57 protein-coding genes and 3 tRNA genes (1 of these 60 cut by a window edge) are annotated in these 53,928 nt (G+C 58.9%); 26 read left to right on the top strand and 34 right to left on the bottom strand.

Going from position 1 to position 53,928, the window contains the following annotated elements:
- Positions 1-127: 127 nt before the first annotated feature.
- Positions 128-385, top strand: a complete 258-nt coding sequence (locus tag IM764_RS08280) for a metal-sensitive transcriptional regulator (protein WP_099298475.1) — start codon at positions 128-130, stop codon at positions 383-385.
- 12 nt (positions 386-397) lie between these two features.
- Here IM764_RS08280 and IM764_RS08275 read toward each other — a convergent pair whose 3' ends face one another.
- Both IM764_RS08275 and IM764_RS08270 read right to left on the bottom strand, forming a co-directional pair.
- Positions 398-1,195, bottom strand: a complete 798-nt coding sequence (locus IM764_RS08275; protein ID WP_194187512.1) for a sulfite exporter TauE/SafE family protein — start codon at positions 1,193-1,195, stop codon at positions 398-400.
- Positions 1,196-1,267: 72 nt separating this feature from the next.
- Complete coding sequence (locus tag IM764_RS08270) at positions 1,268-2,677, bottom strand: FAD-dependent oxidoreductase (protein ID WP_194187511.1); 1,410 nt, start codon at positions 2,675-2,677, stop codon at positions 1,268-1,270.
- 127 nt (positions 2,678-2,804) lie between these two features.
- Between IM764_RS08270 and IM764_RS08265 the strand changes: the two genes are divergently transcribed.
- Both IM764_RS08265 and IM764_RS08260 read left to right on the top strand, forming a co-directional pair.
- Positions 2,805-3,212, top strand: a complete 408-nt coding sequence (locus IM764_RS08265) for a hypothetical protein (protein WP_194187510.1) — start codon at positions 2,805-2,807, stop codon at positions 3,210-3,212.
- A 50-nt stretch (positions 3,213-3,262) separates the two neighbouring features.
- The gene (locus IM764_RS08260) at positions 3,263-3,895 is read left to right on the top strand and encodes a hypothetical protein (RefSeq protein WP_228073622.1); all 633 of its coding nucleotides are present in this window, start codon (positions 3,263-3,265) and stop codon (positions 3,893-3,895) included.
- 171 nt (positions 3,896-4,066) lie between these two features.
- Here the strand turns inward: IM764_RS08260 and IM764_RS08255 are convergent.
- Together IM764_RS08255 and IM764_RS08250 are read right to left on the bottom strand one after the other, a co-directional pair.
- Positions 4,067-4,139 (bottom strand) — tRNA-Arg (locus tag IM764_RS08255).
- A 308-nt stretch (positions 4,140-4,447) separates the two neighbouring features.
- Positions 4,448-4,532, bottom strand: a tRNA-Ser gene (locus tag IM764_RS08250).
- Between the two features lie 111 nt (positions 4,533-4,643).
- On the opposite strand from IM764_RS08250, the gene IM764_RS08245 reads away from it, so the two are divergent.
- From IM764_RS08245 to IM764_RS08235, 3 genes are read left to right on the top strand one after another with little or no spacing between them, the layout of a single operon-like run.
- Positions 4,644-5,717 carry a pyridoxal phosphate-dependent aminotransferase gene (locus IM764_RS08245; protein ID WP_194187508.1) on the top strand — a complete coding sequence of 358 codons (1,074 nt, stop codon included), beginning with the start codon at positions 4,644-4,646 and terminating at the stop codon, positions 5,715-5,717.
- A 4-nt stretch (positions 5,718-5,721) separates the two neighbouring features.
- Entirely contained in the window at positions 5,722-6,189 is a 468-nt protein-coding gene (locus tag IM764_RS08240) for a carboxymuconolactone decarboxylase family protein (RefSeq protein WP_194187507.1), read from the top strand.
- Entirely contained in the window at positions 6,182-6,949 is a 768-nt protein-coding gene (locus IM764_RS08235; protein WP_194187506.1) for a hypothetical protein, read from the top strand. The genes IM764_RS08240 and IM764_RS08235 overlap by 8 nt, the downstream gene beginning before the upstream one ends.
- 197 nt (positions 6,950-7,146) lie before the next feature.
- On the opposite strand, the gene IM764_RS08230 is transcribed toward IM764_RS08235, so the two are convergent.
- Positions 7,147-7,234: transfer RNA gene (locus IM764_RS08230), tRNA-Ser, on the bottom strand.
- A 97-nt stretch (positions 7,235-7,331) separates the two neighbouring features.
- Here IM764_RS08230 and IM764_RS08225 point away from each other — a divergent pair.
- Both IM764_RS08225 and IM764_RS08220 read left to right on the top strand, forming a co-directional pair.
- On the top strand, positions 7,332-8,321 hold the full coding sequence (locus tag IM764_RS08225) for an NAD(P)H-quinone oxidoreductase (protein WP_194187522.1): 990 nt from the start codon (positions 7,332-7,334) through the stop codon (positions 8,319-8,321).
- A gap of 59 nt (positions 8,322-8,380) precedes the next feature.
- Positions 8,381-9,490 (top strand): Gfo/Idh/MocA family protein, encoded by a 1,110-nt coding sequence (locus IM764_RS08220; protein WP_194187505.1) that lies wholly within the window; start codon positions 8,381-8,383, stop codon positions 9,488-9,490.
- Positions 9,491-9,508: 18 nt separating this feature from the next.
- Here the strand turns inward: IM764_RS08220 and IM764_RS08215 are convergent, their stop codons facing one another.
- Positions 9,509-10,906 carry an aminotransferase class V-fold PLP-dependent enzyme gene (locus tag IM764_RS08215; protein ID WP_194187504.1) on the bottom strand — a complete coding sequence of 466 codons (1,398 nt, stop codon included), beginning with the start codon at positions 10,904-10,906 and terminating at the stop codon, positions 9,509-9,511.
- Positions 10,907-11,122: 216 nt separating this feature from the next.
- Between IM764_RS08215 and IM764_RS08210 the strand changes: the two genes are divergently transcribed.
- Positions 11,123-11,914 carry an alpha/beta fold hydrolase gene (locus IM764_RS08210; protein WP_194187503.1) on the top strand — a complete coding sequence of 264 codons (792 nt, stop codon included), beginning with the start codon at positions 11,123-11,125 and terminating at the stop codon, positions 11,912-11,914.
- Between the two features lie 13 nt (positions 11,915-11,927).
- On the opposite strand, the gene lysX is transcribed toward IM764_RS08210, so the two are convergent.
- Positions 11,928-15,119: a bifunctional lysylphosphatidylglycerol synthetase/lysine--tRNA ligase LysX gene (gene lysX, locus IM764_RS08205; RefSeq protein ID WP_194187502.1), complete on the bottom strand. Its 3,192-nt coding sequence runs from the start codon at positions 15,117-15,119 to the stop codon at positions 11,928-11,930.
- Positions 15,120-15,260: 141 nt separating this feature from the next.
- On the opposite strand from lysX, the gene IM764_RS08200 reads away from it, so the two are divergent.
- The 4 genes from IM764_RS08200 to IM764_RS08185 all read left to right on the top strand — a co-directional run bounded on the left by IM764_RS08200 (position 15,261) and on the right by IM764_RS08185 (position 19,796).
- Positions 15,261-16,145 carry an ABC transporter permease gene (locus IM764_RS08200; protein WP_194187501.1) on the top strand — a complete coding sequence of 295 codons (885 nt, stop codon included), beginning with the start codon at positions 15,261-15,263 and terminating at the stop codon, positions 16,143-16,145.
- Between the two features lie 25 nt (positions 16,146-16,170).
- The gene (locus IM764_RS08195; RefSeq protein ID WP_194187500.1) at positions 16,171-16,959 is read left to right on the top strand and encodes an ABC transporter ATP-binding protein; all 789 of its coding nucleotides are present in this window, start codon (positions 16,171-16,173) and stop codon (positions 16,957-16,959) included.
- A 113-nt stretch (positions 16,960-17,072) separates the two neighbouring features.
- Positions 17,073-18,833 carry a long-chain-fatty-acid--CoA ligase gene (locus IM764_RS08190; RefSeq protein WP_370551576.1) on the top strand — a complete coding sequence of 587 codons (1,761 nt, stop codon included), beginning with the start codon at positions 17,073-17,075 and terminating at the stop codon, positions 18,831-18,833.
- A 60-nt stretch (positions 18,834-18,893) separates the two neighbouring features.
- Entirely contained in the window at positions 18,894-19,796 is a 903-nt protein-coding gene (locus IM764_RS08185) for a glycosyltransferase (RefSeq protein WP_194187499.1), read from the top strand.
- On the opposite strand, the gene IM764_RS08180 is transcribed toward IM764_RS08185, so the two are convergent.
- The 4 genes from IM764_RS08180 to IM764_RS08165 form a co-directional block, all read right to left on the bottom strand.
- Entirely contained in the window at positions 19,793-20,569 is a 777-nt protein-coding gene (locus IM764_RS08180; protein WP_194187498.1) for a heme ABC transporter ATP-binding protein, read from the bottom strand. The genes IM764_RS08185 and IM764_RS08180 overlap by 4 nt on opposite strands.
- The gene (locus IM764_RS08175) at positions 20,566-21,393 is read right to left on the bottom strand and encodes a FecCD family ABC transporter permease (protein ID WP_370551575.1); all 828 of its coding nucleotides are present in this window, start codon (positions 21,391-21,393) and stop codon (positions 20,566-20,568) included. Before IM764_RS08175 ends, IM764_RS08180 begins: the two co-directional genes overlap by 4 nt.
- Positions 21,390-22,496, bottom strand: coding sequence for a hemin ABC transporter substrate-binding protein (locus IM764_RS08170; RefSeq protein ID WP_194187496.1), 1,107 nt, complete (start codon positions 22,494-22,496; stop codon positions 21,390-21,392). Before IM764_RS08170 ends, IM764_RS08175 begins: the two co-directional genes overlap by 4 nt.
- Positions 22,497-22,557: 61 nt before the next feature.
- Entirely contained in the window at positions 22,558-24,000 is a 1,443-nt protein-coding gene (locus tag IM764_RS08165) for an HtaA domain-containing protein (RefSeq protein WP_194187495.1), read from the bottom strand.
- 289 nt (positions 24,001-24,289) lie between these two features.
- Between IM764_RS08165 and IM764_RS08160 the strand changes: the two genes are divergently transcribed.
- Positions 24,290-24,811, top strand: coding sequence for a hypothetical protein (locus IM764_RS08160; protein ID WP_194187494.1), 522 nt, complete (start codon positions 24,290-24,292; stop codon positions 24,809-24,811).
- A gap of 18 nt (positions 24,812-24,829) precedes the next feature.
- On the opposite strand, the gene IM764_RS08155 is transcribed toward IM764_RS08160, so the two are convergent.
- A complete protein-coding gene (locus tag IM764_RS08155) occupies positions 24,830-25,108 on the bottom strand; it encodes a biliverdin-producing heme oxygenase (protein WP_194187493.1) in 279 nt (92 codons plus the stop codon).
- A gap of 92 nt (positions 25,109-25,200) precedes the next feature.
- Positions 25,201-26,058 (bottom strand): alpha/beta fold hydrolase, encoded by an 858-nt coding sequence (locus IM764_RS08150; RefSeq protein WP_194187492.1) that lies wholly within the window; start codon positions 26,056-26,058, stop codon positions 25,201-25,203.
- A 75-nt stretch (positions 26,059-26,133) separates the two neighbouring features.
- Between IM764_RS08150 and IM764_RS08145 the strand changes: the two genes are divergently transcribed.
- Entirely contained in the window at positions 26,134-27,537 is a 1,404-nt protein-coding gene (locus tag IM764_RS08145; RefSeq protein WP_099298494.1) for a hypothetical protein, read from the top strand.
- Between the two features lie 17 nt (positions 27,538-27,554).
- On the opposite strand, the gene IM764_RS08140 is transcribed toward IM764_RS08145, so the two are convergent.
- The 4 genes from IM764_RS08140 to IM764_RS08125 all read right to left on the bottom strand — a co-directional run bounded on the left by IM764_RS08140 (position 27,555) and on the right by IM764_RS08125 (position 30,626).
- Positions 27,555-28,022, bottom strand: coding sequence for a GtrA family protein (locus IM764_RS08140; RefSeq protein WP_228073621.1), 468 nt, complete (start codon positions 28,020-28,022; stop codon positions 27,555-27,557).
- The gene (locus tag IM764_RS08135) at positions 28,019-28,753 is read right to left on the bottom strand and encodes a GtrA family protein (RefSeq protein ID WP_099298496.1); all 735 of its coding nucleotides are present in this window, start codon (positions 28,751-28,753) and stop codon (positions 28,019-28,021) included. The genes IM764_RS08140 and IM764_RS08135 overlap by 4 nt, the downstream gene beginning before the upstream one ends.
- A 62-nt stretch (positions 28,754-28,815) precedes the next feature.
- Entirely contained in the window at positions 28,816-29,988 is a 1,173-nt protein-coding gene (locus IM764_RS08130) for a hypothetical protein (protein WP_099298497.1), read from the bottom strand.
- 47 nt (positions 29,989-30,035) lie between these two features.
- Complete coding sequence (locus IM764_RS08125; protein ID WP_099298498.1) at positions 30,036-30,626, bottom strand: N-acetylglucosamine-6-phosphate deacetylase; 591 nt, start codon at positions 30,624-30,626, stop codon at positions 30,036-30,038.
- Between the two features lie 181 nt (positions 30,627-30,807).
- On the opposite strand from IM764_RS08125, the gene IM764_RS08120 reads away from it, so the two are divergent.
- The 3 genes from IM764_RS08120 (at position 30,808) to IM764_RS08110 (ending at position 33,400) form a co-directional block, all read left to right on the top strand.
- Complete coding sequence (locus tag IM764_RS08120) at positions 30,808-31,101, top strand: hypothetical protein (RefSeq protein ID WP_099298499.1); 294 nt, start codon at positions 30,808-30,810, stop codon at positions 31,099-31,101.
- A 75-nt stretch (positions 31,102-31,176) separates the two neighbouring features.
- On the top strand, positions 31,177-32,601 hold the full coding sequence (locus IM764_RS08115; protein ID WP_194187491.1) for an FAD-binding oxidoreductase: 1,425 nt from the start codon (positions 31,177-31,179) through the stop codon (positions 32,599-32,601).
- 40 nt (positions 32,602-32,641) lie between these two features.
- The gene (locus tag IM764_RS08110) at positions 32,642-33,400 is read left to right on the top strand and encodes a decaprenylphospho-beta-D-erythro-pentofuranosid-2-ulose 2-reductase (RefSeq protein WP_194187490.1); all 759 of its coding nucleotides are present in this window, start codon (positions 32,642-32,644) and stop codon (positions 33,398-33,400) included.
- A gap of 258 nt (positions 33,401-33,658) precedes the next feature.
- On the opposite strand, the gene IM764_RS10490 is transcribed toward IM764_RS08110, so the two are convergent.
- Positions 33,659-33,790 carry a hypothetical protein gene (locus IM764_RS10490; RefSeq protein WP_255510489.1) on the bottom strand — a complete coding sequence of 44 codons (132 nt, stop codon included), beginning with the start codon at positions 33,788-33,790 and terminating at the stop codon, positions 33,659-33,661.
- Between the two features lie 284 nt (positions 33,791-34,074).
- On the opposite strand from IM764_RS10490, the gene IM764_RS10485 reads away from it, so the two are divergent.
- Positions 34,075-34,197 carry a hypothetical protein gene (locus IM764_RS10485; protein ID WP_255510487.1) on the top strand — a complete coding sequence of 41 codons (123 nt, stop codon included), beginning with the start codon at positions 34,075-34,077 and terminating at the stop codon, positions 34,195-34,197.
- An 87-nt stretch (positions 34,198-34,284) separates the two neighbouring features.
- Here IM764_RS10485 and IM764_RS08105 read toward each other — a convergent pair whose 3' ends face one another.
- The 4 genes from IM764_RS08105 to IM764_RS08090 all read right to left on the bottom strand — a co-directional run bounded on the left by IM764_RS08105 (position 34,285) and on the right by IM764_RS08090 (position 37,895).
- Complete coding sequence (locus tag IM764_RS08105) at positions 34,285-34,818, bottom strand: lipase family protein (protein WP_194187489.1); 534 nt, start codon at positions 34,816-34,818, stop codon at positions 34,285-34,287.
- Positions 34,800-35,354, bottom strand: a complete 555-nt coding sequence (locus IM764_RS08100; RefSeq protein ID WP_099298504.1) for a lipase family protein — start codon at positions 35,352-35,354, stop codon at positions 34,800-34,802. Before IM764_RS08100 ends, IM764_RS08105 begins: the two co-directional genes overlap by 19 nt.
- A 39-nt stretch (positions 35,355-35,393) precedes the next feature.
- Positions 35,394-36,962: an MDR family MFS transporter gene (locus IM764_RS08095; RefSeq protein WP_370551574.1), complete on the bottom strand. Its 1,569-nt coding sequence runs from the start codon at positions 36,960-36,962 to the stop codon at positions 35,394-35,396.
- Between the two features lie 123 nt (positions 36,963-37,085).
- Positions 37,086-37,895: a PspA/IM30 family protein gene (locus IM764_RS08090; RefSeq protein ID WP_099298505.1), complete on the bottom strand. Its 810-nt coding sequence runs from the start codon at positions 37,893-37,895 to the stop codon at positions 37,086-37,088.
- 76 nt (positions 37,896-37,971) lie between these two features.
- Between IM764_RS08090 and IM764_RS08085 the strand changes: the two genes are divergently transcribed.
- Complete coding sequence (locus IM764_RS08085) at positions 37,972-39,030, top strand: NAD(P)-dependent alcohol dehydrogenase (RefSeq protein WP_099298506.1); 1,059 nt, start codon at positions 37,972-37,974, stop codon at positions 39,028-39,030.
- 25 nt (positions 39,031-39,055) lie between these two features.
- On the opposite strand, the gene trxA is transcribed toward IM764_RS08085, so the two are convergent.
- Positions 39,056-39,439 carry a thioredoxin gene (gene trxA, locus IM764_RS08080; RefSeq protein ID WP_099298507.1) on the bottom strand — a complete coding sequence of 128 codons (384 nt, stop codon included), beginning with the start codon at positions 39,437-39,439 and terminating at the stop codon, positions 39,056-39,058.
- Positions 39,440-39,526: 87 nt separating this feature from the next.
- Between trxA and IM764_RS08075 the strand changes: the two genes are divergently transcribed.
- Positions 39,527-40,033: a hotdog fold domain-containing protein gene (locus IM764_RS08075; RefSeq protein WP_099298508.1), complete on the top strand. Its 507-nt coding sequence runs from the start codon at positions 39,527-39,529 to the stop codon at positions 40,031-40,033.
- A 22-nt stretch (positions 40,034-40,055) separates the two neighbouring features.
- Here IM764_RS08075 and IM764_RS08070 read toward each other — a convergent pair whose 3' ends face one another.
- The 3 genes from IM764_RS08070 to IM764_RS08060 are packed head-to-tail and all read right to left on the bottom strand — an operon-like array spanning position 40,056 to position 41,564.
- Positions 40,056-40,469: a CrcB family protein gene (locus IM764_RS08070; RefSeq protein WP_099298509.1), complete on the bottom strand. Its 414-nt coding sequence runs from the start codon at positions 40,467-40,469 to the stop codon at positions 40,056-40,058.
- Positions 40,466-40,981, bottom strand: a complete 516-nt coding sequence (locus IM764_RS10550; protein WP_099298510.1) for a CrcB family protein — start codon at positions 40,979-40,981, stop codon at positions 40,466-40,468. The genes IM764_RS08070 and IM764_RS10550 overlap by 4 nt, the downstream gene beginning before the upstream one ends.
- Before the next feature lie 40 nt (positions 40,982-41,021).
- Complete coding sequence (locus IM764_RS08060; protein ID WP_099298511.1) at positions 41,022-41,564, bottom strand: YceI family protein; 543 nt, start codon at positions 41,562-41,564, stop codon at positions 41,022-41,024.
- A gap of 141 nt (positions 41,565-41,705) precedes the next feature.
- Between IM764_RS08060 and IM764_RS08055 the strand changes: the two genes are divergently transcribed.
- Positions 41,706-42,188, top strand: a complete 483-nt coding sequence (locus tag IM764_RS08055; RefSeq protein ID WP_194187488.1) for a MarR family winged helix-turn-helix transcriptional regulator — start codon at positions 41,706-41,708, stop codon at positions 42,186-42,188.
- Between the two features lie 54 nt (positions 42,189-42,242).
- On the opposite strand, the gene dnaB is transcribed toward IM764_RS08055, so the two are convergent.
- From dnaB to IM764_RS08015, 8 genes are all read right to left on the bottom strand, one after another.
- Positions 42,243-43,718, bottom strand: a complete 1,476-nt coding sequence (dnaB, locus tag IM764_RS08050) for a replicative DNA helicase (protein WP_099298513.1) — start codon at positions 43,716-43,718, stop codon at positions 42,243-42,245.
- A gap of 693 nt (positions 43,719-44,411) precedes the next feature.
- On the bottom strand, positions 44,412-44,864 hold the full coding sequence (gene rplI, locus IM764_RS08045; RefSeq protein ID WP_099298514.1) for a 50S ribosomal protein L9: 453 nt from the start codon (positions 44,862-44,864) through the stop codon (positions 44,412-44,414).
- Positions 44,865-44,954: 90 nt separating this feature from the next.
- Complete coding sequence (locus IM764_RS08040; RefSeq protein WP_099298515.1) at positions 44,955-45,560, bottom strand: single-stranded DNA-binding protein; 606 nt, start codon at positions 45,558-45,560, stop codon at positions 44,955-44,957.
- Positions 45,561-45,650: 90 nt separating this feature from the next.
- Positions 45,651-45,938 carry a 30S ribosomal protein S6 gene (gene rpsF / locus IM764_RS08035; RefSeq protein ID WP_099298580.1) on the bottom strand — a complete coding sequence of 96 codons (288 nt, stop codon included), beginning with the start codon at positions 45,936-45,938 and terminating at the stop codon, positions 45,651-45,653.
- Positions 45,939-46,079: 141 nt separating this feature from the next.
- The gene (locus IM764_RS08030) at positions 46,080-46,271 is read right to left on the bottom strand and encodes a hypothetical protein (protein WP_099298516.1); all 192 of its coding nucleotides are present in this window, start codon (positions 46,269-46,271) and stop codon (positions 46,080-46,082) included.
- A complete protein-coding gene (locus IM764_RS08025) occupies positions 46,268-47,761 on the bottom strand; it encodes a glycosyltransferase family 87 protein (RefSeq protein ID WP_099298517.1) in 1,494 nt (497 codons plus the stop codon). Before IM764_RS08025 ends, IM764_RS08030 begins: the two co-directional genes overlap by 4 nt.
- 36 nt (positions 47,762-47,797) lie before the next feature.
- Positions 47,798-49,855 carry a transglycosylase domain-containing protein gene (locus IM764_RS08020; protein WP_194187518.1) on the bottom strand — a complete coding sequence of 686 codons (2,058 nt, stop codon included), beginning with the start codon at positions 49,853-49,855 and terminating at the stop codon, positions 47,798-47,800.
- Between the two features lie 399 nt (positions 49,856-50,254).
- Positions 50,255-50,650: a DUF5318 family protein gene (locus IM764_RS08015; protein ID WP_099298519.1), complete on the bottom strand. Its 396-nt coding sequence runs from the start codon at positions 50,648-50,650 to the stop codon at positions 50,255-50,257.
- Between the two features lie 111 nt (positions 50,651-50,761).
- Here IM764_RS08015 and IM764_RS08010 point away from each other — a divergent pair, with 111 nt between their 5' ends.
- The 4 genes from IM764_RS08010 to IM764_RS07995 form a co-directional block, all read left to right on the top strand.
- Positions 50,762-51,853: an inositol-3-phosphate synthase gene (locus tag IM764_RS08010; protein WP_099298520.1), complete on the top strand. Its 1,092-nt coding sequence runs from the start codon at positions 50,762-50,764 to the stop codon at positions 51,851-51,853.
- Positions 51,854-51,989: 136 nt separating this feature from the next.
- A complete protein-coding gene (locus IM764_RS08005) occupies positions 51,990-52,439 on the top strand; it encodes a MarR family winged helix-turn-helix transcriptional regulator (RefSeq protein WP_099298521.1) in 450 nt (149 codons plus the stop codon).
- 123 nt (positions 52,440-52,562) lie between these two features.
- Entirely contained in the window at positions 52,563-53,453 is an 891-nt protein-coding gene (locus IM764_RS08000) for a universal stress protein (RefSeq protein WP_099298581.1), read from the top strand.
- 59 nt (positions 53,454-53,512) lie between these two features.
- On the top strand, positions 53,513-53,928 hold the 5' portion of the coding sequence (locus tag IM764_RS07995; RefSeq protein ID WP_228073615.1) for a hypothetical protein. It continues 52 nt past the right edge of the window; the window shows 416 of its 468 coding nt (coding positions 1-416); the start codon lies at positions 53,513-53,515; its stop codon lies beyond the right edge, outside the window.

The following is a 53,928-nucleotide window of genomic DNA, read 5'->3' as shown; positions in this document are numbered from 1 at the left end:
GGGTATAAAGCCAGCCTAGATCATCTTACTTTGACGTTCAAGATACGGCGGGGGGTATAGTCATTTGTCTATAAAGGCGCTCAACTATTGACGAAGCGCCACCAACCCAATCTCCGGAAGGACGCCCATGCAGCTCGAAGGCCAAGAAATCAAGCCCATCATCAACCGCCTCAAGCGAGCTCAAGGCCAGCTCAACGCCGTGACCCGCATGATGGAAGAAGGCGCCGAGTGCGAGGATGTAGTGGTTCAGCTGGCCGCCGTGTCCAAGGCGCTCGACCGCGCTGGATTCTCGATCATCGCCACCGGTCTCAAGCAGTGCACCACCGCCGAAGAGCCAGAGATTGACCAGAAGAAGCTGGAGAAGATGTTCCTCAGCTTGGCTTAGCCACGCGAGGAGCTAGCTAAATACCGGCAGTTCCGGCACGTTTTGCACAGCAATAAAGACGGCCACTCCGCACAGAAGTACCGCAAATCCGAGCTGCAAAGCAGATTGGCTGACGCGCTTGTTGATGAATGCGCCACCCAGCGCACCCAAGACCGTCAGCACCACAATCGGCCATAGGGTTCCCCACTCAATAGTGGAGAGCTCTTGGTAGCGGAACGCCATCGTGACCACGCTGTTGATGGCGATGACCACCAGCGATGTTCCCACCGCCACGCGCATCGACACACCCAAGACAATGGTCAGCGCAGGGACAATCACAAAGCCGCCGCCCACTCCGAATAACCCTGTCAAAAATCCCACCGCGGTAGCAGTCACGACCAGCATCGGTAGGCGATCTTTCAGCTCATGGCCCGCTTCATCCCCATCGGCGGTCTCGGGGTTGGCGTCGGACGAAGAATTTCGCGCCTTGAGGAAGGTGAGTACCGCAACCACAACAAGAAGAATGGAAAAACAGGTCAGCAATAGCGGCTCGCTGATCTTGCCGTTCAGTAGCGTTCCCGCCAGCGCGCCCACTGATCCGAGCACGCCAAAGATGAGGCCCGTCCGGTAGTTCACAGCACCGTTTCTGTGCTGCATCACCAGGCCCGCGAGTGCGGCGGAAACCACGATGACCAGCGAAGATAACGTTGCCTGCTGTGAGTCTTGACCCGCGCCATAGACCAGCAAAGGCACGCCCAAAATGGCACCCCCTCCCCCGAGAGCACCCACGAGCATGCCGATGATCAAACCGCCAGCAACCGCAATAATCATGCGAATCCTCACCCTGTTTCCAGTCGTATGGAATACCTAGGGGGGTATATTATCAGCTGGCGGTGAGCCTCACTACTTCAGCTGGCCCAAAGTCTCGTTGAGAGCCTCCGTGGACGAAGGGTGCGTCCAAATCCCGTTCTTGAGCTGCGTGGCAGTGAATCCCGCGCGCATCGCCAGAGCAACCAAGTTGATGACTTCCTGGGAATCGACGTGGAACAGGCGCGCGCCCAGGATCTCGTCGGTGGAGGCATCCACCACGAACTTGATGAGACCGCGAGGATCGTTCACGGCCTTTGGGCGAGGCATGGCCTTGATCTTGGCCACTTCCTGCACCGCCACCTTGATATCGCGGCCTTCCTCGCGCGCCTGGGTCTCGGTGATGCCCACGGAGGACAGCGCAGGAGTGATGAAGATGGTGGCTGGCACGGCCACGCGGTCGGTTTTCCGGCGCGCCCCTTCGGCCTCAGTCTTTCCGGTGAGCTGGTCCAGCACCACGCGGAAATCATCCAGGGAGAGGTAGGTCTGCTGCTGTCCGCCGGTCACATCGCCAATGGCGAAGATGCCATCCACGTTGGTGTGCAAGTACTCGTCAACCTTGACCGCGCCACGTTCGGTGAGCTCGACACCGGCTGCTTCTAGGCCCAAGTCATCCGTGGCTGGGCGGCGGCCGGTGGCAAACAGGATGGCATCAAATTGCCGGGTCTCCGCCTGCCCGGCAATGGACAGCTCCACACTTCCGTCTTCAGAGATGGACTGGACTTCCGCGCCGTTGATGACGTTAACTCCTGAATCCGCAAGCACTCCCGCCACCGAAGCGGCCACGTCCTCGTCCTCACGAGGGAGGACGCGCTCTCCACGGTCCGCCACCGTCACCTGCGTGCCGAAGCCCGCGAACATGGAAGCGAACTCGAGACCGATGGGGCCCGCACCGACAACAAGAAGAGAGTCCGGACGGGGGCTGACGTGCTGAATAGTGGTGCTGTTGTGCACGCGGGACGAATCAATGCCGGGGATCTTCGGCATCACGGGCAGCGCACCGGTGTTGATGATGATGGTCTCGGCGTGCACCTGCAGGGTGTTGCCCTGATTGGCGACCTCGATGTCCTTCGGACCGGTGAAACGGCCGCGGCCGGAAACCAGCGTGACGGAAGGGATGTCCGCCAACATGTGGTGATTGACGTTGCGCAATTTACCAATCAGGGCGTCGCGACGGTCCACGGCGCGGGACCACGCCTGGGCAGCTGTTTCGGAATCGGACTGCTGAGCGCGAGCCATCTCAGAATCGTGAATGAGGGTCTTGGTGGGAACGCAACCGATGTTGATGCACGTTCCGCCTTGCATGTCTTCGAACTCTTCGATCATGGCAATGTTCTTGCCCTGCGCGCCGAGGGTGGCGGCGAGGGTTTTACCGCCCTTGCCCCAACCGATCACGGCGACATCGACGTTGAGAGTTTCTGTACTGGTGTGTGCTGAATCGCTCATGCATCTGATGCTAGCGATTCTTCCAAATCGGCTGTTTTGTTAGCACCCGAGCTGCGTCGCTACCCAGCCGAGTCCAGATTTGTCTCATTCACGCCATATCACGGCGTCGGCTATCTACACTGAAATCATGGGTCGAATTTTGTGGTTGCTCACCGCTCTTATCGGCATTGCATACTCCGTTTACGTCGCGCTGAGCTGGAAACTTCAGGACATCGACATGAGCTGCTCCAAAATCGGCGAGCATGACGCGGGTCAACCCTGCGATTCCTCTCTCATTTCCGCCTATGGGATCTGGCCTCTGCTCCTGCTCGGCATTGCGCTATCCGTCCCCGTTCTCATTGCTGCGGGATCCCGGCGCACCAGAACTTCTTGGCTCGCGGTGGCCTGGCTGATGATCATGTTCCTGGTCGGAATCGGACTCTTGACCTCGCTGTTCTCCCTGCTGCTGTTCGCCGCGCCACTGGTTTTGCTGGGATTGGTGGCAACCGCCTTCATCCAGCACGCAAACAAGAAAATCCCCAACTCAACTGCCTAGGAAAACTTCCCTGCAGGAGCTATTCACCGAGGTGCCGTAACGTGGTCACCATGACTTTGCGCAAACAACTCACCAAAGATATGCCACCACAATTCACCATGCCGGAAGAATTTCTCACTCTGGCGGACTGGATTCAAGAGAAGGGCTACACCTGGGGGAACATCGGCCGAATCGCCGAGCCAGGCACCCACATCACTGACGATCCTGCGCTGTTTTTCGGAGGTAACAACGAACACAATTACCCAGAAGAGACCCCGAAACGGCTCTACCCCGTTGGCTATACGGGCGGTGAAGGCTCCACTTTCTGCCTGTGGCTCGACGACGAAGGGAACCAGCACGTAGTTCACATGGGTTCTGGTTCCGGATCAGTGTTGAACGCGGTTTTTCCCAACCCAATCTCAGTGCTTCGTCTTCTCGCCGTCGGCTACTTCACCCCAGCCTTTAATGATGGTTGGGCTGACGAACCGAACTATGAAGAGTGGGATTCAACTAAGGAAGAGACTGACGAAGCCCTGGCGCCTTATCGCCAATGGCTGCAGGAAACGTGGGGACAGGAAACCCCAAGGACCGGCTTAGAGGCACTTGGGCTCACCGACGCAGACTCGAAAATCATCGACGGATGGCTAGACGACGGCCCAGAAGGTGATGTTTTCGATCAGTGGCTTACGGAGACCCTCGACTGAACCCGGTCTTGTCGCATTCACGCCAATTTTTACAATTCGACTATACAAAATCCCCGGTCGAACTAGACGAGGCTGCAGAAACTGGCATATGCACGACATTTCGATCCCGGATCAGGCCCCCGAAACACGAAAGAACCCCAGGCAGAAACTATGTTCTACCTGGGGTGATTGTGCGCCCGAAGGGATTCGAACCCCTAACCTTCTGATCCGTAGTCAGATGCTCTATCCGTTGAGCTACGGGCGCAGCCGTTGATGCATATCACGTGTTCTCGCGATGTGCTGTGCAACGAGGAATTACTTTACACACACCGCCGTGCTTCTACAAAATTCCAGCTCACACAGGCTCTCACCTGCGCAAAGACAACCGTAAAAGCACTTTGGCCACAAATAAAAACAACTCCGACAGAGCACATCCGCGGGCACAATCCCAGCGAACCACCACAGGCGCACCACACGCCCCACAACACTGTTCGCTGCTGTTAGTCCCAGACCTCACCACAAGTTACTGGGCAGCTTTTGGGCAGCTCACACGGTTGTGCTCTGTCGAAGTTGCGGAGGCGACAGGATTTGAACCTGCGGTCCCTTGCGGGACAACTCCTTAGCAGGGAGCCCCATTCGGCCGCTCTGGCACGCCTCCAGGTCAGAAGTTTTCATGCGAAATCTCCGTTTGACCGTTACTCAGAGTACACAACGCCCTCGTGCGCCACCAAAACACCCCAGTGCGGAAATCTGCGGTTATGGTTAGGGCATGATTCGCCCAGATCTCACGTCACTTCCCGCCTACGTTCCGGGCACTACTGTGCCTGGTGCGCTCAAGTTGGCTTCCAATGAGTCTTCCCTGGCTCCCCTGCCTTCGGTCGCCGAATTCATTTCGGAGACCACCGGATCCCTCAACCGCTATCCGGACATGGCGGCGGTAGATATACGCGACGAGTTGGCCACGTTTGTTCAGCAGCGCGACAACGTACAAATGCCGCTAACCTGGAACAACGTCTCCGTGGGCAACGGTTCTTCGGCGCTATGCCTGCAGTCCATCCAGGCGACGTGCGCGGCCGGCGATGAAGTCCTGTTTGCATGGCGCAGCTTCGAGGCCTACCCCATCTTGGCGAAGATCGCCGCGGCTGTGCCGGTCCAGGTGCCTCTGGATGCGGAGGGCAAGCATGATTTGGATGCCATGGCTGAGGCCATCACCGAGCGCACCCGCCTGATTTTTGTCTGCAACCCGAACAACCCAACGGGAACCACCGTGACGGTGGACGAGTTTCGTGACTTCATGAGCAAGGTTCCCGGGGATGTCCAGGTGGTGCTGGATGAGGCCTACACCGAGTACGACCGCACCGGCACCAGCCCTGGTGCTTTCTTGCTGGACGAGTATGAAAATCTCGCCATCTGCCGTACGTTCTCCAAGGCATATGGCCTGGCAGGACTGCGTTTGGGCTATATCGTGGGCGCGGAAGAGTTCATCGGCGCGGTCAACAAGGTCGGCATTCCTTTTGGCGTGAATGCGGTGGCACAAGCGGCGGGTTTGGCGTCGCTCAGGGCACAAGAGGAACTGACGGAAAGGGTGGAGGCAACCGTCCAACAACGGGAACGAGTCAGCCAGGCGCTGGGCGAGCGAGCTCTGCCCAGCCAGGCGAATTTCGTATGGCTGCCACTGGGGGAACGGGCGGCAGACCTGGACGCGGCGATGAAGCAGCGCGGCATCATCCCGCGCTGTTTCCCCGGCGAGGGCGTGCGCATCACCATCACCACGGAAGAAGAGATGGACCAGCTGCTGAAGGTGCTTCCGGAGGCGCTGGAGGAACTGGACAACGGGAGCTAGTTCGTTGAGTTCCGATTCCGCTGTGCCTGCCTACCGCACCACCACGCAGTACAAGGCGTTGGTGAACATGTTGAAAACGGTGCGCGCCGGCATCCGCGATTCTGGGCTGGATAAGTCCACCGCGGAGCTGATGAATCTACTGTCTAGCAGCATTAATGGCTGCGAAGCGTGCTGGGTTACACACGCTCGCGAGGCGCGTCGGGTAGGCGTGGACGAGCAGAAAATGCAGATTCTGCAGTACATGGAGCCGCGTGCCGCGATCCGCCACGAGGTTTTCTCTGCCTCCGAGCAGGCCGCTTTGTACTTCGCTTTTGCGTTTACCGTACCCGCCGAGGATTTGATCTCGGAGGCTCGGCGTGAGGCATCGCGGTACTTTTCCTCCGAGCAGCTGACCGCGATGGAGTGGTTGACCATCGCCATCAACAGCTTTAACCGCATCACCATTGCCCACGAAGATGATGCTGATGCGTGACCCGCAGCGCATACCTGACGTTTTGAGTGAGCTCGCCCGCACGTGGGAGGCTCAGCCGGACGTGACGTTGGCGCACGTGTGGGCACAATTGGAGGCGCGCGGGGTGGCGCTGAATTCCTCTGACGTTGAGGTGGTGGAGGCGCTGCGTGCCGTGCGGCGTGATTTTCCTCTTTCTCTTTCTTTTCCCGACGCCACTTCTGACCAACCCGCTTGTGTCCTCATCGAGACAGAGGGGCCGGTTCGGCGCGTGAGTCTGAACTTTGTTGGGGATGAGGCATGGATCGTGGTCCGCACTCCGAGAACATCGGGGAAAGCGCGCGGGCGCGGAGGATCCAGCAACCTGGGAGAGGAACCTCAGCCCGGCGTGTGGCAGGTCTCTGAACTGGTGAAATGCCAGGCTGGGCTGCCGCTTCAGGCCAAGGATCTGGATGGGATCACCCATCGGCTCGGGGTGATCCGGCAGATTCGGGTGATGGAGTCAGAGACCAGCTACAGCGATGCTGTACAGATTTCCTTCGATGGCACGACTCGTGACAGATGGCCCGGGGAAACCTATCTGGTGCAGCTAGAAGATGCCACGACCGTGCTCATCGGACAGACCCTGCGTATGTGGGAGCAAGACAGGCGCGAGGTGTACGCATCTGCAATTACGTGGACGAGGCTAGATAAGTGCACCGTGGGGTCACCGCTAGAACTCACCGATGCTGCAGGAGTTTCGCGAAATTTCAGTGTCATCGCCCGCATTCTTCGCGCTAGCTAAGTAGCAACGTTGCCTTCAGCCACTCAGACATGCACAAATATCCCCCGGAAGTGCCACCGTCCAACTCACGACCTGCGGAAACGCAAATCGGATGGCAGTTCCGGGGGATATTTGTGCAAAACAGTTAATCAATTGTCCATCAAGGCGCCTCAGACAGAACAAAACCCCAGCTCATTGCTGAACTGGGGAAATGTATTTGGCGGAAGTAGAGGGATTTGAACCCCCGGATGGTCTCCCATCGCTTGTTTTCAAGACAAGTGCATTCGGCCGCTCTGCCATACTTCCTTGGGACCGCTCGAAACGGTGCCATCACACAATACCCCACGGACTTGTCTCGTCGTTAGTTAGTGTGGGGACCATGGAGCACACCACCGAACACACCATGCACGCCATCATCCAGACAGACGCGGACAATCCCTCAGCACTGTCCTGGCAGCAAGCGCCGATGCCGGAGCTGAAGGACGGCGAAGCACTGGTGGAGATGAAATTCGCGGGATTGAACCGCGCGGATACCCTCCAGGCCGCCGGTCACTACCCGCCTCCGGCGGAGGTCACGGACATCATCGGATTGGAGGGAAGTGGCGTCGTTAAGGAAGCAAACGGCACCACCCGACCAGACGGAACACCATGGAAAAACGGCGACCACGTGGGCGTCCTGCTTTCCGGAGGTGGCTACGCGCAGTACGCGGCTGTGCCACAAGGCCAGCTCCTTCCCCTGCCGGAGGGCTTTGACCTGCAGCAAACGGCCAGCGTCATCGAAGTGGCCTGCACGGTGTGGTCAAACATCATGCTCACCGCGCACGTTGAAGAAGGCGATACGGTGCTGTTTCACGGTGGCGCGGGCGGCATCGGCATCTTCGGCATCCAGCTGGCCAAGGCGCTCGGTGCCACGGTGGCAGTCACCGCGGGATCTGCAGAAAAACTGGAGACCTGCAAAAAGTACGGCGCGGACATCCTGATCAACTACAAGGAAGAGGACTTCGCCGAGGTGCTCAAGAAGCATGGCGGCGCGGACGTGATCTTGGACATCATCGGCGCGAAATACCTAGACGGCAACGTCAGCGCGCTGGCCAAGGACGGACACATCGTCATCATCGGCATGCAAGGTGGTGTGAAGGGCGAGCTCAACATCGGCAAGTTGCTGAGCAAGCGCGGAAACATCAGCGCCACTGGCCTGCGCTACCGGGATAAAGAAGATAAGGCGCGGATCGTGGAGGACACGGTGAACAACGTGTGGCCCATGCTCGCCGACGGGCGAATCACGCACCACATCGACCGTGTGGTGCCCGTCCAGGACGTCTCGGCGGCGCACAAAGCCCTGCTCGATGGGGAAATTACCGGCAAGGTAGTGCTGGAGATTCCCAGTGCCTAGCCGCAGATAATTCTGCAGCCGCAGGAAACGAGTTCGTGGAAATCTGTATCGTCGAAAGCATGAACACAAACGCTGAAAATCCCACCACTCGTTTCGCAGTTGTCGGCACCGGGCAGATCGCCCAGCAAGCGTTCATCCCCGGTCTCAAGCAACTGCCTGAAGCTGAGCTCGCAGCCATAGTCAGCTCAGATCCTTCCAAGGGCGATGCCTACGGCGTGCCCGGATACTCCTATGATCAGTACGCTGAACTGCTGAAATCCGGCGATATCGACGCAGTCTACGTAGCCACCCCAGTGCACCAGCACCTGGATTACACCGTTCCCGCTCTTGAAGCCGGGCTTCCCGTACTGTGCGAAAAGCCCATGGCACCGTCCATCGAGGACTGCCAGACCATGATCGATACCGCCGAGCGCACCGGCACTCCCCTCATGCTTGCCTACCGCATGCACAGCGACCCGTTCATGACGGATCTCGTAGAGCTGGCCAACTCCGGCAAGCTAGGCGAACTGCGCTCCTTCACCGCGTCCTTCGGGCACATGATCAACCCAGACAATCACCGTGGCAAGGAAGGCTTCTGGGCAGGCCCCGTCCCAGATCTGGGTGTGTACCCGCTCAACTTCATCCGCAACATTTACGGCGAAGAACCCACCACGGTCCACGCCATAGGTGTGGAACATCGCGGTTCAGAACTGGAAGTCACTCCCACGGTGGCCGTGACCTTAGGCTTTGCCAGCGGCCGCCTCGCACAATTCACTTCGTCCTACGCCACCTGCTCCCAACAGGGCTTCACGCTCTCCGGCACGGAAGGTTACGTGCAGTCCGCCGCCGCATTCCAGTGGGGCGATGGTGCACCGCTGAGCTACACGGTGGATCTCGGCGAAGGCCCAGAAGACAAGGAGTACAGCGCCAAGGATCAGTTCGCCGGCGAGACCCACTACTTCTTGCAGTGCATCCGCGACGGTGTGCAGCCCGAACCAGACGGCACCGAAGGCCTCATGGATATTCGCGTGTGCGAGGCCGTACAGCGCAGCCTAGAGACCGGTCAGGTGCATTCGCTGGAGAAGATTGAGCCCACTCGCGCCATCACCTCAGCTCAGGCGGTGAGCATCCCGGCTCCCCCAAAGCCAGAGGTCAGCGAGCTGGTGGGCGTCGAACCTGAGGAACAGTAACCCCGCGCGCTGCAGCAACTAGCGCAGGGACGCCACCACGCGGATGATCTGCTCCATGTCCCCGATGGTGTTGTGCGGGCTCAGCCCAATCACCACGGCACCAGGGCCGGTGTGCTGCGGCGTTGCGCTGGCGGCGCGGTCGCTGCCTCGCTGAGCCCGGCGCGCATGAGCACCGCTAGCGGGCTCTTCAAACACACCCATCCGCTCCAAAAGCATGGACTGGCCGTGCTCCACCACGGACGGCACCAGCCCATTGCCCAGCAGTCGATCTCGCACGGTGGAGGCGGAGACCTCATCCACCATGAAGCTCACGCGGGGAATCCGCGGGATGGCATCGAAGCTGGCCGGAGTCTCGCTGAAGTCCCCGTCCACGCCAATGACGTGCACCGCACCCAAGTCCTGCAGGCCCTCGACCAGGTGTTTTGCCAAACGGTTCATGTATTCGGTGGCTTGGGGCACCGATTTTTCTAGTCGACGCCGCCTCGTGCCTCGTGCATCATCGTCCAAGCTGGCAAGGTGATCAATAGTTGCGGGTACTCCGCCGAGCAGTCCCTCCGGCAGACCTCCCAATTCCAGCACGGCACGGGCTCGGGCTACGGAGGGCTGCACAGACGCAGACTCGCCATAGGCGCGAGTCTGCGTGTGCTGCCGCAAGCTCGAGGCGGGAAGCACGGAACTGAACAGGGACTCGTCGCGGAACACCAGTGCACCCACGGCGGGACCACCCAGGCCCACGAGGTCCACGGCCATCACGTCCGCGCCCATGGCGTGGATATCCAGCACCCGATAGGGTGCCGCTGCATCCACGTCGACCACGAACAGCCCTCGGGACTTGGCATGCACTGTGTCTGCGATCGCCCTGACGTCGGTCACAGATCCCACAAACTCATTGGCCGCAGCAACGGCAACCACGGCAGTATCCGCAGACACCAGATCCGCGAACTGCCAGCTAGGCAGCACGCCGGTAGCCAGATCAGGCTCTGCCCATCGCACGCGCGCGCCGTACAAGTCCGCGGCCTGCTGCCATGGCTCGATGTTGGCGGGCGCATCCACGCGAGACAGGACGATCTCCTGCCCCAAGCTCAGCTTGCGGCCCATCGTCATGGACAACTGTCGGATCAGGGATGCACGCGAGGCGCCGAGGATCACACATTCTGGGCGGGATCCCACCAGATCAGCCACGGCGATGCGCGCGGAATCCACGAAGTTCTCGCCGATCCTGCGGCCCACACGCTGGGCTCGGGAATGCGAACCTCGCACCGATTCCGCCTGCTCAAGCAGGGGTGCGGTGCGGAAGCTGCGGGAGACTGCGGATGAGACGCGCTCTGGGATTTGCGGGCGCGATTGCGCGTTGACGTAGATCCAACCGTCCGACAACGAGGCGTACAAGCCGCGCACTCGAGGATTATCGAACACCCAAATCCACCTTCTCCACTAACCGCTGAGATCTCATCACTGTCGTCACTTCCATCACAGAACCTAGACTCCGACGATACTAGCCTGCCATATTCGGACAATCCCAGATGAGTTCAGATCTGCTACCCCAAGACGCGTTATCCCTGCTCATCACAGGCACGCATGGGGAGAAATAAAAAGAGAACATTCCCCCAAACCGCGCTACATTGGATCGCTATGTGGATCATTTTGCCCGGCCTGGGTTGCCCTCCCCAGGACTATGCCGTGCTGCAACAGCGGCTGGGCGCGTGGGTGATGGACGCGTGGACGGTCGGGCTGGACGCGAGCGTCGATGAGGTGCGCACGTACGCCTTCCGAGAGATCGCGGAGTTCTTCGGCGAGGCGGCGAGCCAGGAACCCGTGCGGATCTTGGGACACTCTATGGGCGGGCTGCTGGCCCTGGAGTGGGCGGCGCGCTATCCGGAAGAGGTCGCGGAGATCGTTCTCGCTGATCCCACTCCGCCGAAGGACGCCCGCGTACTGGCATGGATGCATCTGCCCAGCCGGGTGGAGCTGGTGGGCGAGAAGCTGTGGGGTTGGTTAGGTACCGACGCAGGCGCCAAGATACCGGGCAAGATTCTGACGCCTGCGCTGCCCTTCCTGCGCAAGGTCATGACCTCGCAGGGCGAACACCAACCCGAACGCCTGAGCAGAGCAGAGCGCAAGCGGTATTTCGGCAGCGTTGACGCTGGCCAGTCGCTTATTCGGCAGAACTGCGCGTGCGAGCGCACGCAACGCCGGGCCTTCTACGCGCTCGGCGGCGTGGCTAGGGCGGACGCGGGTTGGCTGAAGGAGATACCCATCACGTTGCTGGTGGCCTCGGATGACGATCCCTCCACCATGTTCGTGCGCGAGCAGCTGCAGCTGGCGCAACGGCTGGGGGTTACCCCGCACTTCTTCCCCGAGGCCACGCACCTGTTCCCCATCGCCACGCCGGAAATCGTCGAGCCGTTCCTGCTGCGCAAGTAGCCCCTGGGTGGAACTACTCCGGCTTCACAAACGGGAACGCCAGCACTTCGCGAATGTTCTGCTCCAGTAGGAACATCACCAGGCGGTCCACGCCGATGCCCAAACCACCCGTCGGCGGCATGCCGAACTCCAGGGCGGTGAGGAAGTTCTCGTCCACCTCCATGGCTTCTGGATCTCCACCGGCGGCCTTCAGGGACTGTTCCGTAAGACGTTCGCGCTGCTCCAGCGGGTCCGCCAGTTCCGTGTAGGCCGTGCCCAGCTCCATGCCACAGGCCACTAAGTCCCAGCGTTGCGCGGTCAGGGGCTGCTCGGGATCCGCCATCGTCAGCGGCGAGGTCTCCACGGGGAACCAGGAGTAAAACGTGGGCTCCACAGTGTTCGGCTCCACCAGCTCGTCGTATAGTTCGTTGACCAGCTCACCTACGGAATTCACGCCCAGGCCAAAGCGATCCATCACGTCCTGATGATCCTCCAGAGAATCTTCTGGACGGATGGTCTTACCCACTGCTTCCGAGACCGCCTGGTACACCGGCACCACGGCCCACGGCTTGGATAGATCCAGCTCCACGGCTTCGTCTTGATGGACGGTAATGGTGGTCTTGCCGTGCACCGCGATCGCCGCATTACGAATGATCCGTTCCGTCAGCACCCGCATGGTGTTCCAATCGCCATAAGCTTCGTAGACCTCCAGCGCCGTGAACTCCGGGTTGTGCGTGGCGTCCACGCCCTCGTTGCGGAAGTTTCGGCCCAGCTCGAAGACCTTCGGAATGCCTCCCACAATCAAGCGCTTCAGATACAGCTCGGGGGCGATGCGTAGCGTCAGGTGCTGGTCGTAAGTCCGGATATGGGTGCGGAATGGACGAGCGTTCGCGCCACCGTGCACCGTCTGCAGGATCGGGGTCTCCGCCTCCAGGAAGTCCTCGCCGCGCAGCGTCTGCCGGATCGCGTCCACCACCTTGGCCCGAGCGATCACCAGGTCACGAGCCTGATTGTTTGTGCCTAGGTCCATATGCCGCAGCTTGGCTCGAGTGTGCGGATCGGTGAGAGTTTGCGTCGGAAAATCGACGAGGGACTTGGATGCCATCCGCCAGGTCTCCAACAACACCGAAGGCGTGCCAGTCCGCGAGGCACCCAGGCGCCCCGTCACGGAAATCACATCGCCCTTGCTCACGAACCGACGGAACGTGCAGGCTACTTCGCCTGCGCTGCGTTCCACGAGGATCTGGAAGTTCGTGCCGCCTTCCTCGATGTCCGCGAACTGCACCCCGCCGTGGTCGCGGAGGCGATGCACGCGGCCGGTCACCGAGATGGTCTGCTCGCCGTCCTTGAGGTCCCCCAACTGCACCAAAGAGTGGGTTCTAGGCACGCTGGCCGGGTAGCCCGCCTCACCGTATTCGCGCAGCTCGGCCAATTTTTCTCGACGCCAGCGCTGCTGCTGCGACAGCTTGGGAGCCCACTTCTTGCTGGCCAGCAGCTCCTCCTCAAGCGCGTGAATCTCCGCAGGATCCCCCAGCGGCTGCAGAGGAGGCTGATAGCGCGGAAGGAAGCCCTCGCCGGAGGCGAAAGCGATGAGCATGCGGGCCGTATGGAAGGCGCTATCCACGGCCAAGAACCGAGGCTGCCAATCCGGGTTGTACTTCAGGTTGGACTGATACAGGGTCTGGATCTGCCACCACCGGGAGGAAAACACCAAGAACTTCAGCACCAGGCGTTGGAACGGGGAAGCCGTCACGGACTGGCCACGCTCCATGACCTCGCGCAGCACCACGAAGTTCAGGGAGAACTTGTCCACGTTGATGCCCTGGCCCTCCTTGGCCAGCTCCGAGACCATCAGCTCGGTCAGGCCGCTGGGCGCTTCCGGCGAACGACGCATGACGTCCAAGGACAAACCACGGCGGCCCCACGGGACGAGAGTGAGCAGCGCTTGCATCTTGCCCTCGGCATCGTGTGCGGTGACCACAATCGTGCGCCAGTCCCGCTCATCAGCAACGCGGCCGGAAGCCATGGTGAAGCCACGCTCATCGCCATTGCGCCACTGGTCAGCGTTGGTTTTTAGCTGCGCGCGATCCTCCGCGGACAGCGCGGACTGCGGCTGGATCCGCACCGTGTAGCCCTTCCGCTTGGCCGCGTTGACCACCTTGCGCACCGCGTGGAGCTCCTTGATATCGAAGCGCTTGGTGTCAATGACCGCCTCATCGCCCATGGGCATGATGCGCAATCCCGCATCCGCGTAGGCGCGGGCGCCCGGCTCCGAAATGGAGGCGGCAGCCACAATCCAACCGTTGGTGTGTGCCACGCGCTTGAAGGCGCGGATCGCCTCCGGCCAGTGCTGAGGATCTCCCAAGGGATTGCCCGCAGCGATGCACACGCCATCGATCACGCGATAAGAAATACCGGCCTTGCCGTTTTCGCTGAGCACCAGGGAGCGATCATCGTTGGTGGCGAAGTAGCCCAGCGAATCCTCCGAGGGCGGGCTGAGCAGAATGCGCCGAGTCGCCATGTGCTCCTGCACCGAACTCTGCGGGGCATTGACGGAACGCAGCAGCACCACGAACGCGCCCAAAACGCTGATAGCTGCCGCCACCTCACCCACAATCCGCACCCACTTAGCCACATGGATGCCCGGCTCCAGCACCACATCCACTGGCGATAGCCCCAGCAGCACATAGGCGGTCCAGTGCAGGATCTCCCGCACGCTGTGGTGGAAACCGAAGTACAAAATGGCCATCACCAGCGCCAAGCTGGCCGCCAAGCCCAGCACCAATATCGCCAAGGCACGCTTCCAATTGCCGTTGACCTTCGCCGGGAAATCCGGCCGCGCGCGGACGCCCAAGAACAAGTAGAACACGGAGGTGACCAGGGGCAATATCACCCAGACCAGGAAATCAGTGGTGATGAACTCTGAATAGTCCAGCAAGTAGTACGCCAATAGAAGCGTGCTCGCCGCCGCGTAATACAGCTGGAAAAAGATCAGGTAGAACAGCAACGCGATGCGCTGGCGACGCAGCATTCCAGACAGCAACAGCACCAAGAAAATCGCCATGAATAGCGTGGGGTAGTTCGGCAAACCAGCCAGATAGAACCCCACCGCAATGTCCTCAACCAAGTCCCGGGAGAACAAGCGCAACAACAAACCCACGACGAACCACAGGGTGGCGAGGTTCACCGTGAAAAGGAGAATTTTTGATTCCCACCTACTTTTCATAGCCTTACCCTAATACCGCGAAAAGTCCTTACAATACCCTTCTCAGTTAAATAGTAAGTAACGCTTCGCCTATTCCCAGACGGCGCCAGAGCATGGCGTCGGAACAAAGAAACCAACCACCCACCGAGTAGAATGCCAACAATGAACGAGCCACGGAAACAGCCCGATCTGGCGCGCATCACCGCCGAGATCAACACCGGCGCCCCCGAAAGCCGCTCCGAAACCTTCCACACCGCATGGAATGACCTGCGGAAAGGATTCCAACAACGCGAACTCTGGCTAGCGCTCGGCTGGCAGGACATCAAACAGCGCTACCGTCGCTCCACGCTAGGACCACTGTGGATCACCGTGGCAACCGGCGTGATGGCCCTGGCGCTGGGCCTGCTGTACTCAATGCTGTTCCAGCAAGACCTCAAGCAATTCCTGCCGCACGTGGCAGTGGGCCTGATCATCTGGGGCTTCATCGCCGGCTGTATTAAGGAAGGTGCCGAGGTTTTCATCGCCAACGAGGGCCTGATTAAGCAACTCCCCAGCGCGCTGAGCGTCCACGTCTATCGCCTGGTGTGGAAGCAATTCCTCTTCCTCCTGCACAACCTGGTGATTTGGCTGGTTCTGCTGGCCATCTTCCGCCCCGCGCTGGGATGGAACGTACTGCTGGTTATTCCCGCAATGGCGCTGATTCTGATTAACGGCGTGTGGGTCTCAATGCTCTTCGGCATCATCTCCACCCGCTTCCGCGACGTAGCTCCACTGCTGGATTCCCTGGTCCAGCTGGCTTTCTACATGACCCCGATCGTGTGGACCACCAAGACTCTGGAGACCCAAGGCGGCGAGGTAGCCCAGCGCGCCAAGCTGGCGGAAATCAACCCGCTGTACCACTACCTGGAGATCGTCCGTGCCCCGATGATCGGCGAAGAAGTGGCGGCCTACCACTGGTTTATCGTGCTGGCCTGCACCGCCGTGGGCCTGCTGCTGGCTGTGCTGGCCATGCGAAAGTGGCGCTTCCGCGTCAGCTACTGGGTTTAAAAAGAAGCCAAGGAAGGTACTGAACATGGTCAGCATTGACACCTACGATGCGTGCGTTGATTTTCCTATTTTCGACGCCAAGTCCCGCTCTCTTAAGAAGAGTTTCCTCGGCGCCGCGGGTGGGCAGATCGGCAGGAATGATTCCAATACGGTGACCGTAGAGGCGCTGCGGAATATCAACCTGCACTTGGAAGAGGGCGACCGCGTGGGCCTGGTGGGCCACAACGGTGCTGGTAAATCCACGCTGCTGCGTTTGCTCTCGGGGATCTACGAACCCACGCGAGGCTCCGCGGTGGTGCGGGGACGCGTGGCCCCAGTGTTTGACCTGGGCGTGGGCATGGATCCGGAGATCAGCGGATACGAAAACATCGTGATCCGCGGGCTGTTCCTGGGCCAGTCCCGCAAGGCGATGAACAGGAAGATGGACGACATCGCGGAGTTCAGTGAGCTGGGCGAATACCTGTCCATGCCACTGCGCACTTACTCCACGGGCATGCGCATTCGCCTGGCTTTGGGCGTGGTGACGTCCATCGAGCCAGAGATCCTGCTGCTGGACGAAGGCATCGGCGCAGTAGATGCGGCGTTCATGGCCAAGGCGCGCGAACGGCTGGTGAAGATGGTGGAGAACTCCGGCATCCTGGTGTTCGCCTCACACAGCAACGAGTTCCTGGCGCAGCTGTGCGACAGTGCGCTGTGGATCGACCACGGCCAAGTCCGGCAGGCCGGGCTGGTGGACGAAGTTGTTGGTGCGTACGAGGGGCCGGACGCGCAGCAGCACGTGCGGAATGTGCTGCGGGATCTGGGGCGACTGTAGTTTCTGCTGATTGAGCTCCGGTGGCTGTTGTCTCGCAGGCGGTTACACTCGACAAGAGCGAACAAATAAACTTTTTAGACGTACACCTGCACCGACTTTGAGGACTGGATAACGTGAGCACGCAATCAGAAGCATTCAACAATAAGACATGGTTAGAGCACTATTCACCGTGGACCGCTCACGATATTGATATCGATGAACTCTTCGGCCCCGGCGCGAACGGACACACGCAAGCCCACACGCGCACGCTGGTGGATGTCTTTGACAATGCCGTGAAGGAATACGCCGATGTTCCCGCGTTCACCTTCTTCGGAAAGTCCACCACGTACAAGGAATACGGCGCTCAGGTGGAACGCGCGATGTCTGCGCTTCGAGCGCTCGGCGTACGCAAGGGGGACTTCGTGGCAATCGTCGCGCCAAACTCCCCGCAGACGGCCATCGCGTTCTACGCGGTGCTGTGCGTGGGTGCCGTTCCCGCGCTGCACAACCCGCTGTATACAGCCAGCGAGCTGAAGGTTCCGTTCAATAATCACAAGGCCAAGGTGGGCTTCTTCTGGGAAAAGGCCAACCCGGTTGCCCTCGAGCTGAAAAAGAACAGCCCGCTGGAAACCGTCATCGATATCAGCTTGATCGCCAGCATGCCCACCGCACAGCGGATCGCGCTGTCCCTGCCACTTCCCATTCGCGCGCTGAAGGATGCACGAGCCAAGCTGACTGGCCCGACAGAATCTTCCCTGAGCTTTGCGGAATTTTTGAAAAAGGGCGGTAAGCATGGCGTCGAAAAGGAAAAGGTGGACCCCCGCGATGCGGCCTTGATCCTGTACACATCCGGCACCACGGGCACTCCCAAGGGCGCGCTGCTGAACCATATGAACCTCATCAGCAATCTGCAGCAGGGGCTGGAATGGGTGGAGAACCTGGGCAAGAATCGCACGGAAAAGATGCTGGCAGCGCTGCCAATTTTCCACGCGTACGGACTGACCATGAACTTCACCATGGCACCGGCCATCGGCGGCACGCTGCAGCTGCTGCCTTCGCCGGAGATGGACCTGATCATGGACATCATGAAGAAGGACTGCCCCACCTGGCTGCCGGGTGTGCCGACTCTGTACGAGAAGATCATGGACACGGCCGAGGAGCAGAATGTCTCGCTCAACGGCATTCGCAGCTCGTTCTCCGGTGCATCCAGCCTGCCGTTGGCCACGGTGCACCGCTGGGAGAAGATGACCTCCGGCAACATCGTGGAGGGCTACGGCTTGACGGAAACCTCCCCTATCATCTGCGGAAACCCCATGGGTCAGGGCCGCGAGGGCAACATCGGCGTGCCGTTCCCTTCCACGGAAATTCGCATCGGTAACCCGGACAATCCCGCGGAGACCATGCCGGATGGCGAGGCCGGCGAACTATTGGTCCGCGGACCACAGGTGTTCAGCGGCTACCTGGACATGCCCAAGGAGACGCAAGAAGCGTTCTACGAGGACTGGTTCCGCACCGGCGATATGGCCGTGATGGAAGCTGACGGGTTCTTGAAGATCGTCTCCCGCATCAAGGAGATGATCATCACCGGCGGCTTCAACATCTACCCCGCCGAAGTTGAGGCCGTGCTCACCGAACACGAGGCAGTGGAAAGCGCCTCGGTGGTGGGCTTGAACCGGGACGACGGCTCCGAAACGGTCTGTGCCGCGGTGGTTCTTAGCTCCGGCAAGAAGCTGAATGATGCGCTGGCAGAAGAGCTCAAGGAGTTCTGCCGCGAGAAGCTGACCCGCTACAAGGTGCCGCGCGTGTTCGAGCAGTTCGACGAGCTGCCCTCCGACCAGCTGGGCAAGGTGCGCCGCGGCGAGGTCAAAGACCTGTTTATAAAGCGTCAGAAGTAGCTCCTGCCCAGTAGCGCGTCACAGTGAGTGCCGTGCGGACGTGGGTGGCACACTGGACACATGCCAATTCAGCGTTCGGACAGCATCGCCGCCGTCATCGTCACCCACAATCGTGCCGATTTGTTGGCCGCCAGCCTGGAGCAAGTGGCCCTCCAAGAAGGAGCCTCCGTCAGCCACATCATCGTGGTGGATAATGGTGCTGATCCGCAGGTAGAACAGCTTGTCAGCAGGATTGCTGGCGAGCGTGCCGTCTACCTGCCCAGCCGCACGAACCTCGGTGGCGCAGGCGGTTTTGCGTACGGTTTCCTCACCGCCCTGTCCCTTGGTGCCGACGCTATCTGGTGCGCCGATGATGACGGACGCCCTGCAGACCACCATGTGCTGGCCACCCTGCTGGGCGTGGCTGAGCGCGAGAAGCTGGATGAGGTCAGTCCTGTGGTGTGTAATATCGCCGACCCGCAACGCTTGGCTTTCCCGCTGCGCCAAGGATTGGTGTGGCGCCGGAAACTCGACGAGCTAGAGGGCGATTTCCTCCCCGGAATTGCCTCCTTGTTCAACGGCGCGCTCATCAGTGCCAAGGCCATGGAGATCATTGGTGTTCCCGATTATCGCCTATTCATCCGCGGCGATGAGGTGGAATACCACCGCCGTTTGGTCCGCAGCGGGCTGGCATTCGGCACCTCGTTGAAGGCTGCGTATCTGCACCCGGATGGTTCGGACGAGTTCAAGCCGATCCTGGGCGGGAAGATGCACACGCAGTACCCAGATAACGAGTTCAAGCGCTACTTCACGTACCGCAACCGCGGGTACATCATGAACCAGCCGGGCATGCGCAAGCTATTACCACAGGAGTACGCCCGCTTCGGATGGTTTTTCTTGATCCAGAAGCGGGACATCAAGGGATTCCGCGATTGGTTCCGCCTGCACGCTAAGGGGCGGGCGGAGAAGTTCGAACGCCCCTAGTTCGCTGTTCTTCCTCGCGGCAGCACGCAAACCTGGCCGTCGCCCAAGGTCACAATTTCGATGGGCCAGTCATAGATTGAACTGAGTGTTTCCGCGGTGTAGACCTCGGAAACCGTTCCATCGGCAACTACGCGACCAGCTGAAAGGCAGACTATGTGGTCAGCGTAAGCCGCCGCTGCGTTGAGATCGTGCACGACAAGTATTACCGTCGCGCCTTCTTTCGCGAGAGTACGGGCCAAGCCCAGCGATTGCTCTTGGTGGCGAATATCCATCGCCGCCGTCGGCTCATCGAGCAAGATTACTGATGTACGTTGTGCCAACACTCGGGACAGCGCCATTCGCGCACGCTCGCCGCCCGATAGCGTCATCGCCTCTCGGGCCGCGAGGTGAATGATGTCCGTGGCTTGCAGCGCGGCGTCGACGATTTGATCGTCGTCTTCCGCCTCCTGGTGACGCGACCAAGGACGTCTACCCATTTCGGCGACATCTCTCACCAGGAAGCTGAATGCCACTTGCGTGTCCTGCAACATCACAGCCCGGGTACGAGACAGTGCATTGGCACTCGCGGCGCTGATGTCCATCTTTCCCATGTGCACGCTTCCGTGGGCGAGCGTGACATCCCCAGCAATGGCGGCGAGCAGTGTGGACTTTCCTGCCCCATTTGGGCCGATCAACGCTGTGATTTCACCTGGTCGAGCAACAAAATCAACCTCGGATACTATCTCCTTGTCTCCTAATCGGACAGTCGCTGCCTGTACACGAACGGCGGTCATTGCATTCCACCTCGTTTCATCAGACGTCGTAAAAGAATGAAAAACGTGGGGCCGCCCACCAAAGCCGTGAAAATACCAATGGGAAGATCAGCAAAGTTGACCGCTGTGCGTGCAACCATGTCCGCACCTGCGACCAGCACCGCTCCGCCCAAGGCTGACGCAGGTATGAGAATCTTGTTCGCCGGTCCGACGATAGTGCGCACGATGTGAGGAATGACCAACCCCACGAAGTCGATGAGCCCGGCGTAAGACACCGCCCCAGCGGTCAGGAGCGTGGCAGTGGTGATCGCTGCGAACCGCAAGCGTTGGACGTCGATACCCACGTGCCCTGCTGCACGATCCCCCAGAGCCAGCAAATCCAATGTGCCCGCCATACTGATGGATACCAGCAATCCGAGTCCGGCGATGAACGCCGCTAGCGGCACGGTAGAACCACCAAGGAAATTCCAGCCCGTCACCAGTACAAAAGCCGCGCCCACCCCTGCGCCACTAGTGACTCCAATCACGGATGGTTCGGCGAGCGGATTGGCAAAGACGGCTTGCATCAGCGCGCCGCCGACACCCAGCGCAGCGCCCACCAACAAACCAAGGAGGACGCGGGGGATCCGAATCCTCCACACCACGGTCTCATCCAACAGCCTGGCGCCCAACGGCCCCTTGGACAGCACTCTGCCAAGGTCAGACACCGGTACGCTAAACTGCCCGGCCGAAACTGACATGACGGCCACGCCTAACACCAACAAGATCAGAATTGTGAAAAGCAGAAGTCGTTTTGTTCGCCGGGCGGCGAAGACCTGCTCGCTAGTCGATACCTGCGAGGTCACATCAACTCTCCGTTTTCTTGGTACAGAGCGTGGGCCGCGCGCAGAAGCATTTCCCCGGTTTGCGGGCCGAAAGCTAGGGAATCGCCATCAGGCAGAGCCAAGATTCTCTGATTCTTTCCGGCGGTGGTCTGGGCTACTCCTGGGCGAGTCAACAGGCCTTGCAATTGTCCCGCCGATTCGAGGCCGTGGGACATCATGACAAACACGTCAGGATTTAGCTTTGCTAAGGCTTCGGCGTTAGCCGGCGAGGGTGCTCCAATTCTGTTGTCCGTGGCTACGTCTTTGCCACCGAGTGCTGAGATGAGGTCGTCGGTGGAGGCTTCTTTACCTAGCACGTAAAACACTCCGCCCTCGCCGCGCGCATAAAGGAAGGCCATTTTTAGTGGTCGCTCGGGGGCAATCTCCTTGATTGTGCGGATCGCTTCGTCATGTTCATCGGTGGATTGCTGCGCCAGCGTGTCGCCTTCGTCAGGAAGGCCCACCACGCCCGCGAGGTTACGGATGCTTTCACCGAGCTTCTCTGGCGAGCGATCAGGAGACATGACCACAGTCGGCACTCCAGAATCGCGAAGCTGATCAATTGCCCCAGCAGGGCCGATGGAGTGGTCAACAACGATCAACGTAGGTTCAAGCGATAGCACCGCCTCCACATTGATATCGTGGCCGCTCTGGGTCACGACCGGCAGGTCTTGGAGCGAAGCTTCAGTGGAGGAGCTGGATCGCCCGACGATGTTTTCGCCTAGCCCCAGTCCCCTGAGCGTTTCTGTGTACGTGCCGTAGATGTCGAGCGCAACGATGCGGGAGGTATCTTCGACTTTCACGTCGTTGCCATCGTTGTCGGTGAGCTCGACAGGCAACTGAGGCTCTGGATTGTCAGCGACAGGCTTCACCTCATCCAGCACTCCTACTGTCGAAACTCCCCTCAATTCCCGCGGGTTCACATCTTTCCCTGAACCTTGGATCTCGGAAATCAGGTCGGAATTGGACGAGTCCGTAGTTGTTTCTCTCCCATCCCACGAGGAGCATCCAGCAAGGGCAAGAGTGACGGTGGTCAATGCTGCGAGCAGGGCTCGGCGGTGACGTGATGGCACGTGGTGGTTCATGTTTACCTCAGACAATGCAAGCGCCCGCCGCAGCCAGAGCCGTGACGAGCGGAAGGAACTTTTAGGCGGCGGTAAGGTTGCGTCGAACGAATTGAGTCAATGCTGCTCCGCCGATGACAAACAGGGCTGCGAGCAGAATGAGCACCGACACGCGAGCATCGTCGAAACTGCCGTTACCGCCTTGTGCGGTGGGTTTAATACTGAATTGATCGCCTTCCTCACCACGGTTGGTGCTGTGTGCAGGATCAGTAGCCATTTCGTCAAAGACACTGGAATCTGAGTCTGCGGCATTCATGGCACCACCGTTCCCCGATCCTTGGCGGAGGGATTCCAAGTTCGCGAGCACGATGCGTCCGTAGTCATATGGCTTGCCGTCGGTGGAATTGGAGCGGGCGTTAACCAGTAGTCGGCCCGAGTTGCCCTCGAATTGAATCTCCATGTTGGACAAAACCATGTCTAGGGTTCCGCCATGTCCGGTGAAGTGGATCGTTCCTGGGTACAGCAACGTGCCGGTTTTTTGTCCGACATTCACCGCGCCCGAGTTACCGGAGAATTGGAAGATGCCTTCGTTTTCTCCGACGCCACCAGTCGCCCAACCACCATTGGCGGTAGAGCTGGACAGGTAGTTGCGGAAGGATTCGCGAACTCCCCATTGCGCCTGAGATTGGGTCACACCCACGGAATCGGCAGCTGAACAAGCTTCTGCGTTGGTTCCAGCAGAACCGGTGGCTGCGGCACTCGCGGCACCGTTCGCCTGTGCCGCCCCGTTGCTCGTGGTGGATGTGGCGTTGTTGTGGCCCAGATCATTTTCGCTCGGGTCATTTCCACTGTTTCGACCTTGTGGCGTTGCTGATTCGTTTTCAGACCCGGGCTTCTCTGTATTTCCGTAGTTTCCGGTATTTCCACCAACGCCCGGGATGGATGGTAAAAGGCTGCCACAGCCCATGTTCAGTGAACCCGTGGTCGGGGCGAACTCGGTACCTGCCTTGTAGCTTCCGAAGAGTTTTTCACCTTCGGCAGTGAGTGTGGTGGTTCCAGCAAGATTGACCGAGTTCGAGTCGAAATTGGTCGGATTGGCCAACTTGATCTTCACGATGCTGACATCTTGGCCTGTGATTTTTTGACCCATGAGACCGGCCTCGCGGTTTGAAGGATCGTTGGAGACGTAGTCCACCTGCAGTTCTGCGGTGTTTCCGTGCACCTTCGCTGTGATATCAGAAAGGTTCATGTCTAGCGCACCAGCATGGCCATAGAACTTCATGTTGCCTTGGAATTTAACTGTTCCTTGGTTTCCTGCGACAGATGTGCCCTGCGGGGTCGGGGTGAAGTTGAACTGCTTACCGTCCCATCCACTTCCGCTGACCTTGCCTAGGACAAAGGGCTTGGCCATGTATTCCATCCACCGGTCGGACAAGCGCCAACCCAAGTTGCCGCCCTGCACCGTGCGCTGACCCCCGATGCACGGCTGCGCCGCTGCGATAGCCGAGGTACTTTCTGCGGCCATCGGGATAAAACTGGCTCCAAGGGTGAGGGCGGTTGCTGCGGCAGCCGCAAAAATGGATCGTGGAGAGCGGTTTACGCGAGGGAGGAAAGACACCGATTTCTCGTTTCTCAAAAACTCGTCTGCATGCGCAGGGTGGGCAACGAAGCAGTTGCGTGGAGCCCGCTCTCTTCTCTCGGTCTGCGACGTTGAAAGATTAGGCAAGATCAGGCTTAGCTTACTAAGGTTAGCCTAAACATAAAAACTGGAAAATCCTAATTAAGGATTGTTCGTGCCCCCTTCAAGGAACAACATGGCTTTATACGCGGATTTCACTCGCCTGTACCCGGACGTCGATCCCGAGCTCCCTCTTCCACTCAGCAGCGTAGAACGCCTGGGTATTGCCGTTGCTGCAGGAATCTTGGCGTACGGCGGCGCTGCAGGTCATCTCGCTATCGCCGGGGCGGGAGCAGCTGTGCTTCTGCTCACGGTTTACGGCATCTCTACGTGCCCGCCTCGCCGCCTGCGCAGTGAGGCACGCAGTCGCTTCCCCGATCTGAACTGGTACGAAGCGGATGCCGATTCCCAGCTCAAGCTGGGCTGGGCCCTCCCTCTTGTCTGGCTTGCGATCATGACCCTGTGTGCAGTCTGTCTCTTTTTTGTCTCCGCAGAATACGCGCTCACTGGCGCAGCAATCTGTGCGATCATCGCAGTCGCCCTGGTGTGGTTTGCTCCGGGCCTGTCCACCGCATGGAAAGTTTCCTCCCCCGCTTTCGAAGAGCCAGACTCTCATGAAGTCGACTACTCAGACGAGGAGCATTCCCAGCCTCTGTGAAGCATAGGGAATCCGCAGTCAGGGCTTATGCAGCTCCGACAAGCTTTCAAACACTGCCTGATTGTGACTAAATGCCGCTACCGCTTCGCTCATCATGGACTCTTGTTGCGCGGAGTACACGCACCACAATTGCGCAGTGTGATCAGCATACGCGGCCGCACTCAGCGTTCCGTCCATCAGCCATGCCACGAAGTGTGAGCTTTCCGCATCCTCATGTGCCCGTGCAGTCCCCTGCCGCAACTGCATGGAGATTAAGGAGAGAGTATCCGCGGATGGTTCAGATGGTGCAGTAGCCATGGCTAAGTCCTCGATCTTTGAATGAAGTTCAGAACCCCCTCGTGAGAGCCCTAGACAAAAACTTACCCTAGCTTAAATTAGGCTACCTTTACCTACCGCCCGGTAGAAGCAATAAACTTTTCCATTCGCGCCGGCCAATTCTCCACTTCCGACGGAGTATCCGCGACTTCCAGTTCCGCGTTCGGTAGAGCCTCTGCCAAAGCCTCAGCACTCCACAGTGGATGTGCGGGATCTTCCGTCCATGCCAAGATCAGCACCGGAATATCCAACTTTTCAATCTCTTCCTGGGGTGGCAGATTGGTGCGGGCGGCCCCTCGGTAGAGCGTCGGCAACAGTGTTGGGTCTACATCAGGGTCAGTATCTGGGCGTTCGGGATCAATGGCGGGCGGGAGCTGCCCGCTGGTGGATGCATCGCGGAACAGCGACATTCCGTGTTGTTCAATCAGTTCCGCAAAACGCACGTACTGTTCTGCCTGGTCGCCACGAACCTCCCAGATGGTCGGTGGGATTATTAGGACGAGACCTGCGAATCGCTCTGGGTTACGCGCGGCTGCGGTCAACAGTGTGGCGGCGCCCATGGATTGTCCGATTCCCACAACGTGCTGGGTGGGTGCAGTGGTACTGTCTGCCGTAGAGTTCGACGTTTCACCGGTATCTCCGCTCGGGAAAATACTGTCCATCACCCCTTCCAGCACCTCAGCCAATCGCGGCCAGGAGAAGTCGGCAGGCATCGCGTCGCCGACAGAGGGTACCGGTGATTCCCCGTGTCCCGGCGCGTCGTAGCGCGCGGCTCGCACGCCATCAATGTCAGCGGTGAAGTCTAATCCGAGAATTTCATCCCGCGCTCGAGAGCTGGTCAGGCCGTGCAACTGAATCACGGAAATGGTTCCACGCTCTCGCACGTCGTAGGCGATTTCTTGACCATTTGGCAAGGAAATTTTCGAGTTCATGAGCCGATCCTCTGTTTCGTGTTCATCAATAACCCCGCAACACCGTGGAAATATTCGCTGCTTAGTGTCGGATTCATGCGACTCACAACGGTGTACAACATGGATCTCCGTCCGGGGATGGTTCTTCGTTACGACGTTACCGCGCAACCGTACAAGACCAGTTCCACCCCACCCATCTCTTTTGATCAGAAGCGGCATTGTTCTCTAGGTCCACGGCCTGGTTCGTGGATGGCGGTAGCTTTTGCACTGCCCTCAGCCGCCACGGACACCCAGTTGGAACAGGCCTGGCTACAGGTGATTCAACGCCACGAGACGTTACGTACTCGGGTGGTCAATCCCTCGAATCCTGCGTTGGAAATGGTGCATGTCAGCAGTGGTCAGTGGTCGGCGGCTCGGCCTTCGCATCCACGCGTCCGCCTCAGTTCCACTTTTACATCTTCAACAGATCCTCGGAGGGTGCTCCGCGAGGTCTTTGACGAAGCTTGCGATCCGTTTGCCACCCCCAGTCATCAGATGTGCGTGGTTGATCACACCACGCACATTGACCCTCAAGCTGCGTCTATGACGGGCGATGGTGACCTCACTCCTCATCAGTTCACGGATGCCACGGTGGTCATTGGCCTCGATCATTGCCACACAGATGCGTGGTCGTTATTGGTTTTGATCCGCGATTTCACCGCATTTCTTCACGCCATCCAGGCGGGGACTTCCGGTAGCCTCACTCCTTCTCCCGTCCTTCCGCCGGCTCATTCTTTTGGCGAGCACACCCGTGATCTTCTCGCCCGGCCGTTGGCTCCCGCCGCAGTGCATAGTGCGTGGAAGCGCATCATGGAGGTCGACGGTCAGATGCCCACGTTTCCCCTCCCTCTGGGAGATCTATCCGAACCGCGGGATCAGGTTGTAAAAATTCATGATGTAGTCGATGCGGAGGGGTTACAGTCCCTCGAGACCGCCGCTCAGAAGCGTGGTGTCCGTCTCCTCGGCGTGGCAGTCGCCGCGATGGCACCGTTGAAAGCGGTGTTCCCAGTGCATTCTCGACGCCAACCTTTCACCCCTCCGAGAACTTGGGCACAAGCCATGGGATGGTTCATCACCAACTCAGTCATCCGTTGCTCATCCTCTGATCCGCAGGAAGCTATGAAATCAGTAAAGGAGGCTATTAAGCTGGGCAGCTACCCTCTGGAGCCCTTGTTGGAGCCATGGGGAGGTATGCCTCACACCACCGGGATGCTGGCGGTGAGCTGGCTAGACAACCGAAAACTGCCTGTCCAGGTGGATCCTGCGCTTGATCCACAACACGTTTCAGCGGAAATCAAGGTTAATGGTGTGATGCTGTGGTTTGTGGTGAACCACGATGGGATGCATATCCGGGTTCGCTATCCCGATACTCCCGAGGCCCGGTCCAACGTGTCCGGCTGGTGCCGGTCCGTGTGCGAGTCCATTCGCGAGTTCGCTGGAACCTCACACGCGGCCGCGTAGGCGAAGCGATAGACGAACTAGGTACGGAAAATCAAGAACTTCTGGATCAGGAAATTCAGTACCGTGGCCGTACCCTGGGCAATGACGAAGCTGAACAGCCGCACCCAGAACCCGTCCAGGCCCATGTCCGCCAACCACGGGATGCTTACCAGATACAGCCCCACCTGCACCGCATAAGTCAGCGCGTAGGTCACCATGGTGATGACAAAGCGGGTAACCGAAGGTTCCGCCTTAAACGTCCAACGCCGATTGATGAGGTAAGCAGTCAGCGTTCCGAGGATAAAGCCAAGGGTCTTGGCGGTGGCGTCGGAAAATCCAAAGACCCACGTAAACAGGGACGTGGAACCAAAATCGACTATGGCGCTGAAACCACCCACGAGGATGAAGCGGACCAGCTGATTGTTCATCAGATGCCCCACGGCGGAGGTGTGGGCGGCTGGCTCAGAGGTTTCGTCAATCGAGTTGGCGGGTTGGTTCGAGCTCATCGGTTGTTCGTATCCTCCTGGGTGACATTGGGCTTCTGAGCAGAGTGCTTACCAGCCTCTTCCTTACCCGTCACCACAGCACCCACAGCCCCGACCGTGTCCTCAGGATCCTTGTGCTTGGGCTTCGGATCGTGAGAGACGTGATCACGCTTTTCCCGCACCACGCGGAACGTCCACAGTTTGTTGAACAGGAAGTTTGCCGGCACAGCCACGATCACACCGATAAAGTTGCCCCAGTACGCCTTAGTGCGCAGACCAGTGGAATCGTCGAAGAAACTTTCCGGCAGAGCAATGGGGGACTCCGGATTCACCAGAGCGGTAGAGACAGCCAACGTGATGATCAGGCCAAAGATTCCCACCGCCATGAACTGCGGCAGCTGCTTCCACCACTTCTGTTTTTCCGCGCCGCCAAACGTCCAATAGCGGTTGAGTACGAAGTTCCAAATGTTGGCCACCAAGAACGCCAGGATGGAAAAGACGTGGTGCCAGCGCAGGTTGAACTGGGTGCCCAGTAGATTGAGGAACACGTCATAGGGAGACAGCTCGAAGCCATCGTGGGAAATCTTCTTAGCCAGCACAAACACCGCTTGGTTCACCAGAAAACCAGAGGCGCCAACAATTCCGAAGCGCATGAATTGTCGCGCGATGCGCCTGCTGCGCTCTAGGGCCGATGAGGATTCCTTCGCCGCGGGTCGCTCAGCGGGATTCTCGTTTGTGCTGTGTTTAGTCATAGGAAATCGAGAATTACACTACGCCCCGTTCCAGGCAGTTTCCGCCTCGGCGCGCCGAGTTACTAGCGCTGCAACAAGAACCGGTACATCTCTAGCCGCTCCACCACGGAGCAGCGAGGAACCAGGGGGACGGGCTCGCCAGGACGCGCGCCCCAACCACCAGCTCCGGCCAAGGCCAACAGGTGGCCAGTAGGGCGGGAAAGCTCGCGGATTTCGGTGGCGGTCAGTGGATCCTCAGGGTCCAGATTTTCACCAGTATTAGCGGAGTCCATCTGCGGCAGGTGAGCAACATCACCACGGCGATACCCCACCGCCTGCATGAATGATTCGCTGACCTCGTCCACGCTATCGCCATCAACCAAGGTGGACAGCGCCACGATCCGCGCCCACGCAGCCGCGCGCCCCACGGCAGAGTCCTCACTCGGAGCATCCGTCAGCAGTTCTGCAGCATGGTCGGAGACCGTTGCAAGACGTTCCAAGTCCAAAGCCTGCAGCAACGGCACGAATTCGTAGAGCTCGCCATCGTGCAGCAGCGCCTTGAGCTCCGGCTGGACGTGCGCCATTACGTGCTCCACGGTGTCTTCACCCGCCAGCTCGATGTTGATCTCGCTAAGGCTCACGGCGGTGGGAATTCCCAGTGGATGCAGCGCATCGGCCTCCGGAAGCGGACGGCCGAACTGATCAGCGGCGGGGAGGAATTCCGCGCCCAGCAGCACAGCTGTGGGGTCTGCGTCTTGGTGGTTCACCACGTCGGTGGCGTGCACGATGAAGGCCATCTCCCCCACCTGGAGCTGAGCCACGCATCCCTTACTCAGGGTCTCGCCCACGCTCTTTCCGGCGCTACGCACGCCAAGCATTTGCTCTGTGGCGCCTAGTTTGCCCGGCGCGTACATGGTCACCAAGCCACGGTTTTTCACGCGCAGGGTCCAATACTCGGGAGTGGTGGGCCAGCGATAGGCCACCAAGATCGCCTCTACGAGTTCCGCGACGGACATTGCCGTGCTTGCCGAAAGCAGCCGCGTGTAGTGCCCCACCTGCGGAATCGCGTGTTCGATGCTGAGTGTCAGCAGTCCGTGTGGGCTGCGCTCTTCGCCTTGCGAGCCGGTTGTTTCCTCACGGCCGCCTTCGTTACCGCGTCCCCCTCGGTTCATCGTCCCCCGTGCCGTGAGAGCCACCACGTTATCCGGACCCGACGACGGCGCGCGGTCCGGGTTGTGTGCATGCGTGGCGATCATGCAACACACAATAGTTGGGCTGTGTCTGCTTCGCTGTGCGAGCAGCTTCACTCCACGTCGTACAAAGGATCCAGTCGCCGCGCGCGCACTTTCTCAAATGCTTGCTTTTCTCGCAGCCATACGCGCAGGCCACGCGCGGTATTCATCGCCGCCTCGATGGCCTCAGTTGCGGCCTCATCGTGCTCCTGCGGCGCAGGGCCCTCCACCGGCTCGATCTTCCCGATCTTCCCCCATGCAGGTTGCGGTTTGCCAGGCGCCAACCGAGCGAATTCCGCACGTGCGTGCTCGACCGCCTCGTGTGCCTTTCGCTCAAGTTCCGTAGCGGTTGTTTTCTTTCCGACGCCACCCTGGCCCTTCAGCGTCTCAATTTCCTCGTGGGTGGTCCCTTCGGCAGGTAGATAGGGGTAGCGCAGCAGGTGCACGAGCATTGCCGCTTGGTCTGCACGGTCATCGATCCAGTCTGCCTCCGCCGCAAAGCCGTGGATGCCGGATTCTGTCACCAGCCACGCGCCCGAGAAATCTCCGCGGGTGACGGTGGGGTCCGTCTCTACCTGCCAGATAGCCACGGTGAATCCGTGGACTGCGACCACCATGAGGGGGTCGTATTGCGGTTCGGCGGTGGCGGTTGGTTCGCTCATGCCTCTTGTATAGCACCCCGCCGAGACAGGAAAATTTCTCTAGCGGCTTTCGTCCAGCAGTGCTGCCAATCCCACGCCTGCATTGACCGTGCCCCACACTGTCGATGGGTAAGGAACTCCCCACTTCCGGAGCTTGCCTACCGCTGAGCTATGCATCCCAATCCCCGAGTAGCCTAACCGTATGGCAGTCTTCGACATTTTCTCCCGCAAAAAACGCAGCCCTGAAGAGCAAGAACAGCGCGCAGCTCCCGTGCGCGTCGGTGGTGTGGGCCAGAATTCCACGTACGAAGCTGCAGAACGCACTAACCTCCCCCTCTCCCCCTTCATGACGAGACTCATGGCACAAGAGCTTCCGATCATGGATTCGACGAGTCGGCGTCGGGTAATGGAGATCCTTAAGGAATGGGACGGCGAGGAGATCAAGGACGTTGAGGACCTGCCCGAAGAGATCCGGGAAATCATGGATCTCTACTGAGAACTCCCTGCCAGCCAGCGCACAGACGCGCGTTGGACTAAAAATATCTCCATCGTTCCGGCTACTCTGGATCGCATGACAATGCAGACCAGCATTCACACTGAGACCAAGACCCTGACCGGCTGGGGACGCACACAGCCGTCCACCGCTGAGGTGCTCTCCACCTCGAATATCGAAGAGATCTCCGCCGCAGTAGCGCAGGTCGCAGACGATAACGCAGATAAGCCGGACCACCTCAAGCGCGGCGTGATCGCCCGCGGCATGGGCCGCAGCTACGGCGATCCAGCCCTCAACGGTGGCGGCTTGGTCATCGACATGCAGGAGCTCAACCACATCTACTCCATCGATCCGGATTCCGCGATCGTGGACGTGGACGCTGGCGTGACCTTGGACCAGCTGATGAAGGCTGCACTGCCTTATGGCCTGTGGGTTCCTGTTCTTCCCGGCACTCGCCAGGTGACCATCGGCGGCGCCATCGGTCCGGACATTCACGGCAAGAACCACCACTCCGCGGGATCCTTTGGCAACCACGTGGCCAGCATGGAACTCCTGGTCGCAGACGGTCGTGTTCTGCACCTCGAGCCAGAAGGCTCCGTGGATGATCCGGACGGCGAGCTGTTCTGGGCCACCGTGGGCGGCATGGGTCTGACGGGCATCATCCTGCGCGCTCGCATCAAGATGACTCGCACCGAAACCGCGTACTTCATCGCGGACGGCGATCTCACTCAAAACTTGGACGAGACTATCGAGTTCCACTCGGACGGCTCCGAGCACAACTTCACCTACTCTTCTGCGTGGTTCGATGCCATCTCCCCAGAGCCAAAGCTGGGACGCGCAGCGATTTCCCGTGGCTCGTTAGCCACGCTGGATCAGCTGAAGGAACTGAGCCCCAAGCTGGCCAAGGATCCATTGAAGTTCAACGCTCCCCAGCTGCTGACCGTGCCGGACATTTTCCCGAACTTCACGATGAACAAACTGTCCATGCTAGCGATCGGCGAGCTGTGGTGGTTGAAGTCCGGCACCTACAAGAACCAGGTGCAAAACCTCACGCAGTTCTACCAGCCGCTGGATCTCATCGGTGAGTGGAACCGCGGCTACGGTTCCAAGGGCTTCTTGCAGTACCAGTTTGTGGTTCCGATGGACGCTGTGGAGCCGTTTAAGCAGATCATCAAGGACATTCAGTCCTCCGGTCACTACTCTGCGCTGAACGTGTTCAAGCTGTTCGGCGAAGGCAACCGCGCGCCACTGAGCTACCCGATGCCGGGCTGGAACGTCTGTGTGGACTTCCCCATCAAGCCGGGCTTGGGCCAGTTCTTGGATAATTTGGATAAGCGTGTCTTGGAGTTTGGTGGCCGTTTGTACTTAGCCAAGGAGTCCCGCACGTCCGCGGAGAACTTCCACCGGATGTACCCAGGCCTGGAAGGCTGGCTCAAGACTCGCCAGGAGATCGACCCCACCGGCGTGTTCGCCTCCGATATGTCCCGCCGCCTCGAGCTTTAATCCGCACCCATATATTGCACCTTCTTTCAAGGAGTTTTTCATGATCAACGCTGTTGGTAAGCCTCAGTCCATTCTTCTGCTCGGCGGTGCCTCGGACATGGGTCTCGCGGTTGTCGAGGAGTTCTTGTCTCGCGGTTCCGCCCGCGTTATCTTGGCGGCTCGCGAGGGCGAGTCCCTGGACAGTGCGCACGCTCGTTTGAATGAAGCCGGCGCCTCGGAGGTGGTCGATTTTGCTTTCGACGCCACGGATTTCGATTCCCACCCTGATCTTTTTGAAAGGATCTGGGCGGACGGGGATATCGATTTAGCTATCGTTGCCTTCGGCATTCTCGGAGACAACGAGGAGCAGTGGCAGAACCAGAAGAGCGCCGTTTTGGCTGCTCAGGTCAACTACACAGGTGCGGTCTCTGTGGGCGTGCTGCTGGCTGAGCGAATGAAGAAGCAGGGCCACGGTCAGATCGTGGTGTTCTCTTCCGTAGCTGGCGAGATGGTTCGCCGTTCCAACTTCGTCTACGGCTCTTCCAAGGCTGGCACCGATGGCTTCTACCGCATGCTCGGCGAGGCGCTGCGCGGAACTGGCGTGAACGTGCTGACGGTGCGCCCTGGTCAGGCACGCACCAACATGACGGAGGGCCTGGAGGATGCTCCGCTCACCGTGAACAAGTCGGACGTGGCCAAGGCCATTTCCAAGGCTGTGGACAACAAGAAGACCGTGATCTGGGTCCACCCGTTGTTCCAGCCCATCATGTTCATTCTGAAGCACCTGCCACTGCCAATTCTGCGCAAGCTGCCTATCTAGCTCGGATTAGTTGGAGCCGCTGGCGCTACCCAACACTGCGTCTCCAAAGGTTTCCAAATTATCGCCGATTCGTTCCGATGATCCGGCAGCAATCCGGTCCGGATCAACAGGATCCGTAACATCGGCTTGCGTATCGGTGTGGAATGGTGGCTCCGAGGTGTAGCGAGGTTCTCCAAACGCTGCTGGGTCTGCTGGACCGTCATTGTTGAGCGCATAAAGAACGCTGTGCCGTGGATGGCTCCCGCGACGGCAACAAAGTCATCCACCATTTTCCGCAGCCTCTTCGTCATAGCGAAGTGCCCACACGGACGCTGGAGGTCCAGCGCTGTGGCCGACAACTCTGGTGTTCTTGTCCAAACGGCGATGCGCGAGCTTCACAGCGTTCATCACGTACTGGGCTGCTTCTGTGAGGTCTCCCCGACCGCTATGCGGCAGATCGACCCAACAAACATCAAATCCCTCAGCGGTTAGCTAAGGGACATAGTTCCAAGAGAAGCACGCCTGGGCATTGCCGCCCACTCCGTGTACAAGCAAAACTATCTTCTTGGCATTTTGATCAGCTTGCGGAGAGTGGCAGCCAAATGCGTTGTCCATCTCCTGCTTCGGTGGAACAGAGTCTCCCGTGGCGCGTGCACCAAGCGAGTTGGTAGACAGGGAGCCCAGTGGAGCGGAGGGTGAACAGCAAGATCTACATACAAGCAGACATCACTAACATTCTCGCCAGAAGGCGCCACGACATTGTTGCTGGTTCGCTGGCCGCCGATGGGCTGCAGCTTGCTGAAATTTACGACTTCTAACGAGTGAGGATAATGACAATGTCGCCACCCCCCTCCGGCAGCCCCCTTGACCCAACATCGCCACGAGCACTGGAATCCTTGCGAACCCTACTTTAAAGCCACGGCTCGCTGCCAGATCACAACGTGTTTCCCTCGGGGATCGTATTGCAGTTGTTGGCTGCGGCCGCGCCTTGAAACTAGCTCGCGAGCCAGGGTTCGCACGTCCTTTGTCACCATGATGCCATCGCTCATTCCCACCTCAGGATGGACAGAAGTGCCCTCCTTTTCACCTCCCGCCCCTTGAAAAATGAACATGGGGATCTTCGGAGAATCCCATGCGCCCATATTGAGGGTATCGATGATCTTTTTTAGCTCAGGAATTTCATTCAGGTTCGGATATTCCGGCTTTGCGATGTCCGTCCACTTCCAGGATAGGTAACGGTACTGCGCTTCAATGATCGAGAGATTCCTCGTGTCCGTATAGGCCGCCAGACCGTACTCATTGAGGTACTCGGAGATGTCTACCTGATAGGTATCACCAAGGGATGACAGCGCTAGCCCAACCACTCCCGACCAGACCAAGCCATCGAACGCATAACTCAGGTTATTAATCTGGTTCACCATCAAACCGCCTTGCGCCACACCAATGAGTCGCTGCTCGATCTCCGGCGCATACTCGCGCGCCCGAATCGCGGCTCAGTCGTCGTAGCAGCCGTCGCAGCTCGCAACGAATCCAAAGCCGCTCCATAGGCGGGTCCCGCCGCGAAGTTGGCGTCCTTACCCTGCGTATCCGCCACCACCACAGAGTGCCCCGCCAGCAGTGCCGGCAAAATAAACACGTTTTCCAAAGCAGGGATCAATCCGCCAAGGCTGAGGTTGCCCGCAATACTGCGCGAAGGATTATCGAACGGGTTCGAGGTGTCATAAAAGGACTGGTAAGCAACAATGCTGCCATCGGTTTCCTGTGGAGGATGAAGGACAGACGTCACATTGGGCTCAAGAACCCCGAGCGCGCTGGTTGTGACGTAGAGAAGCTGCGTCACGTCCCACGAAGTCTCCATGGTGGCTACGTAGTACTTGAAGGTCCGCTCACGCAGAACCGTGCCCGGCGGGAGTGCGCTGACATCCGCCCCCTCAGGCACCTCGTAAAACTCCGGCTGATCTGCCGGATCCTCCACTGCGACTTACCGCGTTTACCGGCAAATCCGGACAAAGAGTTACTGTGCGTCTACTGCGCTTTGAGCCGCATCTTCCGGCTTCTTGTCTCGCAGCACATCGAACTTGACGAAGATAGAGAACAAGATCGGGATGATGAAGACGATCAGGCCGAACATGAAGGCCACATGAATGCCATGGTTCAGAATCGTCACCGGATCCGTGTAACCATCCTTCGCCTTCGACGTAGAGGCAAAAGTCATGATCGCGATGAAAATGGCGGTACCGGCACCACCCGCGATCTGCTGGAACGTGTTGAGAATCGCCTGACCGTGCGATGCTAAGTGGTTCGGCACGGAAGCCAACGCGTTAGACATCAACGGGGTCATCAAGAAAGCAATGCCCAAGTTCAGCAGCACCGCATAGCCCGTCAGGTGCCACGCCGTGGAATCAGGGTTCAGCGAGGCGAAGCCCAACATGGACAAAGCCAGCAGGATCGAGCCAGGAATGATCAGCAAGCGCACGCCCTTGGCGTCGTAAATCCGCCCCACAATCGGACCCAGCACGCCCATCAACAAACCACCTGGCAACGAGACCAGGCCGGTTTCAAACTCGGACATTCCCAGCACATTCTGGCCAAACAGCGGCATCAGAATGATGAATCCGAACAGCATGGAGAAGCTCACCAGCATCAGGCCCAGCGAGAGCACGTACTCACGAGAGCGCAGCGGAGCCAGGTTAAGCAGTGGCGCTGGGATGTTGTGATCGACGTCAGCGCCTTCCACCCCAGCGGTAGCTTCCTGCTTGGCCATCGCGGCCTGCTGGGATTTCGCCAGCGAATTCTGGCGAGAGAAGAACACTGCCAGCACTACAACGGCGATGGCCAGGATGCCCACTCGATCCCACGGAATGCCCTCAGCCAGCGACGCCAAGCCGGCCATGCCGTAGATCAGGCCCGCGAAGCCCACGGCGGACAGGATGACGGACAAGACGTCCAGGGAAGGACGGCTCGGTGTCTCGAAGTTCTTGACTTGCCACACGCCGATAATCAACGTGATGACCACCAGCGGAATGATCAGCAGGAAGGTCCAGTGCCAGGTCAGGTGCTCTAACACGAAGCCAGAGAACGTGGGGCCAATCGCAGGGGCCACGGCGATAACCACGGACACCAAGCCCATCACGCCACCGCGGCGCTCCACGGGGACCAGTCTCATGATGGTGGTCATCAACAGTGGGATGACCAACGCAGTTCCGCAGGCCTGGATGATGCGGGCTAGCAGCAACACCGCGAAGGTGGGCGAAACGGCGGCCAAGATGGTGCCCGCGAGGAACGTGAGCAGGGCGAAGATGTAAATAGAGCGCAGCGTAAAGCGTTGCATGATCCAGCCGGTGGTGGGGATGACCACGGCCATGGTGACCATGAATGAGGTGGTCAACCACTGAGCGGCCTCGGGCGTAATGCCGAAGTCTTTCATGAGGACGGGCAAGGCCACGGTCAGGGTGGTTTCGTTCAAAATCACCACGAAGGCGGCAACAACCAAAATGCCGATCAGGAGACCGACATTGGTGTTATCTTCAGGCTGGGTGTGCGCCGGATTCGGCTGCGGGGAATGAGGTTCGTTATTAGTCACCACGAGGACGTCTTTCTTAAGTGCGGACGCCTCAAAGTACGCCCGCCTGCGCCCTCGCGCAAACTAGAAAAGCAGATGTGCATCCACTGTGTAACCTTTTCGGGTTAGCGGTGGGTGATGTGTCTACTTTTCTTCGCCGAGGTAAGGGTCCGAGTCGTCGGATTGCGCGTCACCGCTCGGCTGACCATCGCCGGATTCCAGCTCGCCCTTCATCTCCGCGCGAATCTGCTCCAGGCGAGAGTTGGCCTTCATGTCATTGCCCGCAGCCGCGATCTCATCCATGCGCCCCTGCACGGAACCTTCCACCAGCTCCTGAGCGCCCAATGCGCGGGCGTAGCGGGCCTCGATCTTGTCTCGCACGCCATCCAACGTGGGCACTGAATCATCGTCCTGCAGACCCTGCATGCCATTCATCTGCTGCACGGACTGCGCAGTAGCTTCCTGCATCTTGGCTTGATCCACTTGCTGCTGCAGCTGCTGAATCTGCTGTTGCTGCTCCTGGTAGCGCATATCGGCCTGCTGCTTCTGCGCCTCGGCCTGCTTAGCGGCCTGCACGGCACCAGCGTGCATCTGCTTGGTCTGCTCCAGCTCATTTTCCACCGTGACCAGCTGAGATGCAAACACTTCTGCTGTCTGGTTCAACTCCTGGGCCTTCGCTGCATCGCCCTCGGCGGTGGCCTTGTCCGCCTGCTGGATCGCCGTGCGCGCATTATCGGAAAGCTGCTGCGTGTCCTCCTGCAGGCGGTGCAGCTTCATCTCCAGCTGATTCCGGTTACCAATCACCGCTGCGGCCTGCTTGGTCAGCTCCGCATGCTGCTTACGGGCAGCCTCCGCAGCCTGCTGGATCTGCACCTTGGGATCTGCATTCTCCTCGATCTTGGTATCGAGGGATTGCAGAAGATAGTTCCAGCCCTTAGAAAACGGATTAGCCATGAGCTCTCCTTAGATCGCGGTGTGACCTATCAACAGTGGGACAGGCGCATTTTGCCATCAAGCGTAGACTTTCCCCATGGACGTTGCATGCTACACAGCCGAATCATCTGACTCCCCACTCACCAAATCCACGCTTTCTCGGCGCGAACTCCGCTCCGACGATTGCCTCCTCGAAATCCGCTGGGCTGGCATCTGCCACTCAGATATCCACACGGTCAACGGCGATTGGCCCCACGATAACTTCCCCATGACTCCCGGCCATGAGATCATCGGCAAGATCATCGAGACTGGCCCCGACGTGCAGAAGTTCACCACAGGCGATGTGGTGGGCATCGGTTGCTTGGTCGATAGCTGTGGCACGTGCAGTGCTTGCGTCGACAATGAAGAAAACTACTGCGAAGAAGGCGCCACGGGCACCTACAACGGTGTGGATCGCCACGATGGCAGCATCACCCAGGGTGGCTACAGCACGCACATCGTGTGCCGTGAGGACTTCCTCATCCGCATCCCCGAGGCGTTCAGCGACCTCGAATCCGAGCAGGCCGCCTCCGCTACTCCCCTGCTCTGCGCGGGAATCACCACGTTCTCCCCACTACAGAACGCGGGCGTGGGCCCTGGTTCCCGCGTGGGCATCGTGGGCATGGGCGGACTCGGCCACGTAGCCGTGCAGATCGCCGCTGCGATGGGCGCTGAGGTCACCGTGTTTAGCCACGGCCTGTCCAAGAAGGACGACGGCCTGCGGCTGGGTGCCACCAATTACGTGGCCACCGCGGACGAGGGCTTCGACAAGCCCTTCCGCAATACCTTCGACGTAATCATCGATACCGTCAGCGCACCTCACGACGTGAATTCGTTCATCAAGATGCTTGGCCGCAAGGGCCGTTTGGTTCTGCTGGGCCTGCCTACGGAAGCAATGCAGATCCCTGCCGGCTTGCTCATCGGCAAGGGTCGCAGCGTGCTGGGCAGCGCCATTGGCGGCATCAAGCAGACCCAAGACATGATCGATTTCTGCGCCGAACACAACATCACCGCAGAGACCGAAGTGATCCCTGCGGAGCAAATCAATGAGGCCTACCAGCGCGTCATTGATTCTGACGTGCGTTACCGCTTCGTCATCGACGCGGCAACGTTCTAGCAGCCGGAGCTACTAGAGCAGTGGGTTACTCCCCTGCTTGCTGCTGCTCAGCCTGAGCAGCCTCAATCTGCTTGCGCACCTCTTCCATGTCCAGCTCTTCGGCCTTGCCGATGAGCTCCTGGAGAGCAGCAGCAGGCAGCAGTCCGGCCTCGCGAGCCAGCAGTACGCCGTCGCGGAAGACCATCAGCGTAGGGATGGACTGGATCTGCAGTGCTGCGGACAGCTCTTGGTTAGCCTCAGTATCAACCTTGCCGAAGGTGTGATCAGGGAATTGCTCGCTGACCTCTTCAAAGATTGGTCCGAAGCGCTTACAAGGGCCGCACCACTCTGCCCAGAAGTCCAGCAGCACCACGCCATCCTCAGAGATGGTGTCCTGGAAGTTCTCGCCGGTGATTTCTACGGTAGCCATTTTGTAACTTCCCTTTCTTTAGCGGTTCGTTGTTCATTATCAACGCTACGCGACCCATTTCTTATTCCCTCGGTTAAGCTGTGGTTCATGTCTTCCAAATTCGACGCCAACTCCAACCCTTCCTCAACTTTCTCCATGTGGAAGAAGCTTTCCTCCAAGCCCGGGGGTTCGCGGCTTTTCTCCGTCGCGGTGTGTGCCAAGGCACCGTACTTTGGCACGGTCTTTCCGCATGTGATCGATATGCGCCCCGGATACTCCGAGGTCAAAGCACCAAAGTGGATTGGCGTGAACAATCACATCAAAACGTTTCACGCGATTGCCGCCTGCAATGTGGCTGAGATGGCGATGGGCATGTTGGCGGAGGCTTCACTCCCTGCCACGCACCGCTGGCTGCCGCAAGGGATGCGCACCAAGTACCTGACTAAGTCCACGGGCGGACTGACCGCCAAGGCGACTGCCGAGCTGCCTGATTTTTCCCAGATCACCAAGGAATCCGGTGGCCAAACGGTGACTGTGACCATTCATTACACCGATGCTGCGGGCAAGGAGCCCGTCTACGCCGAGATTGATATTTGGGTCACGGCGAAGAAGTAGTCTCTTTGGGCCGCGTCTGGGGTCACACAGGGAAATACGGAACTTGGAAGATCAGGCTGCCCAAAAAGGTCCCTATCAGGGCCAACAATCCGAAAGTCAACACGCAGAAGAGCAAGTTGAACACCAGGCTTGCTATAGAATTCCACATACCCCACGCTCGTTTTACCTCCTCCACCATCGCGGTGGAGAAAGTGGTGAAACCTCCACATACGGCGGCGGCAGATACCGCTGCGGGAACCATCACTGTTTGTGGTTGTGCTTCCACAGCCACAAAGATGATCCCAGTCAGCAGGCCCAGCAACGCGCTACCCAGCAGATTGATCACCGAAACCGTGCTCAAGGGGCTCCATCCTCGCGAACCCTTGAGGTACTGCTCCATCACGTAGCGTCCCACGGCGCCCAGGCCACCACACACGGCAATGAGAATCCAAGTCATGACTGGTCACCAGCTTGGCGTCGATCAATCAATTTCTGCGCCAACCACAGTCCCAACGCGGCGGCTAGGACTCCCACCAGCAGAGATACGGGCGCCAAAATGAGGCCTTCCAAGCCGGTATGGTCCAACACTGGATCTCGGCCGATCTCCTCAGTGCTATAGGTGCTGGGCGCTCCTGCCGTTCCATGCATCTCGGCCACGGCCTTCAGCGGAGGAAAGAGGCTAGCGGGGATCGCCGAGAAACTCGTGAAACCGCCCAACAGGCCGGTGCCGAGGAATAGTCGTCGCTGATCTTTGGCGTCGGGAATGAGACCAACCAACACTCCGAGCAACATGGCACCCACCACGTTGACCAGCAACAACGGCAGCGCTTCGTAGCCGATGAGTCGCAAACCCTGGACGCGGATGAGAGTAGAGATCAACACGCCTAGTGCCCCGCCGAGAAAAACTAACAGCACCGCTTTCCTGTTCGGCTTAGAAACCGTGTCAGGTAAGCGGTGCTGCCGTGTCATAGGCGCAGAATACTCGCGCGACTATGAGTCCTACAACTGTTTACTGCTTGATTGCAGAAATGTCGAAGTTCAGGACGATCTTTTCGGAGACCAGCACGCCGCCGGTTTCCAGTCCAGCGTTGAAGTTCAGACCGAAGTCCTTGCGGTTGATGGTGGTCTGGCCTTCGAAGCCCACGCGGGTGTTGCCGAATGGATCCACGGCCTCGCCGTTGAACTCGAAATCAATGGTCACGGACTTGGTGACGTCCTTGATGGTCAGATCGCCGGTGACGACCAGGGTCTCGTCATCCTTGGCGGTGACCTCGGTGGAGGTAAAGGTGATCTTTGGGAACTTCTCTACCTCGAAAAAGTCGCCGGTCTTCAGGTGTCCATCGCGATCAGCGTTGCGGGTATCCGCAGAGTTAACGTCAATCTCTACGTTGACCTGCGCATTGTTGAGATTCTCCTCGGAGGATGCGGTTCCGCTAAATTCGGTGAAGGAACCGCGAACCTTGGTCACCATGGCGTGGCGAGCGGTGAAGCCGATCTCGGAGTGGGTTGGGTCGATGACAAAGGTACCTGCGTAATTGTTGAGGTTAGACATTGTGAATTCCTTTCCTGGGAACTTCTTTGGGAGAAATCTTTTGGTGAGCGCCGTATCCAGTGGTGTTGGCGTTCCGGAAACAACAATAACCGCATATAGGTGATGTGTCAACTACTTGGTCGATGTGATTAAATGAGAGCTATGAGAGCGACTAACGAACAAGCACTCACCCCTGCCTCCCCTTGGCTCACCGATGCCCAACAGAGCACGTGGCGCGATTGGATCTTGGTCACCAGCCGCCTAGACACCGCCTTGGCGCGGCAAATGCAGAACGATTCCGCAATCTCCCTGGCAGACTACGGGGTGCTGGTGTATCTTTCCGAGCACCCAGAAAAGCGCGAGCGAATTGCCGCACTGGCAGATGCCCTGCAATGGGATCGATCCCGGCTTTCCCACCAGATCACCCGCATGACCAAGCGCGGTCTCGTTCGCCGAGAGCTGTGCAGCAACGATCGCCGCGGCGCCTTCGTGGCCATTGAGGATCACGGCATGGAGATCATCAAAGACGCAGCTCCCGGGCACGCCGGGGCTGTTCGCGAGCATTTCTTCGAGCAATTGGACGCCGAGGACGTCGAGGATCTCACCCGCATCCTCGGCAAACTGGCGGCACACTTCCGCGACTAAGAACGCGGCTCTTCCCTACCCTGGTATCAGCCGCTCAGGTATCGGCGCGGTTGCCTACATCGGCGAGCTGTAATCGCGCGCCATGTCGCTGAACTTTGAGTACTGCAGCTGGTGGGCCACCGTGACCGTGCCGATGGGACCACCACGGTGCTTCGCCAAGATGATGTCCGCCTCACCAGCACGCTCATGATCTCGGTTAGACGAGTCTGGACGGTTGATCAACATGACCATGTCCGCGTCCTGCTCCAGGGAACCGGATTCACGCAGGTCAGAGACTCGGGGAAGTGCGTCATCGCCACGAGATTCCACACCACGGTTAAGCTGCGAAATGGCGATCACCGGGACATCGACTTCCTTAGCCAACAACTTCAGCTGACGAGAGAACTCCGAGACCTCTTGCTGACGGGATTCCACGCGCTGGCCCGAGCTCATCAGCTGGAGGTAATCCACCACCACGAGTGAGAGATCGTGCTGCTGCTTCAAACGGCGGGCCTTTGCGCGAATCTCCATCATGGTCAGGTTGGGAGAATCATCGATGAAGATGGGTGCCTGGTCAATCTCTCCGAGGCGCAAAGTCAGGCGCTTCCAGTCATCCTCATCCATCTTGCCACCGCGCATGGCGGATAGATGCACTTCTGCTTCCGCCGAGAAGATGCGCATCATCACCTCAGACTTGCTCATTTCCAAGCTGAACAGTGCAGACGTCTTCTTGTGCTTAATGGATGCGCTACGCATGAAGTCCAAGGCGAGCGTGGACTTGCCCACACCAGGTCGCGCAGCCACGATGATCATCTGTCCGCCGTGCAGGCCATTGGTCATGTCATCCAGATCCACAAAGCCCGTAGGTACACCCTGAGCGAGGCCACCTTCAGCCTCCTTCTCCTCGATCTCCTGCATCGTGTCATCCAAAAGCTCGGAGAAGATCTGGTAATCCTCCGCAGCAGCAGTGTTCGTCATTTTGAACATCTCTTGCTGGGCGTTATCCACCACAGTGGCCACTTCTGCGCCCTCGATGCCGGAGTAGCCCAACTGGACGATCTTCGTTCCCGCCTGCACCAGCCGCCGCAGCGTGGCCTTCTCCGCGACCAAGCTGGCGTAAAAGCCCACGTTGGCTGAGGTGGGAGTGCGCGAAATGATGCTATGTAGATACGTGGCGCCGCCCACGCTATCCAGCTGCCCATCGCGATCCAAGCGTCCCGCCACAATGACGGGGTCAATCTCCTTGCCTTCGCCGTACAGCCGCAGAACGGTGTTAAAGATGGTGGCATGGGCGGGACGGTAGAAATCATCCGTGGTGAGCTTTTCCACCACGTCAGCGATTGCTTCCTTGTTGAGCATCATGCCACCCAACACGCCCTGTTCCGCCTCCACGTTCTGCGGCATTTGGCGGCCAAGGTCTTGCGCGCGGTACCTATCCCCCTGTGGCTTACCGCGCGACCATCCCCCTGGCGCTCCCCCGTCTTCAGGGAAATCGCCGTAGCCCGCAGCCCACTGTTCTTCGTCCGGCATACCCTGTCCCTGTGTACTCATGAGAAGTACTCTAGCGCGCGGCGAGACACTACTAAACTCCTTCGCCAACATCGCCCACAAACGAGTTATCCACAACTATACAGAGCGCACTGTGGATAACTTGGGGATAAGGTGTGGACAGTTTCCTTTTCCCCAGTTGGCCCTGTGGATAAACTGTGGATACGCAAGTCCGCGACCTGCGCGTTTCTACAAACCCGCAGGTCAGAGCATGCGCCGTGACGGGTTATTCACCGTTTATTGCGGTGGATAACTTGGGGATAAGCGTTTTCCCAGCTCGCGGTAAGTCAATACTTCTATACCCGCAGGTCACGCATTATTCGCTGATTTCACCTTTTATTCACATCTTCCAGCTCTGCCCCAAGGAAGTTTTGCACAGGCCAGGAAATCTCCAAAGCGTGCGGAAAATACACCGAAGGCCCCGGAACAATTTCCCCTATGGATACATAGGAAAGAAATCACCACGGGGCCCAAGTTGAGGCGCGCTGTTGTCTATATGTGTCTCAATTTCAGTGAGCAGGATCCCATCCAGCCGTGCGTGCTCCCCCAATAGAGAACACGCGTCTTGGGTGTCTAGGCCAAGCGGTAGGCAGGCATGCTGCTAAATAACTGTCTTGCTGCTGCGTTAGGCGCAGTTCTTCGCGGCCATCCGTTCACTATCGATATCTCTACCGGTAGCCAGAAAGCAGGTAAGAACTACTGAGCAACAACCTCGAAGTTCAGGGAAGCAACAATGTCCTTCTGCAGCTTCACATCCACGGCGTAGATACCCGTGGACTTCACTTCGTTCTTCTTCAAGGCAATAGAGTGCTTGTCCAGGGAACGGCCATTGGCCTTCTTCACTGCTGCGACTACGTCATCAGCGGTGACAGATCCGAACAGCTTGCCAGCCTCGGAGGTGCGAACCTGGACGGTTACACCGGAGAGGTTTTCCAGCTCTTGCTTGACTTCGCGTGCGTGATCCAGATCGCGGATCTCGCGTGCTTCCTGAGCGCGCTTGATGCCTTCGATCTGCTTCTCTGCACCGCGGGTTGCCAGGATGGCGTAGCCGCGAGGCAGCAGGTAATTACGTCCGTAGCCAGCCTTGACTTCAACGATGTCGCCGGGAACACCGAGATTGTCAACGGCGGCGGTGAGGATCAGCTTCATGATCCAGCCTTTCGTTGTGCAATGTTGTGCATTGGAGTGTGACTTTAAGCGTTTAAAAAGTTTTCTAGTGTCAACTAGTCAACTGGCGAATCAGAACGGTGGGTCTTCATCGCCACCACCGAAACCGGACTGCGGAGCGGAGTTCCATGGGTCGTCGTCGCGAGACGCATTACGTCCACCGAAGCCCTGGTTACCGCCATTTCCGCCATTGCCAGAGTTACTCTGACCGCCAAAGCCCTGTGCAGAGCCTTGACCACCCTGGTTGAAGTTCGATTGGCCTCCGCCATTTCCACCAAAGTTGCTGCCCTGGCCGCCTCCGCGGCTGTTAGGGGCTACCTTTTGCACCTGCGCGGTTGCATACTTCAAAGATGGGCCAACTTCGTCGACCTCAACTTCCATAACGCTACGGCGCTCGCCTTCACGAGTTTCAAAGGAACGCTGGCGCAAACGTCCGGTGACAACGATGCGATCACCCTTGGTTAGGGAGTTCGCCACGTTCTCCGCAGCTTGGCGCCACACGTTGCAGGTTAGGAACAGGGCATCGCCGTCAACCCACTGACCGGCCTGCTGATCGTAGCGACGCGGCGTAGATGCCACGCGAAAGTTTGCTACGGCTGCACCGTTAGGGGTGTAGCGCAGTTCGGGGTCAGCAACGAGGTTGCCAACCACAGTGATCGGAGTATCTCCCTGTGCCATAACTCGAGCCTTTTCCTCTGTGTTCGTGAAGTGGTGTGGTGGTGTCAGTGACCAGAAACTATCCGGTTTCTGGAAAGATCAAGAACCGTATTACTGGTCCTTGCGCAGCACCTTGGTGCGCAAGATGGTGTCGTTGATGTTGAGGACGCGGTCAAGCTCCTGCACGGTACTTGCTTCACAATTCAGGTCGAGAACAACGTAGATGCCCTCTTCCTTCTTCTGAATTGGGTACTCAAAGCGACGCTTGCCCCAGACGTCGACCTTTTCGACTTTACCGTTTTCCTTGCGGACAATATCCAAGAACTTGTCCAGCGACGGGGTAACGGTGCGCTCATCCTGGGAAGGGTCGATGATAATCATCATTTCGTATTGACGCACGGACCTCATCACCTCCTATGGTCTTTGTAGTTTCGGCCATACCCTTTTTGGCATGGCAGGAGGGTCGTTGCGTCAGCAACCCGTTCAGCTTACTCGCTGTGAGCAGGGAAACCTAATGGCTGTGCGAACCCGCGAGGAGATTCATTGCCCTGCCGCCGCAAAGAAAATTGCCACAGTAACTGGAACGAAGGTCATAAAGACCACCGCGAGGGCGAACAAGGACCACACCAGTACGCGAGATTTCCGGTAGGAAAAGGCCAAGTAGCTGCTGCCAAAGAGGATGAATCCGATCATCACGCTGGCCATGGTCACAAACATCGTTGTGTTGTTCATTCTTTTATTCTTCCCGACGACATCCTGGCCACACCACTCAGTGGGTCTTTTCCACCATGAGCTGCCCGAACGGGGTCAGGGGAGTAGCCGTATATTTGGCGCACCACAATCACAGCCATCGCGACCAACAGGCCCAGGCGAATGAGCGTGAATGAATCCACCAGCCAGTCCGGAGCCGCCAACTTGTGGGGGAGGAAGGTCCACATACGCAGGTACCAGTACACGGCCTCCACCGCGGCCCAGGAGAGCACCAAGCGCCAGCGAGGAAGGGCCAGGACCAGCAGCGGAACCAACCAGAGGGAGTACTGCGGGCTCCACACCTTGTTGGTGATCATGAAGGCAAGCACCACCAGGAACGTGATCTGACCCAGCCGGGGCGCCTGCCGTGCGGTGAGTACCACGACAGTCAGCGCGACCAGTGCGGCCAACAGCAGCATCAGGGTGATCATGTTGAACTGCTCTGCGCCCACCACTGCCTTGCTGGGGGTGGTGCCTTCCCAGCTGCTTCTTCCGGTGGCGTGAGCAATCACCGCATAAATGGTGGAGCCCTCCCATCCGCGGGTGGAGTTCAGGCGGAAGAATTCTCCCCACGCCTGGGGATATAGCAGGTAGATGGGCAGATTGACCGCGATCCACGTCAACACCGTGCCCGCGATCAATTTGGCCATCGCTGCCCACTGTCGCGCGCGCAGGCACAACAAAATGATGGCACCCACCAGGAAGATCGGCCATAGCTTGGCAGCAATTCCCAACCCAGCCAGCACGCCCGCCCCCGTGGGCTTGCAGTGTGCCCACGCCGCGATCGCTGCCACGGCAAACAGGATGGACAGCACGTCATAGTTTGTGAAGGCATGCACGATGACCAGGGGAGACAGTGCCATCAGAAGTGTGTCCCACTTGCGATTTCCTGCCAGCATCGCGATGATTGCGCAGGCAGCCATCCAGCACGCACCAAGGAACACTGCGGTCACACCGAGGTTGAGCGCAGCATCGGCTGCAGGTGGAAGTCCCAAGGCGCTCCATACCGAACTAACGATGCGGGTCAGTATTGCCATGAGGTACTGGAATAGCCCTGTGATCACGGGATATTCCAGATAGCGCGTCACGCCATCGGCTTGCCAGGAGTAAGCGTAGGGAAAAATGCCCTCATTGAGCCCCCGGCCGTTATAGAGAACGACGATGTCCGAATAGCAGGCGGAGGTGTACTGCGGCTGGCCGGACCAATCCACAAACGGGCCGTCGGGAGAGGTGCCCGTGCGTACACAGTTGGCTTTCTGCATCCAGCCAAAAGAGAGAAAGAATGCACTCAAGGCCAGGATGACACGCAGGGGAGTCCACCACGGTTGCTGTCCGATATACGCGTGCGATCCAGGGGGACCGCCCAGGAAACGAACAAACCCCCGAGCTGCAGGTTCCGTCTGGGAAGGCAGCACCCGCGGGTGCGCCGTGTTCCCTTCTTTAACCTGTGGCTCGGGGGAGTGGTGGGTCATCGTCGTTGCCTTCGAGATAACGGGAGAGTAGCTACCTTAAGGGTTAATCAGTCCGTCGATAATCGCGCCGATGTCCTGTCCGCCACCATTGTTTGGTGCTGGGGCAGGGGCAGGCACTGGTGCGGGTTCGTTCGGCGATGGTGCAGGCGCCGGTGACGGAGCCGGTGCCTGAGTCACCGGTGCTTGTTCCACTGGCTGTTGTTCTTCGTAACCGCCGCCGCCACCGCCGGTGGCTACCTCTCCCGCAGATCCACTGGCCGTGTCTCCGGAATCACCGAAGTACTCCACGTCGGCGTTCTGCAGGGAGCTATCCATAACGTTTTTCCAGATCGTGGCCGGCACGCTGGAGCCGTACATGATGCCGCCCCATTCGTTAACCAGAGGCTGGTTATCTACAGTTCCCAACCACACGGCCGTGGCCAGCTGCGGGGTGGAACCGATCATCCAGGCATCCTTATTCTGGCCGGTATCGCCCAGCTGAGAGGTACCTGTCTTGGCTGCCGAAGGACGTCCGCCCGCAAGGCTGTTGCCATTGGAGTAAGCGGCGATTGGGCCCATGGCCTCCACCACACCGTTGGCCACTTCCTCATCGATAACCTGGTCGCCCTCCGGGTTGGAGTTATCCAGCAGAACATCTCCATCAGCATTTTCTACCTTCTGCACGAAGTGCGGACGGTAGTACATGCCCTCATTGCTCAAGGTGGCCAAGATGGATGCCATGTCCAGTGGGGAGGACTGATACTGGCCCAGGGTGATGCCTTCGAACGGAGCTCCGCCGTTTTCCTTCAGCGTCTCACCCACGCCAGGCAGCGTCTCTGCTGCACCCAGGCGGTGAGCCATATCGGCTACGTCCTGTGCACCGCCGTTGAGCTCACGAGTCAGGCGGATAAAGGAGGTATTCAGAGACATCTTCAACGCCTGCGAAATCGGGCAGGAGCCACAGGACTGGTCGTCCACGTTGGTCACTTCGGTCTGGCCGGTAGTGACAGGGGAAGAATCGAAGTAATCGTAGATACTTCCTCCCTGGTCCAAGTAAGCCGCTAGGGCAACGATCTTGAACGTTGAGCCGGTCTGCAGGCCCGCACCCGCATAGTCGTAACCCACTGGATCTTCGCCGCCGTACCACGAGCGCACAGCGCCAGACTTCGGATCCACGGAGACCACTGCCTCACGCACATCCTCGGCCAAGCTCTCGGTCTGGGTGCGGGCTTGCTCCACCGCCGCGTTTTGCGCCTGCATGTCGATAGTAGTGGTGATTCGCAGGCCTCCCGTATTCACCTGCTCTTCGGTGATTCCGGCCTCTTCCAGCTCCGCAATCACGCGGGACTTGATCAGTCCATTCGGGCCTTCACCCACGTTGTTGTTGGCGGTTGCGGCAGGATCCTGCACGGCCGGGTACGTGGCATTAAGACGCTCGGTTCGCGAAATTGCACCAATGTCCACCATGCCGTCCATGACATAGTTCCACCGGTATTCAGCATTATCGCGGTTGGTCCACGGATCCAATGAGGATGGAGCCTGGATGGTAGCGGCCAATACCGCGCCTTCCTCCGGAGTCAGCTGGGAGACATCCTTGTTGAAATATGCCTTGGATGCTGCGGAAATGCCGTAGGCGTTTCGTCCGAAGTAGATGGTGTTCAGGTAGGCCTCAAGGATCTCGTCCTTGGACCACTCGCGTGCCATCTTGGCGGAAATCACCAACTCTTTGGCCTTACGAGTTAGGGAGAATTCATCGCCCACCAGCGCGTTTTTTACGTACTGCTGGGTAATCGTGGAACCGCCGCCGGCACCAGAGCGTCCCAGCAACTGGCCAAATGCCGCGCGGGCAAAGCCGGTCACGGAGAAACCGGGGTTGGTGTAGAAGTTGCGGTCCTCAGCCGAGAGCACAGCGTTACGTACTGGCTCGGGGATCTCACTCAGGTCCACGTTTTGCCTGTTGCCTTCTGGTGGCACGATGCGTGCCAATTCCGTGCCATTGTCCGACGCCATGATGTAGGAAATTTGGTTGTTCACCAATTCCTCTGGTTCTGGCACCTTAGTCACGGAGTAGGCGGTGAAGAATGCAATCAGAGGAACAATGATGGCCACTGCCATAAGAGCTGCGAATCCTGCGAGCAGGGAACGGCGGAACTCCTTGGACTTCCAGCTGTTCTTCTTCCGGGCGCGCGCAGTGATGTTGCCATTAGAGGCCACCTTCTGCTGCGTGGCCTTATTCTTAGGTCCATTCTTCGCAGCAGGGCGGTTCCGCTGGGCACTCGGGCGCTGGGCCTTAGAACCCTGGGCTTTAGCACCCTGGGAATTCGGGCGCTGAGCCTTAGAACTCTGGGCACCGTTGGATCGAGACTGGCCCTTGGCGCCAGCCTGGTTTCCCTTGCCGCGGGCATTGTTCGGACGACCCTGGTTGGCCGACGTGTTGCGGTTCGGGCGCTTCCTCGGTGGCTTACTGTCAGAAGACAATGGGATAAATCTCCATTACTCGAGTAATTCTGGCTATTAACGCAGCGTGAGTACCTCGTGCTGCGTTAAAAAGTTCCACTTGCAGTGCAAGCACACTTCCACAGTATGGATTGATAACTCCGCGTCCGCGCCCGTTTCGAGCGCAGCGAAATCCTCAATCAGTTTCTGTATCTCCGTTACATTACGCGCAGTACCCGACTTTTCACCTAACCACTGGCCGTGTATCCAGCGCGTCAACCTTAAGTTTTGCTGTCCGCACACCGGACAATCGGCGTCAATCGACTCGCCAAGAACTTCGGCGGAGGCGATCAGGGACGGGGTGGCGTCGAGAATTGAAGACCTGCTGCGCTCCCCACGCCGCACCTGGGCAAGCACCCGGGTGCGGTCGAGATGACGGTCCATGACGCGGCGCGAAAGGGAGGAGGCGGACATGCCGACATCCTACGTTCAGCGTCAACTTGATCGGTTCACTAAATCAACTTGATCGATAAACATCGCCGCCAACCACGGGATTTTCCGAGTAGAGACATAGCTTTGAAAGTTATGAGTGAAAACACAGTGAACATTGCAATCGTAGGTCTGGGCAACTGCGCCACCTCGCTGGTTCAGGGTCTGACCTACTACGCAGACGCCAACGATGGGGACGATATCCCCGGCCTGATGCATGCAAAGTTCGGCCCGTACCGCATCTCCGATGTAGAGGTTGTTGCCGCATTCGATGTGGACGAGGACAAGGTGGGCAAGGACGTCTCCGAGGCTCTGGAGGCTTCCCAGAACTGCACCATCAAGATCGCCGACGTGCCGGAGCTGGGAGTCAAGGTTCAGCGCGGACACACCTACGACGGCCTAGGCAAGCACTACCTGGAGACCATCGAAGAATCCTCCGAAGCACCGGTTGACGTGGTAGAAGCCCTCAAGGCCGCCAACGCAGACGTGCTGGTCAGCTACCTGCCTGTAGGTTCCGAAGAGGCAGACAAGTTCTACGCGCAGTGCGCCATCGACGCAGGCTGTGCCTTCGTCAACGCGCTTCCTGTGTTCATCGCTTCTGACCCGGAGTGGGCTAAGAAGTTCGAAGACGCTGGCCTGCCCATCGTCGGCGATGACATCAAGAGCCAAGTAGGCGCCACCATCACCCACCGCGTGCTGGCTAAGTTGTTTGAAGACCGTGGCGTGCGCTTGGAGCGCACCATGCAGCTCAACGTGGGCGGCAACATGGACTTCAAGAACATGCTGGACCGGGAGCGTCTGGAGTCCAAGAAGATCTCCAAGACTCAGGCCGTGACGTCCAACCTCAAAACCAGTCCGCTGGCCGGCAAGGTGGCAGACCGCAACGTCCACATCGGCCCGTCCGACTACGTGGAATGGTTGGATGACCGCAAATGGGCGTACGTCCGCCTCGAGGGCTCCGCTTTCGGCGAGGTTCCGTTGAACTTGGAGTACAAGCTGGAAGTATGGGATTCCCCTAACTCCGCGGGCATCATCATCGATGCCGTGCGCGCCGCCAAGATTGCCTTGGACCGGGGAGTGGCCGGTCCGGTCAACCCGGCGTCCAGCTACCTGATGAAGTCCCCTCCAGTGCAGTTGCCTGATGACGTTGCTCGCGCGCAGCTGGAAGAATTCATCAACGGCGCGTAGTTTGCCGGACGTGCGCGCCTTATTGGGTTCCCCTCCTGGGTTTGCCTCCTAGGGTGCGCCAATTGCACTGTTCAGCCCACGGGCGATTAAGGTTTATCTCGCAAACAACTTAAGCCCATTGAGGTAGCGTATAAACATGCCCAAGACTCCGCTAGAGATCGCACAAGATCTGCGACCGGCCCTGTCACGTCTCAACCTGCTGTACTTCCGCCAAGCAGATTCGTACACCATCAGCTTGGCGCAGATGTCCATCATGACGATTCTGGATGAAACTGGCCCCATGCGAATCAGCCAGATCGCGCAGGCAGAGGCCATTCGCATGCCAACCGCCTCCAACGCGGTCAACCAGCTGGAATCCATGGGCTTGGTCTCTCGCGTGCGAGATGTTTCTGACCGCCGCGGAGTCAGCGTGCAGCTGACCGAGAAGGGCAAGGAAGAGCTGATCCGCAGCGGTGAGAACCGCAATGTGGCACTGGCTCGCATGATCGAAAACCTCACGCCTGAGGAGATTGCTCAGGTGGAAAAGGCAGCTCCGCTGATCAACCTGATTTTGAATCGCTACACCGAGGCACACTCCAAGGACTAGGCGCACGCATTCGTGAGCAGCGAAAATACTTCCAAAAGCTTTAAGTCAGCTTTTCCCCGCAATCCTGCGAAGAGCTCTTCCCCGCAGGGGAAGGGCTCTGAAGTTCGTCCACTCCGGGTGCTGATGACGTGGCGCCCTGATTCCGCTGGCGATGAGGCCGCGCGGTTCGTGGCGTGGCTTTCTCGCACCCAACCCGTTCTTGTCCGCACCGCCACGGTGATTTCCCGAGTGTGGACCCAGCAGCCCGGTTCCCGGGAGAACGAAGAGTTTGCGCAGTGGCTTCAGGCTGAATCTGAGGCCTGTTCTCGGGCCGCCCGCTCGGCACTCCTGGATGCGGGAGTGCCCTCGTCCATGTTGGACGCTGAGGTTCCTTCCGCTGTTTCTACCGATCATTCGGAGACCTCCGTTCTTATCGACGCCGCCAAGGACTTTCAGGCGGATCTCATGCTGCTGGGATCCCATCCCGCCGCTCCTCAGGGGCGCTACCGCATCGGCTCCACTGCAGACGCGTTGCTGCACTGCTCACCAGTTCCGCTGGCTCTTGCTCCGCGTGATCCTAAGCTCTCTAAGCGGGGGATTACGCGCGTGAACTGTAGTTATGTGGATACAGAGCAGTCTCACCAAGCGTTGCGGCACGCGGCGGACTTGGCTGCACGATGGAATGTTCCTCTGCGTTTGGTGGCGTTCAGCCCGCGCGGGGCCACCATGTATCCCACGACGGTGCCATTTTCCGATAGCTACGACATGATGGTCGAGTGGCGCGAGCAGGCGCTGGCATTGTTGGATCGTGGTAAAGATCGCGCTTTGTCCCGTCATCCGGATCTGCACGTCCAGACTGAAGCTGGAGCTGGTTATGGCTGGTCCGGGGCTATGAACGATATGAAGTGGAAGAAGGGCGATCTGCTGGTCATGGGATCTTCCGTGCTGGGAGACTTCAACCGTGTTTTCATTGGACCTTCCACGAACCAGATTCTGCGGCACTCTCCGGTGCCGGTGATGATTAGCCCGGTGTAGCAGTAGTCCTGCAGGCTCAATAACCTGCGGTTTTTCGATTGTGTAGGCTCGGAAGCATCATGTCTAACACGCTTGGTTCCCCTGATCCCCACGAGCCACGTATCTCCGTGCCGCGTGACGGTGCCATGCCGTCGTCGCGGCCGGATACGTTGGATTACGAAGCAGATCCGCTGCTTCGCTTGGAGAAGAACAACCAGTCCACCCGCCACGCGGTGATTTTCTTCTTCGCCATCATTGCCGCCATGTTCGGCACTGCGCTGTTGATCTACTTGGTGTCCCAAGTGATGGGCGGCCCACGTTGCGAGGCAGATAGTTCCGCAATGCTGTGCAGCACCACGATGCGAGTTATCTTCGCCATCCTGCCCACCGCGATCGCACTATTCGGGCAGTTCGGCAGCGCCTGGATCACTTACGCCCGCTGGCGCGACCACCTGCGGTGGCGCCCTTGGCTGGCCGTGGTGTGGTTCATCATGCC

Origin of the sequence: Corynebacterium sp. ED61 (genome assembly GCF_015233855.1) — a bacterium.
GTDB lineage: Bacteria > Actinomycetota > Actinomycetes > Mycobacteriales > Mycobacteriaceae > Corynebacterium > Corynebacterium dentalis.
The sequence above is the reverse complement of the archived record's forward strand: the minus strand, read 5'-3'. Positions and strand labels throughout refer to the sequence as shown.

Bases quoted from the DNA above. Each gene is read 5' to 3' on its own strand.
- trxA (WP_099298507.1), bottom strand. From the start codon at position 39,439: ATGGCTACCGTAGAAATCACCGGCGAGAACTTCCAGGACACCATCTCT.
- IM764_RS08265 (WP_194187510.1), top strand. From the start codon at position 2,805: ATGGGTCGAATTTTGTGGTTGCTCACCGCTCTTATCGGCATTGCATAC.
- IM764_RS08010 (WP_099298520.1), top strand. From the start codon at position 50,762: ATGAGTGAAAACACAGTGAACATTGCAATCGTAGGTCTGGGCAACTGC.
- IM764_RS08270 (WP_194187511.1), bottom strand. From the start codon at position 2,677: ATGAGCGATTCAGCACACACCAGTACAGAAACTCTCAACGTCGATGTC.
- rplI (WP_099298514.1), bottom strand. From the start codon at position 44,864: ATGAAGCTGATCCTCACCGCCGCCGTTGACAATCTCGGTGTTCCCGGC.
- IM764_RS08040 (WP_099298515.1), bottom strand. From the start codon at position 45,560: ATGGCACAGGGAGATACTCCGATCACTGTGGTTGGCAACCTCGTTGCT.
- IM764_RS08200 (WP_194187501.1), top strand. From the start codon at position 15,261: ATGAACGAGCCACGGAAACAGCCCGATCTGGCGCGCATCACCGCCGAG.
- IM764_RS08185 (WP_194187499.1), top strand. From the start codon at position 18,894: ATGCCAATTCAGCGTTCGGACAGCATCGCCGCCGTCATCGTCACCCAC.
- IM764_RS08280 (WP_099298475.1), top strand. From the start codon at position 128: ATGCAGCTCGAAGGCCAAGAAATCAAGCCCATCATCAACCGCCTCAAG.
- IM764_RS08225 (WP_194187522.1), top strand. From the start codon at position 7,332: ATGCACGCCATCATCCAGACAGACGCGGACAATCCCTCAGCACTGTCC.
- IM764_RS08155 (WP_194187493.1), bottom strand. From the start codon at position 25,108: ATGGCTACTGCACCATCTGAACCATCCGCGGATACTCTCTCCTTAATC.
- IM764_RS08170 (WP_194187496.1), bottom strand. From the start codon at position 22,496: ATGAACCACCACGTGCCATCACGTCACCGCCGAGCCCTGCTCGCAGCA.
- IM764_RS08235 (WP_194187506.1), top strand. From the start codon at position 6,182: ATGCGTGACCCGCAGCGCATACCTGACGTTTTGAGTGAGCTCGCCCGC.
- IM764_RS08020 (WP_194187518.1), bottom strand. From the start codon at position 49,855: ATGGCAGTGGCCATCATTGTTCCTCTGATTGCATTCTTCACCGCCTAC.
- IM764_RS08150 (WP_194187492.1), bottom strand. From the start codon at position 26,058: ATGAACTCGAAAATTTCCTTGCCAAATGGTCAAGAAATCGCCTACGAC.
- IM764_RS08015 (WP_099298519.1), bottom strand. From the start codon at position 50,650: ATGTCCGCCTCCTCCCTTTCGCGCCGCGTCATGGACCGTCATCTCGAC.
- IM764_RS08030 (WP_099298516.1), bottom strand. From the start codon at position 46,271: ATGAACAACACAACGATGTTTGTGACCATGGCCAGCGTGATGATCGGA.
- IM764_RS08275 (WP_194187512.1), bottom strand. From the start codon at position 1,195: ATGATTATTGCGGTTGCTGGCGGTTTGATCATCGGCATGCTCGTGGGT.
- IM764_RS08165 (WP_194187495.1), bottom strand. From the start codon at position 24,000: ATGGCCGCAGAAAGTACCTCGGCTATCGCAGCGGCGCAGCCGTGCATC.
- IM764_RS08135 (WP_099298496.1), bottom strand. From the start codon at position 28,753: ATGACTAAACACAGCACAAACGAGAATCCCGCTGAGCGACCCGCGGCG.
- IM764_RS08085 (WP_099298506.1), top strand. From the start codon at position 37,972: ATGGACGTTGCATGCTACACAGCCGAATCATCTGACTCCCCACTCACC.
- IM764_RS08000 (WP_099298581.1), top strand. From the start codon at position 52,563: ATGACGTGGCGCCCTGATTCCGCTGGCGATGAGGCCGCGCGGTTCGTG.
- dnaB (WP_099298513.1), bottom strand. From the start codon at position 43,718: ATGAGTACACAGGGACAGGGTATGCCGGACGAAGAACAGTGGGCTGCG.
- IM764_RS08125 (WP_099298498.1), bottom strand. From the start codon at position 30,626: ATGAGCGAACCAACCGCCACCGCCGAACCGCAATACGACCCCCTCATG.
- IM764_RS08245 (WP_194187508.1), top strand. From the start codon at position 4,644: ATGATTCGCCCAGATCTCACGTCACTTCCCGCCTACGTTCCGGGCACT.
- IM764_RS08195 (WP_194187500.1), top strand. From the start codon at position 16,171: ATGGTCAGCATTGACACCTACGATGCGTGCGTTGATTTTCCTATTTTC.
- IM764_RS08060 (WP_099298511.1), bottom strand. From the start codon at position 41,564: ATGTCTAACCTCAACAATTACGCAGGTACCTTTGTCATCGACCCAACC.
- IM764_RS08145 (WP_099298494.1), top strand. From the start codon at position 26,134: ATGCGACTCACAACGGTGTACAACATGGATCTCCGTCCGGGGATGGTT.
- IM764_RS08005 (WP_099298521.1), top strand. From the start codon at position 51,990: ATGCCCAAGACTCCGCTAGAGATCGCACAAGATCTGCGACCGGCCCTG.
- IM764_RS08055 (WP_194187488.1), top strand. From the start codon at position 41,706: ATGAGAGCGACTAACGAACAAGCACTCACCCCTGCCTCCCCTTGGCTC.
- IM764_RS08075 (WP_099298508.1), top strand. From the start codon at position 39,527: ATGTCTTCCAAATTCGACGCCAACTCCAACCCTTCCTCAACTTTCTCC.
- lysX (WP_194187502.1), bottom strand. From the start codon at position 15,119: ATGAAAAGTAGGTGGGAATCAAAAATTCTCCTTTTCACGGTGAACCTC.
- IM764_RS08025 (WP_099298517.1), bottom strand. From the start codon at position 47,761: ATGACCCACCACTCCCCCGAGCCACAGGTTAAAGAAGGGAACACGGCG.
- IM764_RS08140 (WP_228073621.1), bottom strand. From the start codon at position 28,022: ATGAGCTCGAACCAACCCGCCAACTCGATTGACGAAACCTCTGAGCCA.
- IM764_RS08260 (WP_228073622.1), top strand. From the start codon at position 3,263: ATGACTTTGCGCAAACAACTCACCAAAGATATGCCACCACAATTCACC.
- IM764_RS08115 (WP_194187491.1), top strand. From the start codon at position 31,177: ATGACAATGCAGACCAGCATTCACACTGAGACCAAGACCCTGACCGGC.
- IM764_RS08070 (WP_099298509.1), bottom strand. From the start codon at position 40,469: ATGACTTGGATTCTCATTGCCGTGTGTGGTGGCCTGGGCGCCGTGGGA.
- IM764_RS10550 (WP_099298510.1), bottom strand. From the start codon at position 40,981: ATGACACGGCAGCACCGCTTACCTGACACGGTTTCTAAGCCGAACAGG.
- IM764_RS08180 (WP_194187498.1), bottom strand. From the start codon at position 20,569: ATGACCGCCGTTCGTGTACAGGCAGCGACTGTCCGATTAGGAGACAAG.
- IM764_RS08220 (WP_194187505.1), top strand. From the start codon at position 8,381: ATGAACACAAACGCTGAAAATCCCACCACTCGTTTCGCAGTTGTCGGC.
- IM764_RS08160 (WP_194187494.1), top strand. From the start codon at position 24,290: ATGGCTTTATACGCGGATTTCACTCGCCTGTACCCGGACGTCGATCCC.
- IM764_RS08120 (WP_099298499.1), top strand. From the start codon at position 30,808: ATGGCAGTCTTCGACATTTTCTCCCGCAAAAAACGCAGCCCTGAAGAG.
- IM764_RS08130 (WP_099298497.1), bottom strand. From the start codon at position 29,988: ATGATCGCCACGCATGCACACAACCCGGACCGCGCGCCGTCGTCGGGT.
- IM764_RS08110 (WP_194187490.1), top strand. From the start codon at position 32,642: ATGATCAACGCTGTTGGTAAGCCTCAGTCCATTCTTCTGCTCGGCGGT.
- IM764_RS08210 (WP_194187503.1), top strand. From the start codon at position 11,123: ATGTGGATCATTTTGCCCGGCCTGGGTTGCCCTCCCCAGGACTATGCC.
- IM764_RS08090 (WP_099298505.1), bottom strand. From the start codon at position 37,895: ATGGCTAATCCGTTTTCTAAGGGCTGGAACTATCTTCTGCAATCCCTC.